At 60.3% G+C, this 57,671-nt stretch carries 49 protein-coding genes and 1 tRNA gene (2 of these 50 cut by a window edge); 33 read left to right on the top strand and 17 right to left on the bottom strand.

Annotated features, from left to right (window positions below; genetic code table 11):
- Both ACSMXM_RS16130 and ACSMXM_RS16125 read right to left on the bottom strand, forming a co-directional pair.
- Positions 1–218 carry the 5' portion of a hypothetical protein gene (locus ACSMXM_RS16130; protein WP_460317462.1) on the bottom strand. The gene continues 388 nt to the left of window position 1, outside the view, so only the first 218 of its 606 coding nucleotides appear in the window; its start codon is at positions 216–218; its stop codon lies beyond the left edge, outside the window.
- 194 nt (positions 219–412) lie between these two features.
- A complete protein-coding gene (locus tag ACSMXM_RS16125; protein ID WP_460317461.1) occupies positions 413–1,258 on the bottom strand; it encodes a hypothetical protein in 846 nt (281 codons plus the stop codon).
- Positions 1,259–1,694: 436 nt separating this feature from the next.
- On the opposite strand from ACSMXM_RS16125, the gene ACSMXM_RS16120 reads away from it, so the two are divergent.
- The 3 genes from ACSMXM_RS16120 to ACSMXM_RS16110 all read left to right on the top strand — a co-directional run bounded on the left by ACSMXM_RS16120 (position 1,695) and on the right by ACSMXM_RS16110 (position 6,856).
- Complete coding sequence (locus tag ACSMXM_RS16120; RefSeq protein WP_460317460.1) at positions 1,695–2,345, top strand: hypothetical protein; 651 nt, start codon at positions 1,695–1,697, stop codon at positions 2,343–2,345.
- Between the two features lie 391 nt (positions 2,346–2,736).
- A complete protein-coding gene (acnA, locus tag ACSMXM_RS16115; protein ID WP_460317459.1) occupies positions 2,737–5,424 on the top strand; it encodes an aconitate hydratase AcnA in 2,688 nt (895 codons plus the stop codon).
- Positions 5,425–5,566: 142 nt separating this feature from the next.
- Positions 5,567–6,856: an acyl-CoA dehydrogenase family protein gene (locus tag ACSMXM_RS16110; protein ID WP_460317458.1), complete on the top strand. Its 1,290-nt coding sequence runs from the start codon at positions 5,567–5,569 to the stop codon at positions 6,854–6,856.
- A gap of 133 nt (positions 6,857–6,989) precedes the next feature.
- Here the strand turns inward: ACSMXM_RS16110 and ACSMXM_RS16105 are convergent, their stop codons facing one another.
- The 3 genes from ACSMXM_RS16105 to ACSMXM_RS16095 all read right to left on the bottom strand — a co-directional run bounded on the left by ACSMXM_RS16105 (position 6,990) and on the right by ACSMXM_RS16095 (position 8,636).
- Positions 6,990–7,427 carry a universal stress protein gene (locus ACSMXM_RS16105; RefSeq protein ID WP_460317457.1) on the bottom strand — a complete coding sequence of 146 codons (438 nt, stop codon included), beginning with the start codon at positions 7,425–7,427 and terminating at the stop codon, positions 6,990–6,992.
- A complete protein-coding gene (locus tag ACSMXM_RS16100; protein WP_460317456.1) occupies positions 7,369–7,809 on the bottom strand; it encodes a hypothetical protein in 441 nt (146 codons plus the stop codon). The genes ACSMXM_RS16105 and ACSMXM_RS16100 overlap by 59 nt, the downstream gene beginning before the upstream one ends.
- Positions 7,810–7,940: 131 nt before the next feature.
- Positions 7,941–8,636, bottom strand: a complete 696-nt coding sequence (locus tag ACSMXM_RS16095) for a Crp/Fnr family transcriptional regulator (RefSeq protein ID WP_460317455.1) — start codon at positions 8,634–8,636, stop codon at positions 7,941–7,943.
- Between the two features lie 110 nt (positions 8,637–8,746).
- On the opposite strand from ACSMXM_RS16095, the gene ACSMXM_RS16090 reads away from it, so the two are divergent.
- Both ACSMXM_RS16090 and ACSMXM_RS16085 read left to right on the top strand, forming a co-directional pair.
- On the top strand, positions 8,747–9,172 hold the full coding sequence (locus tag ACSMXM_RS16090; RefSeq protein ID WP_460317454.1) for a hypothetical protein: 426 nt from the start codon (positions 8,747–8,749) through the stop codon (positions 9,170–9,172).
- Positions 9,173–9,462: 290 nt separating this feature from the next.
- Complete coding sequence (locus tag ACSMXM_RS16085) at positions 9,463–10,368, top strand: cupin domain-containing protein (RefSeq protein WP_460317453.1); 906 nt, start codon at positions 9,463–9,465, stop codon at positions 10,366–10,368.
- 34 nt (positions 10,369–10,402) lie between these two features.
- Here the strand turns inward: ACSMXM_RS16085 and ACSMXM_RS16080 are convergent, their stop codons facing one another.
- Positions 10,403–11,593, bottom strand: a complete 1,191-nt coding sequence (locus ACSMXM_RS16080) for an aminotransferase class V-fold PLP-dependent enzyme (RefSeq protein WP_460317452.1) — start codon at positions 11,591–11,593, stop codon at positions 10,403–10,405.
- A 54-nt stretch (positions 11,594–11,647) separates the two neighbouring features.
- Positions 11,648–13,042: a sodium-dependent transporter gene (locus ACSMXM_RS16075; RefSeq protein WP_460317451.1), complete on the bottom strand. Its 1,395-nt coding sequence runs from the start codon at positions 13,040–13,042 to the stop codon at positions 11,648–11,650.
- Between the two features lie 100 nt (positions 13,043–13,142).
- On the opposite strand from ACSMXM_RS16075, the gene ACSMXM_RS16070 reads away from it, so the two are divergent.
- The 6 genes from ACSMXM_RS16070 (at position 13,143) to ACSMXM_RS16045 (ending at position 20,080) form a co-directional block, all read left to right on the top strand.
- A complete protein-coding gene (locus tag ACSMXM_RS16070; RefSeq protein WP_460317450.1) occupies positions 13,143–13,637 on the top strand; it encodes a MarR family winged helix-turn-helix transcriptional regulator in 495 nt (164 codons plus the stop codon).
- Positions 13,637–14,032, top strand: a complete 396-nt coding sequence (locus tag ACSMXM_RS16065) for a VOC family protein (protein ID WP_460317449.1) — start codon at positions 13,637–13,639, stop codon at positions 14,030–14,032. Before ACSMXM_RS16070 ends, ACSMXM_RS16065 begins: the two co-directional genes overlap by 1 nt.
- 94 nt (positions 14,033–14,126) lie before the next feature.
- Positions 14,127–15,533, top strand: coding sequence for a metal-dependent hydrolase family protein (locus ACSMXM_RS16060; protein ID WP_460317448.1), 1,407 nt, complete (start codon positions 14,127–14,129; stop codon positions 15,531–15,533).
- Positions 15,530–16,966 (top strand): amidohydrolase family protein, encoded by a 1,437-nt coding sequence (locus ACSMXM_RS16055; RefSeq protein WP_460317447.1) that lies wholly within the window; start codon positions 15,530–15,532, stop codon positions 16,964–16,966. The genes ACSMXM_RS16060 and ACSMXM_RS16055 overlap by 4 nt, the downstream gene beginning before the upstream one ends.
- Positions 16,967–17,027: 61 nt before the next feature.
- Positions 17,028–18,206: a pyridoxal phosphate-dependent aminotransferase gene (locus ACSMXM_RS16050; RefSeq protein ID WP_460317446.1), complete on the top strand. Its 1,179-nt coding sequence runs from the start codon at positions 17,028–17,030 to the stop codon at positions 18,204–18,206.
- A gap of 53 nt (positions 18,207–18,259) precedes the next feature.
- On the top strand, positions 18,260–20,080 hold the full coding sequence (locus ACSMXM_RS16045) for a 2OG-Fe(II) oxygenase family protein (RefSeq protein ID WP_460317445.1): 1,821 nt from the start codon (positions 18,260–18,262) through the stop codon (positions 20,078–20,080).
- A 101-nt stretch (positions 20,081–20,181) separates the two neighbouring features.
- Here the strand turns inward: ACSMXM_RS16045 and ACSMXM_RS16040 are convergent, their stop codons facing one another.
- A complete protein-coding gene (locus ACSMXM_RS16040; RefSeq protein ID WP_460317443.1) occupies positions 20,182–23,175 on the bottom strand; it encodes a TonB-dependent receptor domain-containing protein in 2,994 nt (997 codons plus the stop codon).
- Between the two features lie 598 nt (positions 23,176–23,773).
- Between ACSMXM_RS16040 and ACSMXM_RS16035 the strand changes: the two genes are divergently transcribed.
- The 7 genes from ACSMXM_RS16035 to ACSMXM_RS16005 all read left to right on the top strand — a co-directional run bounded on the left by ACSMXM_RS16035 (position 23,774) and on the right by ACSMXM_RS16005 (position 33,293).
- A complete protein-coding gene (locus tag ACSMXM_RS16035) occupies positions 23,774–24,883 on the top strand; it encodes a PAS domain-containing protein (protein WP_460317441.1) in 1,110 nt (369 codons plus the stop codon).
- A complete protein-coding gene (locus tag ACSMXM_RS16030) occupies positions 24,883–25,329 on the top strand; it encodes a response regulator (protein ID WP_460317440.1) in 447 nt (148 codons plus the stop codon). The genes ACSMXM_RS16035 and ACSMXM_RS16030 overlap by 1 nt, the downstream gene beginning before the upstream one ends.
- Before the next feature lie 134 nt (positions 25,330–25,463).
- Positions 25,464–28,730: a PAS domain-containing protein gene (locus ACSMXM_RS16025; protein WP_460317626.1), complete on the top strand. Its 3,267-nt coding sequence runs from the start codon at positions 25,464–25,466 to the stop codon at positions 28,728–28,730.
- Between the two features lie 79 nt (positions 28,731–28,809).
- Positions 28,810–29,736, top strand: a complete 927-nt coding sequence (locus tag ACSMXM_RS16020; RefSeq protein WP_460317439.1) for an SDR family NAD(P)-dependent oxidoreductase — start codon at positions 28,810–28,812, stop codon at positions 29,734–29,736.
- Between the two features lie 103 nt (positions 29,737–29,839).
- Complete coding sequence (locus tag ACSMXM_RS16015) at positions 29,840–30,442, top strand: DedA family protein (protein ID WP_460317438.1); 603 nt, start codon at positions 29,840–29,842, stop codon at positions 30,440–30,442.
- 302 nt (positions 30,443–30,744) lie between these two features.
- A complete protein-coding gene (locus ACSMXM_RS16010; RefSeq protein WP_460317437.1) occupies positions 30,745–32,556 on the top strand; it encodes a diguanylate cyclase in 1,812 nt (603 codons plus the stop codon).
- A gap of 221 nt (positions 32,557–32,777) precedes the next feature.
- A complete protein-coding gene (locus ACSMXM_RS16005; RefSeq protein ID WP_460317436.1) occupies positions 32,778–33,293 on the top strand; it encodes an OmpA family protein in 516 nt (171 codons plus the stop codon).
- A gap of 80 nt (positions 33,294–33,373) precedes the next feature.
- Here the strand turns inward: ACSMXM_RS16005 and ACSMXM_RS16000 are convergent, their stop codons facing one another.
- A complete protein-coding gene (locus tag ACSMXM_RS16000; protein ID WP_460317625.1) occupies positions 33,374–34,402 on the bottom strand; it encodes a glycosyltransferase family 4 protein in 1,029 nt (342 codons plus the stop codon).
- Between the two features lies 1 nt (position 34,403).
- The gene (locus ACSMXM_RS15995) at positions 34,404–36,020 is read right to left on the bottom strand and encodes an alpha-amylase family glycosyl hydrolase (protein ID WP_460317434.1); all 1,617 of its coding nucleotides are present in this window, start codon (positions 36,018–36,020) and stop codon (positions 34,404–34,406) included.
- 338 nt (positions 36,021–36,358) lie between these two features.
- Here ACSMXM_RS15995 and ACSMXM_RS15990 point away from each other — a divergent pair, with 338 nt between their 5' ends.
- Entirely contained in the window at positions 36,359–38,284 is a 1,926-nt protein-coding gene (locus tag ACSMXM_RS15990) for a CocE/NonD family hydrolase (protein WP_460317433.1), read from the top strand.
- A 30-nt stretch (positions 38,285–38,314) separates the two neighbouring features.
- Here the strand turns inward: ACSMXM_RS15990 and ACSMXM_RS15985 are convergent, their stop codons facing one another.
- Entirely contained in the window at positions 38,315–39,943 is a 1,629-nt protein-coding gene (locus tag ACSMXM_RS15985; RefSeq protein WP_460317432.1) for an alkaline phosphatase D family protein, read from the bottom strand.
- A gap of 189 nt (positions 39,944–40,132) precedes the next feature.
- Here ACSMXM_RS15985 and ACSMXM_RS15980 point away from each other — a divergent pair, with 189 nt between their 5' ends.
- The 4 genes from ACSMXM_RS15980 (at position 40,133) to ACSMXM_RS15965 (ending at position 45,625) form a co-directional block, all read left to right on the top strand.
- Entirely contained in the window at positions 40,133–42,760 is a 2,628-nt protein-coding gene (locus tag ACSMXM_RS15980; RefSeq protein WP_460317431.1) for a TonB-dependent receptor, read from the top strand.
- Positions 42,747–43,595, top strand: coding sequence for a hypothetical protein (locus tag ACSMXM_RS15975; protein WP_460317429.1), 849 nt, complete (start codon positions 42,747–42,749; stop codon positions 43,593–43,595). The genes ACSMXM_RS15980 and ACSMXM_RS15975 overlap by 14 nt, the downstream gene beginning before the upstream one ends.
- A gap of 145 nt (positions 43,596–43,740) precedes the next feature.
- A complete protein-coding gene (locus ACSMXM_RS15970; RefSeq protein ID WP_460317428.1) occupies positions 43,741–44,883 on the top strand; it encodes a dipeptidase in 1,143 nt (380 codons plus the stop codon).
- Positions 44,884–45,088: 205 nt separating this feature from the next.
- Positions 45,089–45,625, top strand: a complete 537-nt coding sequence (locus ACSMXM_RS15965) for a SixA phosphatase family protein (protein WP_460317427.1) — start codon at positions 45,089–45,091, stop codon at positions 45,623–45,625.
- A 16-nt stretch (positions 45,626–45,641) separates the two neighbouring features.
- On the opposite strand, the gene ACSMXM_RS15960 is transcribed toward ACSMXM_RS15965, so the two are convergent.
- Positions 45,642–46,139: a DUF1465 family protein gene (locus tag ACSMXM_RS15960; protein WP_460317426.1), complete on the bottom strand. Its 498-nt coding sequence runs from the start codon at positions 46,137–46,139 to the stop codon at positions 45,642–45,644.
- A 158-nt stretch (positions 46,140–46,297) separates the two neighbouring features.
- Here ACSMXM_RS15960 and ACSMXM_RS15955 point away from each other — a divergent pair, with 158 nt between their 5' ends.
- Entirely contained in the window at positions 46,298–46,777 is a 480-nt protein-coding gene (locus ACSMXM_RS15955; protein WP_460317425.1) for an Hsp20 family protein, read from the top strand.
- 69 nt (positions 46,778–46,846) lie between these two features.
- Here the strand turns inward: ACSMXM_RS15955 and ACSMXM_RS15950 are convergent, their stop codons facing one another.
- On the bottom strand, positions 46,847–47,389 hold the full coding sequence (locus ACSMXM_RS15950; protein ID WP_460317424.1) for a PEP-CTERM sorting domain-containing protein: 543 nt from the start codon (positions 47,387–47,389) through the stop codon (positions 46,847–46,849).
- Between the two features lie 298 nt (positions 47,390–47,687).
- Between ACSMXM_RS15950 and ACSMXM_RS15945 the strand changes: the two genes are divergently transcribed.
- The 5 genes from ACSMXM_RS15945 to rplA all read left to right on the top strand — a co-directional run bounded on the left by ACSMXM_RS15945 (position 47,688) and on the right by rplA (position 49,959).
- Positions 47,688–47,763, top strand: a tRNA-Trp gene (locus ACSMXM_RS15945).
- Between the two features lie 128 nt (positions 47,764–47,891).
- Positions 47,892–48,086: a preprotein translocase subunit SecE gene (gene secE / locus ACSMXM_RS15940; RefSeq protein ID WP_460317423.1), complete on the top strand. Its 195-nt coding sequence runs from the start codon at positions 47,892–47,894 to the stop codon at positions 48,084–48,086.
- 16 nt (positions 48,087–48,102) lie between these two features.
- On the top strand, positions 48,103–48,642 hold the full coding sequence (gene nusG, locus ACSMXM_RS15935; RefSeq protein WP_460317421.1) for a transcription termination/antitermination protein NusG: 540 nt from the start codon (positions 48,103–48,105) through the stop codon (positions 48,640–48,642).
- 182 nt (positions 48,643–48,824) lie between these two features.
- Positions 48,825–49,256 carry a 50S ribosomal protein L11 gene (gene rplK / locus ACSMXM_RS15930; RefSeq protein ID WP_460317420.1) on the top strand — a complete coding sequence of 144 codons (432 nt, stop codon included), beginning with the start codon at positions 48,825–48,827 and terminating at the stop codon, positions 49,254–49,256.
- A gap of 4 nt (positions 49,257–49,260) precedes the next feature.
- Positions 49,261–49,959 carry a 50S ribosomal protein L1 gene (rplA, locus tag ACSMXM_RS15925; protein ID WP_460317419.1) on the top strand — a complete coding sequence of 233 codons (699 nt, stop codon included), beginning with the start codon at positions 49,261–49,263 and terminating at the stop codon, positions 49,957–49,959.
- 61 nt (positions 49,960–50,020) lie between these two features.
- Here rplA and ACSMXM_RS15920 read toward each other — a convergent pair whose 3' ends face one another.
- Together ACSMXM_RS15920 and ACSMXM_RS15915 are read right to left on the bottom strand one after the other, a co-directional pair.
- Positions 50,021–51,562 carry a methyl-accepting chemotaxis protein gene (locus ACSMXM_RS15920; protein WP_460317418.1) on the bottom strand — a complete coding sequence of 514 codons (1,542 nt, stop codon included), beginning with the start codon at positions 51,560–51,562 and terminating at the stop codon, positions 50,021–50,023.
- Complete coding sequence (locus tag ACSMXM_RS15915) at positions 51,559–51,873, bottom strand: hypothetical protein (protein WP_460317417.1); 315 nt, start codon at positions 51,871–51,873, stop codon at positions 51,559–51,561. Before ACSMXM_RS15915 ends, ACSMXM_RS15920 begins: the two co-directional genes overlap by 4 nt.
- A 361-nt stretch (positions 51,874–52,234) precedes the next feature.
- On the opposite strand from ACSMXM_RS15915, the gene rplJ reads away from it, so the two are divergent.
- The 4 genes from rplJ (at position 52,235) to ACSMXM_RS15895 (ending at position 55,253) form a co-directional block, all read left to right on the top strand.
- Positions 52,235–52,750 (top strand): 50S ribosomal protein L10, encoded by a 516-nt coding sequence (gene rplJ, locus ACSMXM_RS15910; protein ID WP_460317416.1) that lies wholly within the window; start codon positions 52,235–52,237, stop codon positions 52,748–52,750.
- 63 nt (positions 52,751–52,813) lie between these two features.
- Entirely contained in the window at positions 52,814–53,188 is a 375-nt protein-coding gene (gene rplL, locus ACSMXM_RS15905; RefSeq protein ID WP_460317415.1) for a 50S ribosomal protein L7/L12, read from the top strand.
- Between the two features lie 167 nt (positions 53,189–53,355).
- On the top strand, positions 53,356–54,399 hold the full coding sequence (locus ACSMXM_RS15900; protein WP_460317413.1) for a D-alanine--D-alanine ligase family protein: 1,044 nt from the start codon (positions 53,356–53,358) through the stop codon (positions 54,397–54,399).
- Positions 54,396–55,253 carry a spore coat biosynthesis protein F gene (locus ACSMXM_RS15895; RefSeq protein ID WP_460317412.1) on the top strand — a complete coding sequence of 286 codons (858 nt, stop codon included), beginning with the start codon at positions 54,396–54,398 and terminating at the stop codon, positions 55,251–55,253. Before ACSMXM_RS15900 ends, ACSMXM_RS15895 begins: the two co-directional genes overlap by 4 nt.
- Here ACSMXM_RS15895 and ACSMXM_RS15890 read toward each other — a convergent pair.
- On the bottom strand, positions 55,240–56,106 hold the full coding sequence (locus ACSMXM_RS15890; RefSeq protein WP_460317411.1) for a class I SAM-dependent methyltransferase: 867 nt from the start codon (positions 56,104–56,106) through the stop codon (positions 55,240–55,242). The genes ACSMXM_RS15895 and ACSMXM_RS15890 overlap by 14 nt on opposite strands.
- A gap of 264 nt (positions 56,107–56,370) precedes the next feature.
- On the bottom strand, positions 56,371–57,671 hold the 3' portion of the coding sequence (locus ACSMXM_RS15885) for a cation:proton antiporter (RefSeq protein WP_460317410.1). 592 nt of this gene lie beyond the right edge of the window; only the last 1,301 of its 1,893 coding nucleotides appear in the window; the start codon falls outside the window, past its right edge; the stop codon is at positions 56,371–56,373.

The following is a 57,671-nucleotide window of genomic DNA, read 5'->3' as shown; positions in this document are numbered from 1 at the left end:
CGCGGCAGGTCATGCCGCCCCGACACTGCGGTAAACAGCAAGACCGCGCCCGTCCCATACCACAGAAAGGAGCCCAGATTGGACACCAGGCCGTAAAAGGCGCTGATTTCCATGGTGGCGGCCACGTCGCGGGTCAGCACGGGCACATTTTCCGTGCCAATGAGCAGGCCCGCCGCAATAACGACCATTATGGTCAGAAATGCCGCGAACAGCGCCAAAATCAGGGAGGATCGAAAGGTCAGCGGCGGGCACCTGTACGGGGAAAGCGGATGCCGGACTCGGCCGCCGACTGCGTCATAAAACAGTCATTATGGACGAATTAACGTTTCTTCAACTGGTGAATGGCGTGCCCGGCCACATCCTTTCAGTACGTTCCGGCACCTTCGTTGCCCCGCCCCGCCAACCAGCCAGCCTACCCCCAGCTATTGCCCATCTTCTTCTTCGCCTCCGCCGCCTTTCGCTCGGCGGCCAGGCGCACCATGGCCTCTTCCGTCATCTTGCCAAGCAGGGCGCCGTCCGTGTCCAATATGTCGCCATGCGGCGTGAACTCGGCCGATTGCCAATAGGGGCTGCGCGCCCGCACCAGCTCCTCTTCCGTCATGACGGCGTTCTGCAACAGGCGGCACGATTCCCGCGCCTCCGCCTCATAGGCGCGCAGATCGTGCAGGCCGCGCCGCTGCTTGTTGCGGACCGCCCCCGTTTCCGGGTCGAACAGAGGCGATCCGTTCTGGTCGGACAGGATCAAGTCCTTTTCCTCGTCCAGCAGGCGCGCCACCGCCGTGCGCCAGTCCCCCGCCCCCGGCGCCCGCGCCGACTTGCCGCTGCCATAGGTTTCGGGCCGCCGCCGCTGTAACAGGGTCTTCAGCAGGGCGTCGGAATATCGCCGCCGCGTGCCCACCGCCTTGCCGTGGGACCAGACGGTCTCCTCCGTGCCGTTGATCACCCGTTCAAAGGCGATCGCCTCCAGCTCGACCGTCGCGCGGTCCAGCGCCTGGTCCCAGCTGCGGGCAAAGTTCGCATTGCGCGCCCGCAACCGATAGGCAGAGGTGGTGGACAGGCCCACCGCCTTGCACGCCTCCGACACCACCCCGCTTTCCGCCAGGAAGTTCAGGAAGCGCGCCTGCCGCACCGCCGTCCACCCATCATGCCTGTCGCGCGCCGCGACGGGCCTCTGTTCGTCTTGCAGGATAGCCGAGTCTTCATCGGCGGCCCAGCGCCGTGCAGTGCCATCCGTGTCGTGCGTGTCCCGATTGTGCATGTCCGGGAGTATCGCTGATTCGGGTGGGTGTAGGAAAATGGTTTTCGATGTTGATGGGTTCTAAACCCACAAAGACCCCCGTGGCTTTGCGGCGAGCAGCACCTGCTCCGCTATTTGGCGGAATTTAAGTTCCGCTGTAACAACCGCATTGCGCTTGGTTGCAACGACGCAGATCGCGCGGACGCATTCTTGTCCACCATTATCAAAAAAACGCCTCACCTAACATACAGCCAGTGCGACGGCGTCGTGCCCAGAAAGCAAAACGCCGAGAGCCAGAAGGAGTTGAACGAGCGTTTCAAGCATGAGACGCAAAGAGTAATCAACGCCCGTGAATAAAACGCTACAGCGGCTAAAAGGACCGTTGATAAACAGGGGAAGCAAAGCCGTCCGACGGAGTTTGGCTGAGAGATTTACCAAAAGTGGGCTAAAAACGCGTATGCCTGATGATTCGAAGCCTACCGCCTATACTCGCACACGAGACGAAATAGTTAAAGAAACAAGCGAACAGCTGGTTGCCATGAGAGAATTAATGATAGCTTTCGAAGGCGGCGGTCATTGGGCCGGAAAGCTTCTCGCAACTATCATTCACATGATCTGTCATGATGGATGGGGAAAATCGAAGTCAATCATAACACAGTTAGGTTATCGGAGCTGGTTCACGGTCATAACCACGGCCGATAAATTAGACCCGAACGCTTTCGTTCAGTCGCCGCCGACACTTGCGTTTGGAGGGAATGGGTGGGTTCCTAAGCTCGTTCAAGGTCGCGAGCATTTTCATAAAATACCATTCGAAGAATGGTGGGCGGAACCGGTATTTGTCCACAACCAAAAACCACTAACAAGAAAGGATTTAATCCTTGAAATTAGATTTCGGGACGGCGGCGGTCATGTCGATGCATCTATCGATTCTCCAGAATACATGACATTAAAGAAAGACGGCGGATGGGAGGCCCGAGACGAGAATTGGGAAAAGCTTCCGGCACAACCTCTGCATCTGCTTATAACATACACCATTGCTTGGGAGTTATATAACTCCTTTGTCGAGGTTAGCGGGCAGCCTCAACCACGGCGCGTAGAAGGCGCTTAATTTCAGCTTCGTTCTCACGAGCGATTTCATACGGGCTCGAAAAGTTTGCACGGATTACGTCAACCACTTCCGGTGAACCTCCGGCAATCTTCTTCACCGATTTTTTAGCGCGCTACATTAGCCGTTTCTCAGTACGTTAAATATGGTTGTGCCAAAGCTTTGGTCGCCAACCCTTTGTTAATAACATAAATCGATTCATCGATGAGCCGAAACTAAAAACCGCTGCTCTGCATGGGCTTCGGTATCACAAGTGGGACGGACGCGCTGCCACCCCACACCCTTCCCCCTTCCCGCCCCCTCTGCTAACACCCGGCGCAAGCCCGCCGGACCCCGCGATCCCCCCGCGATTCCCTCCCGGCGAAAAGTATCACTTTTCGACGAAAGATATCTGATGACACAGACCGGAACCGACAGCCTGTCCACCCGCAAGACCCTGGACGTGAACGGCCAGTCCTTTGCCTATTATTCGCTGCGCGCCGCCGCCGAAAAATACGGCAATCTGGACCGCCTGCCCTTCTCCATGAAGGTCCTTCTGGAAAACATGCTGCGGTTCGAGGATGGCGGCGACACGGTGGGCAAGGAGGATGTTGAGGCATTCGCCACCTTCCTGGCCGATGGCCGCGTCAATCGCGAAATTCAGTATCGGCCCGCCCGCGTCCTGATGCAGGATTTCACCGGCGTTCCCGCCGTCGTCGATCTGGCCGCCATGCGCGCCGCCATCGAAAAACTGGGGGGCGAGCCAGAGGCGATCAATCCGCTGGTCCCCGTCGACCTCGTCATCGACCATTCCGTCATGGTCGACGAATTCGGCACGCCGCAAGCCTTTGAGGCGAACGTGGCGCTGGAATATGAACGCAACAAGGAACGCTATGAATTCCTGAAATGGGGATCGCAGGCATTCCGCAATTTCCGCGTCGTGCCGCCGGGCACCGGCATCTGCCACCAGGTCAATCTGGAATATCTGGGTCAGGCCGTGTGGACGTCTGAGGATGCGGATGGCCAGATGGTCGCCTATCCCGACACCCTCGTCGGCACGGACAGCCACACCACCATGATCAACGGCCTGGGCGTCTTGGGCTGGGGCGTCGGCGGGATCGAGGCAGAGGCGGCCATGCTGGGCCAGCCCGTCTCCATGCTGATCCCCGAAGTCGTCGGCTTCAAGCTGACCGGACAGGTTTCGGAGGGGATTACCGCGACCGACCTCGTCCTGACCTGCGTTCAGATGCTGCGTGAAAAAAGCGTCGTCGGCAAATTCGTCGAATTTTACGGCCCGGGCCTGTCGAAACTGACGCTGGCCGACCGTGCGACCATCGCCAACATGGCGCCGGAATATGGCGCCACCTGCGGCTTCTTCCCCATCGACGCCGAAACCATCCGTTACATGCGCTTTACCGGGCGCGAGGATTGGCGCTGCGACCTCGTAGAGGCCTATGCCCGCGAACAGGGCCTGTGGCATGATGAAAACAGCGCCGACCCCGTCTTTACCGACACGCTGGAGCTGGACCTGTCCACGGTCGAGGCGTCGCTGGCCGGGCCGAAGCGGCCGCAGGACCGCGTCGCGCTGACCGCCATGAAGACCGCGTTCGAGCGGGAGCTGGACGGCCAGTTCAAGAAGTCCGATGAGAAGGACAGGCGCGTCGCCGTCGAAAATGAAAATTACGACCTTGGCCATGGCGATGCGGTGATCGCCGCCATCACCAGCTGCACCAACACGTCGAACCCCGACGTGCTGATCGCCGCCGGCCTTGTCGCCCGCAATGCGCGCGCCAAGGGCCTGGACGTAAAGCCCTGGGTGAAAACCTCGCTGGCGCCCGGATCGCAGGTCGTGACCGATTACCTTGAAAAGACCGGCCTGCAGTCGGACCTCGACGCGCTCGGCTTTGACCTTGTCGGTTATGGCTGCACCACCTGCATCGGCAATTCCGGGCCGCTGCCTGCGCAGATTTCGCGTGCGATCAACGATAATGATCTGGTCGCCGCGTCCGTCCTTTCCGGCAACCGCAATTTCGAAGGGCGCGTGTCGCCCGACGTGCGCGCCAACTATCTCGCCTCGCCGCCGCTGGTCGTGGCCTTTGCGCTGGCCGGCACGGTCCGGAAGGACCTCTCCGTCGATCCCATCGGCGAGGGGTCGGATGGCCAGCCCGTCTATCTGCGCGACATCTGGCCATCCAATCATGACGTGAAGGCGATGGTGGAATCCGCCCTCTCCCCCGCCATGTTCAAGGAACGCTATGGCCAGGTCTTCACCGGCGACGATCGCTGGCAGGGGATCGATGTCGCGGGCGGCCGTGTCTATCAGTTCAATGCATCGTCAACTTATGTGCAGAACCCGCCCTACTTTGAGGGGATGGACCTTAAACCAGCGGATCCAAAGGATATTATCGGCGCGCGCGCGCTGGCCGTGTTCGGCGATTCCATCACCACCGACCACATCAGCCCCGCTGGCGCCATCAAGGCGTCCAGCCCCGCCGGCGAATATTTGCAGGCGCATCAGGTGGCTAGCGCCGATTTCAACTCCTACGGCTCGCGCCGCGGCAACCACGAGGTCATGATGCGCGGCACCTTCGCCAACATCCGCATCAAGAACCAGATGGTCCCCGGCACGGAGGGTGGCCTGACCAAGTACATCCCCACCGGCGAAACCATGCCCATCTACGACGCCGCCATGCTCTACCAGGAGGAGGGCACCCCCCTCGTCGTTCTGGGCGGCAAAGAATACGGCACCGGCTCCAGCCGCGACTGGGCGGCAAAAGGCACGATTTTGCTTGGGGTTAGGGCGGTCATCGTGGAAAGCTACGAACGCATCCACCGCTCCAATCTGGTCGGTATGGGCGTCCTCCCGCTGCAGTTCGCGGAGGGCGAAAGCCGCGAATCCCTCGGCCTGACGGGGGACGAAATCTTCACCATCCAGGGCCTCGCCAGCCTGGAACCCCGCCAGGACGTGACCGTCGATTTCGAACGCGCCGATGGCTCCACCGGCAGCTTCACCGCCCTGTGTCGGATCGATACGCGTAACGAGCTGGAATATTACCGGAATGGCGGCATCCTGCACTACGTTCTGCGTAACCTCGCAGCCTGATCGGGACGCTGAAAAAGGGGCGCGGCCATGCGTGGCCGCGCCCTTTTTTGCGCCCGCTTCCCGCTCCCCATCCTGACGCTATGGATGGTCCTGCGCGCCGTGATAAGGCGTTAGGAGAACGGAGCCTTGAGGAGAGAGCCCTATGACCAGCACCCCGAAAAACACGTCCCGCACCGGCTTCGGCCTCAATCCGCGCGACGATCTCAATGACCTGCGCATGTCTGAAAAGGCGGTGCCGCTCCTTGAGAAGGTCCGCACGTTCATCGCCGATGTCGTACAACCGATGAGCGTTGAATTTCATGCGCTTGGCGAGGGTCGCGCCGACCGCTGGTCCTATGTCCCCGGCCAGTTGGAGCTTCTGGAAGGCGCCAAGAACAAGGCCAAGGAACAGGGTCTGTGGAACTTCTTCCTGCCCGACGCGGAAACCGGCGAAGGCCTCTCCAACCTCGATTACGCCTATATCGCCGTCGAGTTGGGAAAGAATTCCCTCGCCTCCGAAACCATGAACTGCTCCGCGCCCGACACCGGCAATATGGAGGTGCTGGAACGCGTCGGCACCCCGGCACAAAAGGAAAAATGGCTGAAACCCCTGCTGGCGGGCGAAATCCGCTCCGCCTTCGCCATGACCGAACCCGGCCTGCCCTCCTCCGATGCCAAGAACATCTCCATGTCCGCCGTCCTCGAAAATGGCGAATGGGTCATCAACGGAGAGAAATACTATACATCCGGCGCCGGAGACCCGCGCTGCAAGATCATGATTGCGATGGTGAAAACGTCACCCGACGCACCGTCGCATCTGCAACAGTCGCAGATTCTCGTGCCCATCGACACGCCTGGCGTTGAAATTCTGGGGGGCATGAACGTCTTCGGAAAGGACGACGCCCCCCACGGCCATATGCACGTCAAATTCACGAATGTGCGCGTCCCGGAGGAGAATATTCTGCTGGGCGAAGGTCGCGGATTCGAAATTTCGCAACTGCGTCTGGGGCCGGGGCGTATCCACCACTGCATGCGCGCCATCGGCCAGGCCGAAATCGCGCTGGATCTGATGATGCAAAGAGGCATGAGCCGGGAAGCCTTTGGCAAGCCACTCATTCAACTTGGCAAGAATATGGAAGTGGTTAGCCGCGCCCGCATTGACATAGAGGCGATGCGCCTGATCGTTCTGAAGGCGGCCCGTGCGATGGACGTGCTTGGTAATAAGGAAGCGCGCGTGTGGATTTCCATCGCCAAGGCAATGGTCCCCGAACGCGTCTGCGAGATCATCGACCAGGCCATCCAGATGCATGGCGCCACGGGCCTGTCTCAGTGGACACCGCTAGCCGACATGTACACGAAGCAGCGCACCCTCCGCATCGTCGACGGACCGGACGAGGTGCATCACTTCGTGGTCGGCCGCGCAGAGATGCGCAGTTACGGCAGCAACAGCTAAGGACGGCGGATGCCGCCGACGGAGGGGATCGCGACCCCGTTCCGTCGGCGGCGGCAAATCTGTGGCTGCCGGTGTCCGCTACCGGGCCTTGCGTTCTCGCGCCGGCGCGGGACCGCCAAGAGCCCGCGTTACGCTAATGATTGAACAGGACCGGAAATTTGCGCTGGGTAAGCAGGTGCTGCGTAAGACCGCCCAGAACCATCTCGGCCATTCGGGACCGTCCATAGGCACCCATCACGATCAGGTCGGCATCCACGCCTTTCGCAGCGTCAAGGATCGTGGTCGAATCCGATCCCTTTATCACCAATTCGTCGATTTCGACCTCAAGGCCGTGATGACCGAGATAGGCGGCGGCTGACCGAAGATCCTCGCGCCCGCTGTCTTGCTCTCCCGCCGTGACAAGGAGCACATTCTCCGCATGCTTCAACAAGGGAACGCTCGCCCTCAGCGCGCGCGCCGACTCTTCCGTCCCGTCCCACGCGACCAGGACCTGACCATTCGGCTCAAAGCGATCATGCCCGGCCGGGATGCCAAGGCACCGGGCCGGTGATTCCGGCGACAGCCTCGCCAAGAAACCGCTTGCTGCTAAGCGGACCGCAATCCTCGTCAGTAAGGCTAACGACCGTCAGATCCGCGAGAAGCGCCTTTCGTCTCAACCCTTGCGGCGCGCCAACGTGCAGACGGCACCATGTCCATGGTACATCCTCCTTGGCCAGCTTCGCTTCCCACCTGTCGCGGAATGCCTGCCATGACGCCTCCGACTGCTTGCGCAGCTCGTCCGTGGTATAACCGGTCCAAACACCGATCGGATAAGCGTCCACGACCAGCGCCGACAATGAAATGGAGTGGCAGCACGTAAGATGAGCGCCCAAAGTCCGGCTGATCGCCAGTGCCGCCTCCATCCGGGAGGATTGCGCGCCGTCTTCGTTCATTTGCAGCAATATGCTTTTCATCGACATTTCCTTCCGATCCGCTCCGCATAGGTGCGGAGCCCGAAAAGCAGTGTGCAATGGCGAAGGAGGCTATTGTTTGACACAAATCAAATTGGCAGAACAAGCGCGCCGTCGGCATTCCGTAGGCACGCTCAGGATGCGGCTTCCTGCAGGCGCCTCGTGTCGATAACCTTCAGCCCTGATCTTCCGCGCCGCTGGATTATGCCATCGGATTCCAATGCGCTTATTTCGCGGCTGACAGTTTCGATGCGCAGGTCGAGCATGGCTGCCATCTCACCTCGCGTCAGCGGCAGGTTCAACCAGCCATCTGGGTCTATCGCGCAACCTGGGCGGGCGCGTCCCGCCAAGTCGGCCAACAAGGCCGCCACGCGGGCACGCGCTCCCAGACTGGCCATTCGACTGTCGTCCAGCCGTGTGCGCTCCAGATCAGCCATGGTTCGGCGTAGTAATTCCCGCTCCAAAGGTCGGTTCTGCTGGAGCGCCTCGGCGAAGGCGGCGCGTGAGAAGATACAGAGCTCGCTGTCCGTCAGCGCAGTTACCTGCACTGTTGAGGCAGACTGGAACGGCGATCCTACGAAGTCGGCGGGATAGACGGTGCCGACAATACGTTCGTCCCCTTCCTCATTAACGACGACCATCTTGAGCGCCCCGCGCGTCAGGGTGGCACAGGCGCCGTCCTGGTCCCCTTGCCACATCACCGTTTCGCCCTTGCGAACGCTTCGACGACGGCCGCTGTCTGCAAAACGCGCAAGCGCGTCCCCGCCCAGAACATGGCAAATCGCCTGGGTTCGAACATCGCAGCCTGTGCATGCCGAAGCTTTTTCCATCACACCCATCATTCTCGCGCAAATTTGATGTCAGTCAAACTCGCTCTCCCTCCGCCATCTATCACAGGCGAACGAGACGGCACATCGCCGCTTAGCCACAGGAGACGAACATGATCATCGACACCAAGCCTGAACGGCAAGCCAGCCCGGCAGTCGCAAGGAGCAGGAGGCGGATCGAACCCGCGATCATCGGTGTGGGTCACAACCGCCCGCCGTCCGGCGTACCGGCGCCGATCCTGTGGGTTTTCGCTGGTTCCTTTGCCGTCCTCCTCCTGATGCTCAGTATTCCTGCAATGACAGCCGCCCCCATGCCGCTTGTTTTTGCCATCTGCCTGATCTGCCTGGTGGGCTATTTCGGCGGTGGCCTGATGTCGCCGATAGGTCGTGAATCGCTCGACCGGGTGGCGAAAGCTCCTGTCGAAACGGGAAGTGGCCTGCTGTCGGTTCGGGAAGCTGCATGGCAAATTCTGCCGCTCCCCATCGCCCTGACGGGATTTGGCATGTTTGCCGCCATCCTGAAGATGGTGATGCTATAGATAACACTGCGGAACAGCCAGGATGGATGCCGTCTTTCGGGCCAGCCTGGCATCCGCCACACAGCTTCCACCCTCATTGGATATTCCTATATATATTTAATTGCATATGTTAAGCGTCCTCGAAATTGCAGAGATGAGGACAAGTCATGCAGGATGGAAAGGGGCTGGTAGCTGCCGATCAGCCATTTTATTGCGAGCTCCGCGCGGGCCAACGCTCTCTATGGTGTGCCTGCGGGAAGTCGGCGACGCAGCCCTATTGCGATGGCAAATCACATATAGGCACTGGCTTTTTGCCCGTTCTCTATCGGGCGAAGGCGGATGAAGAAGTTCTTTTCTGCGGATGCAAGCAGACATCGACACCGCCTTTCTGCGACGGCACCCACAGCAATCTTGCCGGGGGTTATACGGATGAGGGTGATCGAGGGGAGGATCAGGCTGTTGCCCTGGTCAGTCCAGACCGCGAAGGCTTCGCGCGTCTGGACGGCGATTGCTATGTGGTCAGTCCGGGCAAGTCCCTTACTGACCTATCGGCAGACTCTCGGATCAGCGCGCTGGTGACACCCGATCTGGGGTCACGCCACCAGTCGCAATTCTATCTGGAGCTGGACCGGGGTCAGTCGCCCATGTTCGGCGCGGACGGAGAGGTTGTCATTTGGGTCGCCAAAGGTGAAGGCCGGATCATTATCGGCGGCGAACGCCTTGCGCTGTCGCAGATGAGCGGCGCCTTCGTCCTTGCTGACGAGACGTTTGTTTTGGAAGGTGAAAACCTTGCCTGCTATATTTCCGTGTGCCCGGCAGCGGATTCTCTTCGTATCGTGCAGGAACAAGCCGCCTTTCATGACGTACAGCCGGAACGGATGGGTCTGATCGATGAGGGCGCCCGTACCGAAATGGGGCCACGCTATTTTCAGGTGCTGCTGGACGATACGGACGGCCTGACGAATTCCGCGCAGTTCATCGGCCATATCCCGAAATCCCGCGCCAAGATGCATCGTCATCTTTACGAGGAGGCACTGATCATCGTTTCAGGCCACGGCATGATCTGGAACCAGACGCGCCGTGCAGAGGTGCGCGCGGGCGATGTCATCTTCTTTCCCCGCAAGCACGTCCATTCGCTTCAAAGCCTGTCGGAGGACGGAATGGACGTCGTGGGGTTCATCCACCCCGGCACGAACCCCGGGATAAATTACTATTGACCGTTCCGAGGGGGGATCGGCGCCTCCCCCCCTTTTAGAAGCGCCCCGGTCCCGCCTGGCGGGACAAGTCCAGAAGCGAGCGGTTTACCTGAAGGGCGGCAACGAACCTGTCCGCGTCCGCCTCGTCATTATAGGCATGAAAACCTGCGCGCAGCCTGCCATCGCGGCAGGAGGTGATGACGTTCTCCTTTGCCAGTGCCGTGACCAGCGCTTCGTCATCGACAGAGGGAATGGAAATCAGCGGACCGCGCCGCTCGTCCGCATCGGGATTGGAAAATGGCAGGCCGGCGTCCCTTAAACGCTCAAGCGTGTAGCGCGTTACGTTCCTGACCTGCTCGCCGATTACCTCCAAACCTATGTTCTCGATCAACGAGAGACCGGCCACGGATGCCACGCAGGAGGGGACGGGCGGAGTGCCGCCCTCAAAGCGGCGCGCGGTCGGGCTCGGCCGGTGAGCGAAAATGTCCATCGCCTCTATGTCCGCCTGCGTGAACCAGCCGCTTGCGCGCGGGACAAGGTCGCCGATCAGATCGGATCTGACATACATGAAACCTATGCCGGCCGTCCCCAGCAGATATTTGAGCATGCCGCCCACACATAAATCGACGTTCAGGTCTCTCGGCCTGATCGGGGTGGTTCCGACGATCTGATAGGAATCGAGCACGAGCAACGCACCATTGCGGTGGGCCATGTCGGCGATTGCACGAATATCGTCGTCCGGAATCCGCCCGCCATGCCGGTAGCACACCTGCGAAATGGCGACGATCGCGGTATCGCCGTCGATTGCCGCTTCGAACCGTTCCAGCGGAATGACCGCCTCTTCGCTTTCATTTACGTGGACGATCCGCGCGCCGGCACGCTCTTGGGCGTGCCAGATCTGGGCGCTGGTCGGGAATTCGAAGTTCGATACCACGACCTTGTTGCGCTTGCCGCTAAAATCGAGAGCGCCGGCAAAGGAATTGAGGCCGGACGATGCCGAGCCGGTTATGGCGACTTCATCGGCGTCGACGGCCAAAAGCCCAGCGAGCTTGGCACGCACGGATTCCAGATCACCGACCCAGCCACCCCAATCTGCTCCGACCTCTACACGCGTCGCCATATATTGGTTGAAGGCGTCGCGCACCGATCCCGCGAGCAAGCCATAGGAGCCGCTATTGAGATAGGCCAGGCGCGGCAGAGACGCGAAATTGCTGCGAAAGGCGGCAATGTCGAAACTGTCTGACATATATGCATAACTCCGAAAATGGGATGGTAGCCACGTCCTGATGCGGTCAGGGCCTCACCTGATGACGCTATCCAGCAGCAGGATGAGAATGGCGGCAGGGACGACGTAACGGATCGAAATGTGCCAGAAACGGAAACCGGTGGGCGAAAACTCGCTGCTGGCTCGCCCGAGGGAGCGCATGGCCCATCCGGCGAACAGGGCGATCAGCAACGCATTGACCGGCAACAATATCTCGGCAATTCCGAAATCTAGGGCGTCGAAGAAGGTCTTGCCCTCAAACCCCGGGACCATCGCCAGCGGATGCACATTGGCAAGCGGCCCAAAGGAGAGCAGTGACGGCAAGCCGACGAGCCATACGGCAAGCGCCGTGGCATAGGCGACCGTCGTGCGCGTCCACCCCGTCAGTTCCCTCAGCCAGGCAACCACCGGCTCCAGCATGCCAACGGCGGTGGTAAAGGCGCCAAGAGAAATAAGGGCGAAAAACGCGACACTGACCAATCGGCCCGCCGGCATGTCGCCAAAAGCGACCGGCAGGGTGACGAAGATCAGGTTCGGCCCCTCTGCGAGACCCAGACCGCTGGCAAGCACGATGGGGAAGATCGCGAGAGCTGCAAGCATCGCCACCACGATAACGGATATGGAAACGATCCCCGCCGACTGCCCGATTGAGACCCCCCGCGGCAAATAGGCGCTGTAGGTCATCAGCACGCCGGCGCCGATCGCCATGGAAAAGAGTGCCTGACCGAATGCGGTCAGGACGCTTGCCCCCGTCACCGCCTCGAAACTGGGCCGCAACAGAAAGACGATGCCGTCCCCCAGACCAAAGGTGATCTGGTTGTAGATCACCAGACCGACCAGCACCACGGCCAGCGAGACCATCTTGATCCGCGAAATCACCTCGATGCCGCGCTGAACGCCGATCGCGACGACCGTCGCCACGCAGAAGATGAAGGCGAACTGGATGAACGACTGACGCACCGCGCCGGCGATCAGCGCCTCGAACAACAGACGCGAACTGTCGGCGTCCGCACCGGAAAAGCCGTTCAGCAGCGCCTCTCGGGCATAGTCCACGCACCAGCCCGCAACGACGCTGTAATAGCTGAGCCCGAAGAAGGGGACCGCAATGCTGAGCCACCCTACGACACGCCAGGCGGGGGAGGCATTTTCCGATCTGACCAGCCGCTTCATGGTTGCCACGACGCTGCCATGGCCGCGTTTGCCCATGACCATTTCCGCGATCATCACGGGTACGCAGAGGGCGATGACAAAGGCTGTATAGATGAGGACAAAGGCGCCGCCGCCATTGACGCCCGCGACATAGGGGAATCGCCACAGGCTGCCGAGGCCGATGGCGGCCGCAGCGGTCGCCAGGACGAATCCCCATTTCGAGGTCCAAACCTCCCCGGTTTGCGAGGATGTTGAACTCTGCTCGTCACTAAAATCGGCCATGCCAACCCCTCCCTAACATCATATGTATTTGCATATACTTGTGTATGTGGCAAGCCGTGTCTATCAATCCGGCGGCAGGCCGGGGAAGGAGCGTAACCACGTGGATGAAGTGAGTGAAGATGGCGCGGACCAGCGCCCGCCCGCGGAAGATCTCGAAGCGGGAAATGGCTGGATCGCGAAGTACCTTCCCTACCAGCTCTACAAGGTGACGAACCTTTTGAATCAAAGGCTTCACAAGCGACTGAAGCTGACAGGCGTGAACCTTTCGCAGTGGCGGATCATGAGCGTTCTGCGCTCCTACGGGCGGCTGACACTGTCGCAGATCATCGAGCATACCTTGATGGAACAGCCCACGGTCAGCCGCGTGGTGGCGCAGTTGGAACGGGATGGCATTGTGACGCGGCACACTTGCGACGAGGATTCCCGGGTCGTGCAGGTGCAGTTGACCACGCAGGGCGCAAATACCTTCAACGAGATCGTACCGACGGCCTTTCGCCACCAGAAGATTGCCTTTGAGACACTGCCGGCAGACGAGTTGAAAAGCCTGCAGCAGACTTTGCGTAAAATCGAGAGAAACATAACGCAGGTTATCTAGTGACGACTGGAGAAGAAAAGCCGAACACGGCCCCCGCTATCAATGGGGTGCACACGATGTTTTATTACGAGAACCTTCCCCGGGCGACCGAATGGTATGATCGGATCGGGTTTGAAAATGTGCTGCGCCTGGAGTTTGTCTCGATTTTCCGGCTAAGTAGTTCCAGCTATCTAAGCCTGGTCGATGGCCATCATGGCAGCCAGCGCCCAGTAAGGAAAAAGGGCGCGATCCTGTCGATCGAAACGACCGACCTGGAAGGCTGGCATCGACACCTGTTTACAAAAGATGTGGAAGGGGTCGGTGTTGGCCTCGACATTGGCTGTGGCGGGCGCACGGTTGAATTCAAACTAGTCGACCCGGAAGGCTATACGCTGGAGTTCTTCCAATGGCTGTAGCAGGTGAGTCTCGCCCCTCGGCCACAAACTTGACTCATGCATTTTCATATTTTACTGATCGCTAAAGCTAAAGCTGAGGGGGTCGAGTTTGGTCATGCGTAAGACGAACATATTCACACTGCTGTGCGCCCCGGCGTTGCTCGCCATGGCCCAGCCGGTGCCCATCGATTCCACCACTGCGGAACTCCCGCCCGGCCAGCCGGCCCACCGGACCGCTGCCGCAGCTGTCCCCACCATCATTCACGCTGGCACGCTTCTCGCCGTTCCGGGCGAGCAGCCGATGCAGCAAGCCTCGCTGGTTCTCGTCGACGGCAAGGTGCAATCGGTAATGCCGGGCTATGTCGATGCGACGGCAGCGGGCATGCCTGCAGATACCCAGATCGTCGACCTGCGCGACAAGTTCGTCATGCCCGGCTTCATGGACATGCACGTCCACCTCAGCTCTGGCGGTCCCAGCAGGACGGATCCGATGCTGCGCCTCCGCCAGCCTGCCGAATATTGGGCGATCACGGCCTACGCCAATGGGGTCGATACACTGATGGCGGGTTTCACGACGGTCCGGGATCTCGGTTCGACCGGCGACGGCCTGTTCGCCCTTCGTGATGCGGTCGAGAGCGGCGTCGTGGTCGGCCCGAAGATCATTGCCGCCGGCGAAGGAATAAGTCCTACCAACGGTCATGCGGATTCACACGGGCTGCGCCGTGACCTGATGGAGGCCGAAGTTCGCCGCGGCGTCTGCGACGGTGCGGACGAATGCAGCAAGGCGACGCGTTCCGCCATTAAATATGGCGCCGACGTCATCAAGGTTCATGTCACGGGCGGCGTGCTGGACGATTCCAACGCGGGCACCGGCCAGCAGTTCACAAACGAAGAGCTTCAGGCCATCGCGGACGCAGGCCATATGATGGGCCGCAAGGTCACCACCCATGCGCATGGCAAGGAGGGCATCGATGCCGCCGTTCGCGCTGGATACGATTCCATCGAGCATGCGATGTGGGCCGACGAGGAAAGCCTGGAACTGATGAAGGAACACGGCACCTGGCTGGTCCCCACTGTGTGGCCCATAACATGGGTCGGCGATACGCGGGAAAAGATCGATGCCGGTCCCTTCGCCAATCTGCGCCCCAATTCCCTGGCAAAGCTTTACCAGTTGGGTGACCAGCCGAAGAAAATGGTCCGCATGGCCATCGAAAAAGGCGTCGGCATCGCTCTGGGCACCGATAATGGCATCGCGCCGCACGGCACGAACGCGCGCGAGATGCTGGAATATGTCAATGCCGGCATGTCCCCCATGGAGGCGCTGAAGACCGGCACCGTCAACGCATCGCTTGCAGGCGGGCTGCCCGATCGGGGCAAGCTGGAGCCGGGGATGGACGCGGACGTTATCGCACTCGACAGCAATCCGCTCGACAATATCGAGGCCGTTCTTTCCGTTGATTTCGTGATGCGCGACGGCCTGGTTTTCAAAAAAGACGGTGAGCCAACGGGAATGGTGCGATGAAGAATTTTTCAATGATCCTGAAAACGGGCATTTCCCTCGCGCTCTGCTCGGCAGCGGCGGTCGTAAGCGCCGAAGATTTCATCGTGGACAATGTCACGCTGATCGATGGCACGGGCCAACCGAAGCAGACGGACATGTCGATCGGCGTGGAGGAGGGGCGGATCACCTTCGTCACTCCGACTGCGTCTGCGCCGCAGGTCGCCGGCCGGCATATCGACGGAACAGGCAAGTTCCTGATCCCTGGATTGATGGACGTACACATCCATCTGCAAGGTGCCCGGGGCGGTGACGGCCGGCGGATGGTTGGCGTCGAGCGCGGCAAGAAGGGCGAGGCCGCATCCCTCCTGCCCCCGGAAGTGGAATATGACCAGGAGACCGCACACGAACTCGGCGTTCAGGCGCTGGCGAGCTATCTTTATTCCGGCGTGACCAGCGTTTACGACGCTGGCAACGTGCCCAGCCACATCATGGGGTTGCGCGCCGAGGAACGCGCGGGCGACATTCTGTCTCCGCGCATCTTTGCCACCGGCAATATCGTCACATCAGCCAACGGCCATGGTTCGTCCATGGCGATCAAGATTGACGACTGGGTCGAGGACAGGCCCACCCTGCTCGCCTATCTGGAAGAGCAGAAGCCCGATGTCGTCAAACTGACCTATGACGAACATGGCTGGGGCACACGGCCGATGATCGACAAATTCCCCACAGAACTGATGCAGCAGATCATCTATGAGATAAATCTGCACGGCCTGCGCACCACGGCGCATACCTCCAGCGAGTTGCGCGCGACCGAAGTGATCTTCGCCGGCATCGACAGCCTGGCACACCCCGTCATTCAGGGACCGATTACCGAGGAGTTCGCCAAGCTCATGGGCGCGAAAAAGACGCCCATCGCAACCACGCTGACGATCGGTGAGGGTTACAGCCGGCTGGTCGAGCAACCCGAATTTCTCGATGAGCCACTCTATCAGGCTGCGCTAAGCGCTGAGGAGATCGCCACTCTGCGCGACGAAACGGCCCCGCAATGGAAAGAACGCGGCTGGACCTGGTGGATGAAGGTGATGACGCCGGTCGCGCAGGAAAATATGCGCATGATCGATGCTGCCGGGGGTGTGGTCGCCATCGCGACGGACCAGACCATCGGCCCCGCCGTGCACCGCGAAATGGAATTGATGCAATCCGCCGGTGTGCCGGCCGAACGCATCATCGTCATGGCCACGTTGAACGGGGCCAAGCACCTTGGAAAAGCAGATGAACTCGGCTCTATCGAACCGGGCAAGTTTGCCGACATGGTGCTGCTTTCCGCCGATCCGACGGTCGACATCGACAATGCCAAGCAGATCACATGGGTGATGAAGAACGGCCAGTTGATCGATGAGGACAGACTGTCACTGGCGGGTGGACCACGTACGCTCCGCCGTTCGGAGCGCTGATCCGCCATATTCCGCCGCCCACGATACGGGCGACACGTTCTTACCCAGTCGAGGTTCTTCAATGTCGAAACTTGCGCGCCGCATTACCGAAGCCTCTCCGAAGAGCTTTGGTATGTATGAAAAGGCGATGGCATCGGCCACGCCTGCGGCGGAGCTGATCCATCTGGAGGTCGGTCGCCCCTGTCACGACACGCCCGACAATATTGTCGAGGCGGCGGTCGATGCACTGCGGCGGGGCGAAGTGCATTATTCGGATATGCGCGGCCTGCTGCCCCTGCGTGAAGCGCTTGCCGCAAAGCTGGCCAGTGAGAATGGAATGGACGTGGGCGTGGACCAGATCCTCGTCACCAATGGCCTGACCCATGCCGCCTTTGCGGCCATCATGGCGACCATCGATCCGGGTGACGAAGTCATCCACCTGGAACCATTTTATCCGCAACATGTCGGCAAGGTTGAGTTGGCGGGCGGCCGCATGGTTGCGGCCCCGCTGGATGCGGAAGATAATTTCCGCATCAACCCGGATCTGATCGAAGCCAAGATCACGCCCAAAACGAAGGCGATCGTACTGATCAATCCGTGCAATCCCACCGGCCGGGTTTACGACGCCAAGGAACTCCAGGCGCTGGCAGAACTCGCAATCCGCCACGACCTTCTGATCTTCTCCGACGAGGTTTACGAGAAGGTCGTCTATGACGATGCCAAGCATATCAGCATCGCATCCCTGCCGGGAATGGCGGAGCGCACGATCAGCTTCTTCGCCTTCACCAAGGCTTATGCAATGGACGGCTGGCGGCTGGGATATGCGGTCGCCTCGCCTGCCCTCGTCAAGGCGATGCTGAACGTCACCACAAATGACGTGACGCACGTCAGCACCTTCAGCCAGCATGGCGCGCTGGAGGCAGTACGCAATGGCGAGACCGCCGTGCGGCAAATGAACAAGGAGGACCGGGAGCGGCGCGACAATATGGTTCAGGCGTTGAACCAGATGCCCGGTGTCCGCTGCGCCCTGCCCGAAGGCACGATCTATGCATTTCCCGACGTGCGTGCGCTCGGCAAGCCGTCCCAGCAGATTGCGGAGGAAATCCTGGCGGAGACAGGCGTGGTGGTCGAGGCGGGCAGCTTCTACGGTTCAGCAGGCGAGGGTCATTTGCGGTTATGCTTTGGGGCCGAAAGCGATGACAGGTTGGCCGAAGCGCTCAATCGCCTGAGCCAGTATTTCAACCAACGCACAAATGGCTAAGCTTGCCGCCGGAGTGCACCGCACATAGGTGAAAGCCAAAGGCTATCGCTACCTTGGCATCAACGGACCTCTCGGAAAATCTTCGCGACGCCTTGTCGGCCTTGCAGTCGGGACGGGATGCCCAGGCCCTTTCCTTGCTGAATGCAATCCTGGCGCGCTGGCCCGAAGAGCCGGATGCGTTGCAATTACTTGGGCTGCTGAGGCGCAAGAACGGTGATCAGGAAGGCGCGGTCGAGTTTTTTCGGCGCTCCCTCGCCGCCCGGCCAGCGCAACCAAATGTGTGCCACAATCTGGGCAATGCGCTGCTTGCCTGCGGTCGCCGCAGCGAGGTTGAGGCTGCCTATGCCGAGGCCCTGCGGCTGGCGCCCGATCATATCGATGCGCGGATCGCCCTGGGGGAGGTCCAATTCGAAGGCGGGAAAATCGGTCCTGGATGCGAAACCCTGGCCCGCGCAGTGGAGCAGGCGCCCGAAAATGGCCGCGCCTGGTCGTCCTATGGCCGCGCGCTGCGTGCCGCAGAGAAGTATGAGGAGGCGGTCAAGGCGCTGAGACGGGCCGTGCAGCTGCGCCCGGATCATGTCGGCACCCGATACAATCTCGCTGTCGCTCTGCGACTGGATGGACAGGCAGGGGCGGCAGCCGACATTCTGCGGGAATGTCGGCACGTGAAACCAGACCTGTTCGAAATTGCCTATGTTCTGGGGCATTGCCTGCAGGATCTCGGCCAGTTCGACGACGCTGCCGCGGCATACCGAGACGCGATCCGCATCGCGCCCACCTCTCGCGAGGCACACGACTCTCTCAGCCAGTTGCTGTGGCAGCACGAACCGGGAGAAGCCTTCCTGCGCAGCTATGCCGAGGTGCTCAGCCAAGTGCCCGACGAGGCACCGCTGCTTGCCGATCTTGCAGAAAAACTGGGCCTGGCCGGGCGTACGGACGATGCGATCGGCATGCTGCGGCGAAGCCGGGCAAAGGGCATGGATTCGCCGGAAATCGATTACCGCCTGGGGCAGATGTTGGCGACGCAGGGTCAGGATCTCGACGAAGCGCTGACCGCCTTGCGCGCGGCGGCCACGGCAAGTCCGGTAAATCATGATTCCCGTTATGAGCTGATCCGTTTGCTCCTGCGTCTTAGGCGGCACGAAGATGCCGAGACCGCACTCGCCCCCCTCCTAAGGGCACACCCGTTCGACCAGCAGGCCATCGCATTGCGCGATCTGCTGTTGCGCCTTCGCGGCGATCCCCCCGCGCAAGGCGTGGATGATCTCGACCGTCTGATCTGGGCGGATGTGCTGGAACCACCCGAAGGATATGGCGGCGTCGAAGGTTTCAACCGCAGCCTGGCCCAGACGTTGGACCGCCTGCACCGCGCACAACGCCATCCAATCGGCCAGACCCTGCGCGGCGGGACGCAGACAATGGGCAATCTGCTCGACCGTAGCGAGCCTGACATCGTTGCCCTGCGCGGCATGCTGGAAAAGGCCGTGGCATCCTATATCGAGCGGATGCCAGTCGCGCCCCGCCACCCGCTGTTCGGCAGACGCGGCAGCGGCGCGTTTCGTTTTTCCGGCTCGTGGTCGGTAAGGCTTTCCAGCGAGGGCTTTCATTTGAACCATATCCACCCCGCGGGCTGGATAAGTTCATGCTATTATGTGTCCGTCCCCCAAGAGATTGCCGGCGCAACAGATGGGGCGGGCTCTCTGAGCCTGGGGCAGTCAAATCTCGACCTGGGGCCGGAGGATCGCGCATTGCGACAGATAAAGCCGGTTCCCGGCCTGCTGGCGCTGTTCCCCTCCTATCTCTATCACGGTACCCTTCCATTCAGGGCCGCCGAGCCACGCACGACAGTAGCCTTTGACGTGATCCCCACATGACGTCGGACGCCACCTAGCGCCCACCCTCGAACGATCACCCCAAAGAAAAAGGCCCGCCATTCTGACATGGCGGGCCTTTGACATGCCAAGCTGAATTCAGATCAGAATTTCAGCTTTGCACCCATGAAGAAGCGACGGCCGAGCGGGTCATAGGTGCTCGGATAGGTGTTCAACTGCTCCTGCGCACTGCCGATCAGGGGCTGGTGCTTGTTGAACATGTTCAGGACCCCGCCAAAGAACGACAGCTGATCGAGATCGAAGTCGAAGGACAGGTCGAAATAGTTCACCGAACCAACCTCAGGCACAGGCAGGGTTTCCGGCTCGCGCAGCCCGCTGGTGACCCGATCGTCCTTCACCTCGCCGACATAGCGCCAGCGTACGCTGCTGGTCAGACGGCCTACGCTCAGGGTAACGCGGGTGTTCGCCTTGAATTCCGGCATAGGCTCACCGCATGTCAGGCCGAACGCGCCCGCGCATTCGTTGATTCGGTCGGGCAATGCGGCAACCGACGTGACGTCGAAGCTGTTCAGCCAGTTTCCGTTGGCACCAATGCTGAGGTCCGCCGGGGCGCCGGCAATATCGCCAACGGGGAAGGAATAGTTGATGCCAAGATCGATACCATCGGTCTGGATCTTGCCGATATTGGCGTAGAGGACGCTGACGCCGCTGTCCAAGCCCGTGCCGCTGGTGCCGGTGCCTACGGTGCCGTCCGGCTGCCGCACGACCGCCTGGCAATAGGGGCTGGCTGCATCCTGAACCTGATTATAGCACAGATCGAAGACGTTGTTGATCGAGCCGCCCAGCCGCGAAATGGCGTCGTCCACGGTGATGTTGTAATAATCCACCGTTACGAACAGCCGGGGGATCGGCTCCAGCACTGTGCCGACCGTGTAGGTATCGGTCGATTCCTCCTGCAGGTCAGGATTGCCGCCGACGATACCCGACACCTGGAAGCTGGGCTGAACGCCGCTGGTGCCGACAATGCCGTTCGGGACGCCGGTTGCAACACAAAGGTCGCGGATTACGGAGTCGGTCGCAGCATTCGCCTGCGCGCAAGGATCGCTTGCAGCTTCGGACACACGCGACTGAGCCGAGAACAGTTCCTCGACACTCGGTGCACGAACAGCGCGCTGGTACTGGCCACGCAGGCGCAGCATGTCGAACACCTGCCAGGTGGCGCCGCCGCCATAGGTCCACACACCCTCTACGTTGTCGAGCGAATAGTCCGAATAGCGGAAAGCGCCGTTCAGTTCGAACCCGTAGAAGACAGGGACGCGCAGCTCTCCGAACACTTCCTTGACGCTGTAGTCGCCGTCCGTCGGCTCACCCACCTGTCCGACACTGCCGGTCGCCGGGTTGAACTGGGCCGCGACCTCGCGATATTCCAGACCGGCAGCGAAGCCGACCGGACCGGCGGGCAACTCGAACAGATTACCGGTAACCGCGCCCGTCGCCACTTTCATCGTGGTTTCGTAGGTGCTGACCTGGCGCTCGGTAATGAAGTCGATGCCGGCAGGGGAAATATTCGGGCCGAAGATATTCAGCGGCACACATCCATTCGACTGGTCGGCGCAGACGAGATTGCCGTCATCATCAAAAGCGGTTGTCACACCCTGAGCATAACGTGCGGCGAGAATATTGCCCGTCGTCGTCAACGTGTTCTTGGACTTCGCATAGGAATAATACGCATCCCAGCTGAGATCCGTCAGGAAATTATCGTCCAGAGAGCCAAGGTCGCCGCGCAAACCGCCTACGAAACGATAGGCATCGCGATCATAGGTTGCGTTACGGGTCGGGCCTTCGCTGATGCGGCGACCGATGGAGACGGTCGTGTAGCCGTCGTTTCGCGTCGCGGCGGGATCGATGACGGGAAGGCCATCGGCGCCCAGCACCGGGTTATTATCGCTATCTAGCTGTAACGTGCCCTCGCTGGCGTCGAGTTCCTGGAACAGGTTCTGCAGGCCAGGCGAAAGGAAGGGGCTGTCAGTCTGGATCCGGTAGCTGCCGGTGACCGGCGTCGCGGCATATTGGGTACGCGCCCGGTTGGAGCTGTAAAGACCCTCGAAATAGGCTTCGATCCCGTCCGTGACCTCATAGTGCGCCATGCCGCCGAACTGGTTACGAATAAGCGGCAATTGCAGGTAATTGTCGGGGTTGAAGTTGTAGCGGTCACCCGGAACAACAAAGGGGCTGACCTGGCCGCCGGTGTCGTCGAACTTGAAGCCATTGGACGTCAGATTGTTCAGGTCCAGGGAATTCAGTGCACTCTGCACGCCAGGCCGGGCCGCGAGCGCATCGCCAGCAGGCAGACCGGCAATGCGACCGTTCGGAATGCCTGCACTACCACCGCAGGCAAGTGCCGGCGAACCATCGATCACCGTGTCTTCGAGGAAGCAGGTGGAGCGCTGGCGCGCATCGGCGAAGGTAGGCTTACGATTGTAGTAATTGTAGAAAATCGTGACGTTGCCGCGATCGTCAGCAAAGTTGCTGCCTGCAACAACATCGAGATTATAGCGGCCGGAATCACCATCCCCGGTGATTTCATATTGGTTGGTGACCTCAATCCCCTCGAAATCATCCTTCAGAATGAAGTTGACGACGCCGGAGATCGCGTCGGAGCCATAAACCGCCGAGGATCCGCCCGTGATAAGCTCTGTCCGCTCCACCAAAGCGGTCGGAATGGTGTTCACGTCGGTGATCTGCCGCGCATCGAAGAATATGAAGCGACGACCGTTGACGAGGATCAGGTTTCGCTGAGCGCCAAGGCCACGCAGATCAAGGGTGGCTGCCGCGCTCGTCTCGTTATTCGTGAAGGCGCCTTCCCCCGGCACCACTTGAGGCAGCGTGTTCAGCAGACTTTCCACCGTTGCCGTACCCGTAAGGGTTAGTTCTTCTGAGTCGACCACCGAGATGGGTGACATCGATTCCGTCGTTGCATTTGCGATGCGCGACCCGGTGACGACGATCGTCTCAGCTTCATTCGCCGGCCCGACCGGCGCAACCTGCGCATGAGCAGCAGTGGCCATCGCCAGCGCCGAACTGGCGGTGCAGAGCAGCGCGGAAAGGCTCATTTTAAGTGCGTTGGCATTTACCATGTTTTCCCCCTTACGTTTGGACAAGTTACCCCCCCAAACCGATCTAATTCCCTTGCCCACATCAGTACGATTGTCTGCCCACATGTCAATCCGATTACATATATAAATGTATTATTTCGTGCCTAAAACGTCGTGAGCGTAGCTTTTATGCAACAGGGTTAACCGTCCAGGCATATTTAACTAAGATTATGTATTATTTCGACGTTTTTGTCATAAGGAGCCGACTTCCCTGCATCGGGCATGCTTCGATCCAAATACACGGGGCGCTTACGACTGTGCCTCAACGACGACAAGAATTTCCGTCGTCGTCGAGGCAGCGGCGGTATCTGGCGATGAGTCGTCATGTGCATATGGAGGCAACACGCCGCCGCCGGGCGGAGCGATCATCGACTACGCGCGCCCCGATAAAATCAAATCCCCTCCGCGCAAGCGGCAGCCACAAATTAAGCTATGATAACACTAGAAATTCACGACCGGGCCGGACTATAGCGGCGGCAGTGCCCGTTGCCGCCGAGGATTGAGGGCCCCTCGCACGAAACTGATCGCTGCCTCGACGGTTGAGAGCGGACAGCCTGATTGGGCACGCTGGAGAATGCAGTTGAAACAAAGAGATGATTGGCATCTGACTGAAGCTCTCCAGTATGAGCACGGTCGAGGCGATCCATTTGCGGCAGCGGTTCGTGGCACCCGCATGCCCATGGTCATCACCGACCCATCGCAAGACGATAACCCCATCGTATTCTGCAATGTCGCGTTCCAGGAACTGTCCGGCTATGATCGAGAAGAGATTATCGGTCGCAATTGCCGCTTCTTGCAGGGTCCGAAAACGGACCGGGAGTCGGTGGCGCAAGTTCGCGAGGCAATTGCCAAAGGCGACGATATCAGCATTGATCTGCTGAACTATCGCAAGGACGGTTCCACTTTCTGGAACGCGCTCTATCTCAGCCCGGTTCGCAGCGACGACGGCGATATCAAATTCTTCTTCGCGTCCCAATTGGACGTCACGGATCGGGTGGAATCGCAGAGGCTTGCCAACGAGCGGAAAGAGGTTGTGGAACAGGAGGTCGAGCGGCGGACCGCCGACCTGAAAGCCGCCCTCGAAGCCAAGACCATTCTGCTGCATGAGGTCGACCACCGTGTAAAAAACAACCTGACGATGATAGGGTCGCTGCTTCGTCTGCAGGTCAGGACGATCAAGCATCCCGAGACATCTGCAAAGCTAGGGTCGATGCTGGAGCGTGTTGACGCCTTGGCGGCCGTGCACAGGCAGCTCTATCAAGCCTCCGACGTTGGGCAGTTCGACATTGGCAATTTCGTCAAGAATCTTGCGGCCGACATCATCGGATCCAGCGGCCGATCCGATATCAGCGTGGAAATCTCGGCCAACAGCATGATGGTGCCAGCCGCAAATGCCTCCGCGCTTGGCCTCATCCTGAACGAAATTTTGACGAATGCGATCAAACATGCGTTCGCGGAGGGCCGCAGCGGCACCCTTTCCATCGTCACCGGCACCCAAGGCGCCGACATCGGATTTGTGAAAATCTGTGACGACGGCCCCGGGCTTTCAGCCGATCAGAGTTTGAAAAAAATGGGCACGACATTGATCAACCGCCTTTCGACGCAGGCCGATGCGACGGCGGTCTGGACCGATAATTGCCCAGGCACCTGTGTCACCGTTTCATTTCCAGTTGATAGGACCGTAGCGTAATGGGTCAGATGTTGAGGGTGTTGATTGTCGAAGACGAGATTCTGCTGGCGATGGATTTGGAGGCGTTGATCGAAGACAACGGCCATGTTGTCGTTGGCGAAGCAACCAGCCTGTTCGACGTAGAAAAACTCGATGACAACATCGCACCGCAACTCGCCCTGGTGGACATTCAGTTGGCGCGGAACACGAATGGTCTGGATGCCTGCGCCCTAATCCGCAGACGGTGGCCAGAGGCGCTGGTGGTTTTCGTGACCGCAAACCTGTCAAAAATTCCGGAGGATTTCTGCGGCGCGCACGGGGCTGTGGGAAAACCGTTTTCCCATACAGGTCTGGCATCGGCCCTCAGCTATCTTGCCGAGGGCGTCTTCAATCCCCCGCCGGGCACCCCCAAACCAGCTAGCCTGGTTGCCTCCCCCCACCTCGAACCACGTCTAACCCACGCCTGACCCACGCGTAGAACGAGACACAAAGCACTTGCCGCGCGCCAGACCTTCGCGGGAAGAAGCAGAAGGCAACTGAAAAAGCGATTGCGCGTTATGCCAGAAGCGGGGCAGCGCTTCGGCCGAGTGAAAGAGTGCGTATGTTGGCGGAGCGGCAAATCGAACATAAATTTCTGACAGACGGCGGCGAGGTCTCGCGGCGGATCGCGGCACATGACTGGTCATCGACTCCCCTGGGTCCGATCGACACCTGGCCCAGCACCCTGAAGCAGACGATCAGCCTGATGTTGCCCAACCCGGTGCCGCTCGTCCTCCTGTGGGGTTCCCACGGCGTCATGATCTATAACGACGCCTATTCGGCATTCGCGGGAGGCCGCGACAGCCGCTTGCTTGGTTCCAATGTACGCGAGGGCTGGGATGAGATTGCCGAATTCAACGACCATATCATGCGCGTGGGCCTCGCAGGCGGCACCCTCAGCTACCGCGACCACGAACTGACACTGCATCGGGATGGACGCCCCGAACAGGTCTGGATGGACCTGGACTATTCCCCTGTCCGGGGCGACGACGGCGAACCGGCGGGTGTTCTGGCTATCGTCGTCGAAACGACGGAGGCCGTGCGCGCGCGCCGACTGCTGGAGGAAAGCGAACGAAAGCTACGCTTCTTCGACGAATTGAGCCGGGCGGTTGCGGATCGCAGGGGTGCAAGTGAAGTTCTGGCGATCACCACCCGCATGACCGCCGAGCATTTGGGCCTATCGAACTGTGCCTATGCGGATATGGACCGGGACCAGAATGCGTTCACCATCAGGGGCAATTGGCATGCCCCCGGCTCTCCCTCGATCTTAGGGCATTATGATCTTGCCGATTTCGGCAAGAGAGCAGTCGAAGACCTGCAGGCAGGCAGGCCGCTGATCATCGATGATGTTCGGGAGGAGCTGGCACCGGACGAAGCACGGACATTCCAGGACATCGGTGTGGCAGCTACGATCTGCATGCCCCTCATCAAGCGAAAACGCCTGACGGCCTTGATGGCGATCCACGACCGTGAACCCCGGGTCTGGTCCGAATATGAGTTAAGCGTCATTCGCGAGGTAACGGAGCGGTCCTGGGCGCATATCCAGCGTGTCGGCGCCGAGGATAATCTGCGCGAAAGCGAGGAGCGTTTGCGGCATGCCCAGGTGGCGGGCGGAGTCGGCCTGTTCTCTATCGACATCGCCACCAGCATGATCAGCGCCACACCGGAATTCTGCCGCATCTTCGGCCTGGAGCCGGACGGTCCGATAACGACCGATGCAATCGAGAGCCTGGTCATTTCGGAAGACAAGGACATCATCTCCAACGACGAGCGCCGACAGTCGGGTGAAGCTCTGCTGGATGTGGAATATCGCATCCGCCGGCCCGATACGGGCGAGGTGCGGATCATAGCCCGCAAGGGAGAGTATGAGCGCGACGAAAATGGCAGACCGGTGCGCCTGGTGGGCGCGGTTCAGGATGCGACCGAGCGACGCCGCATCCAAAAGGCCCTGGAATTAAGCGAAGCGCAGTTCAGCGCGCTGGCGCAGAACATGCCGAACCATGTGTGGACGGCGCGGTCCGACGGAAAGCTCGATTGGTTCAACGACAGAATCTACGCCTATATCGGCGCCGACCCAAGCAAAGGCGGTCTGGACAGCGATAGCTGGACACGCGTCGTGCACCCGGATGATGTCCCGCTGGCCAGTCAGCGCTGGGAAGAATCGGTCCGCACTGGTCAGATCTACGAGACCGAGTTCCGCCTGCGCGGCGGGGACGGCAATTACCGCTGGTTCCTGGCACGCGCTCTGCCCCTGACTGACAAGAAGGGCGCCATAACGGCCTGGGTAGGAACCAATACCGAAATCGAAGCGCAGAAGCGCGCGGAAGAGGCGAGCGCGCAGGATCGCGACAGGCTTTGGGCGATCAGCCAGGACCTGATGATGGTCAGCGACTTTGACGGCATAATAAAAGCGGTGAACCCATCCGCCCGACGGCTATTGGGGTGGTCGGAAACGGAAATGGTCGGCAGCCGCATAGCCGACTTCCTGCACGCCGAGGACCAAGAGGCGACCTCGCGCGAAGTGTCCAGTCTGGCAAGGGGGCGGACAACGCTCGCATTCGAGAACCGCTATCGCTGCAAGGACGACAGCTATCGCCTTCTGGCATGGACCGCCGTCCCGGGCGAAGGCCGCATCCATGCAATAGCCCGCGATATTACGGAACAGCGAGCCGTCGAGGAGGCCCTTCGCCAAAGTCAGAAGATGGAGGCGGTCGGGCAACTGACGGGCGGCATCGCCCATGATTTCAATAATCTTTTGCAGGGTATCACGGGAAGCCTGGACGTTCTTGGCAAGCGTTTGTCGCAGGGTCGCCTCGACGATGTCAATCGCTGGCTGCTTGGGGCAAAGGCGTCGGCCGAACGGGCCGCAGCCCTGACCCATCGTCTCCTGGCGTTTTCCCGCCGACAGCCGCTCGATCCGCGGCCCGTGCGCGCGAATCCACTGGCATCCTCGATGGAGGATCTTCTTCGTCGAACGCTGGGCGAGAGCATCAAGCTGGAACTGGTGCTGGCCGGCGGTCTGTGGCTGACGCGATGCGACCCTAACCAGCTTGAAAGCGCCATTCTGAACCTCGCCATCAATGCGCGGGATGCCATGCCGGACGGCGGTACGCTTACGATAGAGACCTGCAATGCCCACCTCGACAGCCATTATGCTGCACGGCAGCGCGACCTGAAGCCCGGTCAATATGTCTGCATTTCCGTGACGGACAGCGGCACGGGCATGGATCAGGAAACCCTGGCCAAGGCCTTTGAACCATTTTTCACGACAAAGCCGGTCGGTCAGGGCACCGGGCTTGGCCTGTCCATGATCTATGGTTTCACGCGTCAGTCCGAAGGCTACGCCCGGATCTATTCCGAGGTGGGAGAAGGGACGACGGTAAAACTGTATCTGCCAAGGTATTTCGGCCAGGCCGACGAGGACGAGCATACGCCGGGTCTTGAGGAAGCGCCGGAGGCAGGGACCGGAGAGGTCGTGCTGGTCATAGAGGATGAGGCGGTCGTGCGCGGCCTGATCGTCGATGTTCTGGAAGAACTCGGCTACCAAGCCATCGAAGCGGAAAATGGACAGAAGGGTCTTGATATCCTGCAATCGTCGCGCCGCGTTGATCTGCTCGTCACGGATATCGGATTGCCGGGGTTGAACGGCCGGGACGTGGTCAGGAACGGCCGCATTGCCCGGCCCGACCTGAAGGTCCTTTTCATGACGGGTTATGCCGAAAATGCCGCCCTCGCCTCAGGGTTTCTGGAACCGGGCATGGCAATGATCACGAAGCCGTTCGCCATGGAGGCACTGGCGAACCGCATCAGGGACATCATCGAAGGCTGAAGAGGCCGTTCCCCTTTTTCCAAGAACTCTTGCGCCCCTTCTTCGTTGGACCATGGTTCCCACGGAAGGAACAGTGAAGATGACCGATCTCGATCGCAGGACATTGATGACCTCGGCCGCAGCGGCAGGCTTTGCCACGACCGCGGCAAGCCAGACCCAGGCGCAAGGGGTCCCATCCGCCGGAAAACCGCTGTCGGGGCGCGTTGCACTGGTGACAGGCAGCGGACGTGGGATCGGGCGCGCTTCAGCGGTCGCACTCGCCCGTGCGGGTGCCGATGTAGCCGTTCTCGACATAGCCGATCCCGATGCATTCCCATTCATGCCCTACCCGCTGGCGACCAGAGACGACGTCGCCGAGACTGTAAGTCTGGTCGAAGCGGAGGGTGTACGGGCGCTGTCGATCATCGCCGATGTTCGCGATCTTCCGGCAATGCAGGATGCTGTTACCCGGACGAGGGAAAGGTTCGACCGGATCGATATCGTTCACGCCAATGCCGGCATCAATATTGCCGACGACACGATCGAAAGCTTCGAACCCGACATTTTCGATGCCATTCATGCGGTAAACGTCCGCGGCGTTGCGAACACGATAAAAGCCGCCGCCGATGCCTTGCCCAGACCGGGCGGCCGGATCATCGTAACCACATCGCTGGCGGGCCGTTCCGGTTCATCGAGCTTTGCCTATGCATCGTCGAAATGGGGCGCATCCGGGGTGATGAAGGCTGCCGCCCTGAACCTCGGTCCCGAAGGCATCACCGTCAATGCTGTTGCGACGGGGCCGGTAGAGACCATGATGGCCTATCGCGACGTGGGCGGGCGCTGGACGGATGAGACGCAGGCGGCGGCCGATCGTGCCGCACGTGAAGGCAATGTGCTGCCGGTCGACCAGACCCAGCCGGAAGCCATCGGACGTGCGGTGGTATTTCTCGCAGCGCCGGAAAGCGATCATATCAGCGGCATGACCATCGATGTGAACGCCGGCCGTTCGTCGAAATTCCTAAGCTGACGCCTGGGCGCACGAAGAAAACTTCCTGACAATATCCGTGCCGCACGGAACAGGCATGGCCGAGAGGATTTGAGTCTTTGCGCCACCAAAGAGGACCGCAGTAATGGCAGACTGGATCCGCAGCCTTGTCGAACAGGGTGGCTATCCGGCCATAGTTCTTCTGATGTTTCTGGAAAACGTCTTTCCCCCCATCCCATCCGAAATCATCATGCCGCTGGCCGGATCCACCGCGAGCACCGGCGAAAAGAACATCTTTCTGGTTATCGCGGCGGGTTGCCTTGGATCACTGCTCGGCGCGCTGATGTGGTATTTCGTTGGCCGCAAGATGGGGGATGAGAGACTGCAGAAATGGGCTGCCCGGCACGGCCGCTGGATCACCCTCTCCCCCAATGATATTCAAAAGGCCGAAGACTGGTTCCAGAAACACGGCACATGGGCGGTGCTTTTTGCCCGACTGGTGCCCACTATCCGCACATTGATTGCGATACCTGCCGGCATCTTCAAAATGCCGCTGACGAAATTCGTGCCGTTCACCTTAATCGGCACGATTTTCTGGGAGGGGGCGCTGGCTTATGCGGGCTATTCGCTGGGCGACCGATATCAGCAGATCGAACATTATCTAAATCCGGCGACAACGACGATCCTGATCGCCCTCCTGATCTACTATGTTTACCGGGTAGCGACCTTCAACCGGAAGCGGGGATAGGGCTGACCAAAACCTTGTGAGGTAGCACCCGGTAGACGCAAGCACACGCATCCCGTTCTTCCCATACGGAAGACGGAGCATGCCCATTTTGAAAACCGCCCAATGATGTAGCGAGGAAGCGCGCTACCGATCTGGAAAATCAAGAGCCGGTAATTGGATCGGACAATCCTGAACACGAGAGGCAAAAAGGGTCCGGGAACAAATTGAAGCAGCTAAAGTCCGCGCCAAGCTTTTAGCATGCCTCCCCCTTTCTCGAGACGGCGTTAATCCTTTCTATGCGCCTTGGGGCGTAAGTGTCCCCGATGCGTTTGGCCACAATTACAAACTGGGCATATGGTGCGACCGTTGCCCTGACCCTCGTCTCCGGCTCCACCATGCTCCTCGCTTCGAACGCGCAGGAGCGGGAGCGTGCTGCCGTCGAGCAACGTCATCGCCTCGATACGGTCAGCGCTGAACTGGGTAACGAGATCTATCTGCTGTCCGACCGCGCGCGCCAGTATCTGAACACGGGCGATCCCACCTATTTGGTAATTTACCGCCGGGGCATCGAAGATCTGCGTTCCACCGAGCAGCGGGCGCAGGAGCTTGTCGCGGCAGGCGCGGCGCCCGCCGAGGTCGCCCTGCTGCAGCAGGCGATCAAATGGGCCGAAACCCTGCACGACGAGCAGGACGCGGCGATCGCCGCCTATGAAGAGGGGCAGGAAAGCAAGGCGCGGCAAATCCTTTTCGGTCCCGAATATGAGCGTGAGCTCGACTTGGCAGAAGCGCTGCTGGGGCGCTTTCAGGATCGGCTGGATCTGCGGGTGCAAACAGAAATTGCTCAGGCCGCCGTCCTGGCGCGCCTCTGGAAAACAATTTCCGAAATCGTTCTGGCAGTGACGGGCCTGCTTTTCCTCGGTGTGCTCTATTTTATCTTCAGGCAGCGTGTTCTGCATCCGGTCGTGCGCCTGAGCGACGTCGTGAAGCGCCTGGCAGCGGAGGATTACGCCGTCGAGCTTCCCGGGGTCGACCAGATTGACGAGATCGGCGACATGGCCGAGGCGATCCATGTATTTCGGGAAAACGGCCTGCAGCGCCAACGATTGGAAACGGAGCGTGCGGCCGATCTTGCGCTGCGCGACCTGCTGTCGCGGATGACGCAACGGATGCAGGTATGCGACACGCTGCTGGATCTGAAGGAAGTCATCCGGCGCTTCGTACCGGAATTTGCACCCAGTCTGGCCGGCCGCCTTTATCTATTGAGTGCCGATGAAAATGAAGTGATCGAAGCCTGCAGCTGGCTCGAACCGCGCCACTCCCCCTCAAGGTTCTCACCGCAATCATGTTGGGCGCTACGCAGAGGCGCCTCTCACAGACCGGGGGGCAGCCATATTGATGTCCCATGCGGCCACCTCGATTCTGATGGCTCGGCGCCACCGCCAGACACGCTCTGCCTTCCTTTGGTCGCGCAACGCGAAACCTTGGGTTTGCTCTATGTGGAGCCGCGCGAAGAGGCGGAGGACCATGGTCGTCCCCCCGAGATTTATCTGCGTATGCTGGCAGAAAATATCGGCCTGGCCCTCGCCAATTTGCGGCTCCGCGATGCCCTGCGCGAAATGGCCATGGCGGACGCACTGACCGGACTGCCAAACCGCCGACAGCTGGACATGGTTTTGCCGGAGCAGCTGAGCGATGCGGAGCGCCTGGGCGCATCCATCAGTTGCCTGATGGTCGATGTGGATCATTTCAAACGCTTTAATGATCGGCATGGCCATGAAGCAGGTGACGCCGTGTTGCGCGAAGTCGGCGCCGTCCTTGGTAACGTTACCCGCGAACGGGGCCGCGCGTTTCGCTATGGCGGCGAGGAATTCCTGCTGCTGCTCCCTGAATTTGACTGCGAGCAGGCGGCAGATCGCGCAGAGCAAATTCGCACGCGCATCGCTGCATTGGCGGTGCAATATGAAAACGTGGCGCTTGGTCCGATCACCGTTTCAGTGGGCGTAGCAAGCGCGCCTCTGCATTGCGCCGCGCATCAATTGGTCCAGACAGCGGACGCCGCCCTGCTGAGAGCGAAAAAGCTGGGGAGGGACCGAGTGGTGATGGCGGAAGTCCGCAATATGCGCCACGCCGCCTGATTGTCATCCCAGTCCCTATTAAAGATCAAATCGGACGATCCGTAACCTGCTACCGACAAGCAGATACACTATACAAACAATCTATCTGCACCTGCTACGGTTCTCCTTCAAACTTAAAAATACACATAAATTAACCTTGCAAATTCAGTTAATGATCGGTCGACGGAACCTTTACACTATGTGAACGATTACTTTCCTGAATATCATCAGGAGGAAAATCCATGCGTTCATTTGCAATCCCATTATTAGCCAGCGGACTGGTTCTCGCCGCTTGTTCGAACGAACCAGAACAACAAAGCGACACCATGACCGACGAGGCAGACATGACAGCCTCTGCCGAGGGCGTATCGACAGAAGATCAAATGCCACTCGACGATCCCGCGCCGGTCGATGCCGATGCAGAGGCCAATCGCGTTTATTTCGCTCTCGATAGCGCCGATCTGACGGAAGACGGGCGCGAGCGTCTGGACCGTATCGCCACCGCATACGAGGCGACCCCCGGCACGGGGGTCACGCTAGCGGGCTTTACGGACACGACCGGAACACGGCCCTATAATGAAGAATTGTCGGCAGAGCGTGCCACTGCAATTCAGAACTATTTGGTTGAGCAGGGCATTCCTGCCAGCGAGATGGAGGTCGAAGCTCACGGTCAAAGCGATTTGCTCGTCGACACCGAAAACAACGTCGCCGAACCGGAAAACCGCCGGGTGCGCGTTGAATTCGGCGATGATGCTTAACTCAGTATGATGGACGGGGTGGAGCGCAGATTTTGCAGTAGCTCCACCCCATATCACGGGGTCGGCGTCAGCCTGCCCTGCTAGCCCTTGCCACGCTTACCGTGTTTTCGGATGTCACGATAAAGCGCCAGATATTCGTCGGCCATGCGCGCAACGGAAAATCTCTCCTCAACGGTGCGGCGGACGATCTTTCGGTCAAGTGTATCGACACGCGCAATCGCATCGACGGCTTCCGCTATATTTTCCACCAGAAATCCGTTGACCCCATGCTGGATCAGCTCCGGCATAGAGCCGCGGCGAATAGCGATGACGGGGGTGCCGCAGGCCATCGCCTCGACAACGGAGAGCCCGAAGGGTTCGTCGAAATTGATCAGATGCAGCAATGCGCGTGCCTTGCCAAGCGCCCGCCACCGCTCCTTCCCCCCGACCGACCCATGATAGCTGACACCGCCCTCCTCTACCGCAGGCAAGACGCACCGCTGATGATAGTCCGCGTCCTGAACGATGCCATATATCTGGAGATGCCGGCCGGCGGTTCGTGCAGCTTGGACGGCTTCCGCCGCGCCCTTGTCCGGATTGATACGTCCGAAATATAGCAAATCCTCGCCTCCGTCCTCGTCGAAGGGAAATTCATCCATTCGGATGCCGTGATGGATCGTCGCGGCGTAGCGCAGAGCGGGGTGGCGGTCCGCGTCGCTGATCGCGACATAATGAACATGATCCTGATAGGGCAAGTACATCGGCAAGATCCGGTCGGACGAAAAGCCATGGATCGTCGTCACCATTGGCGTCGCCGTCAGCGGCGCAAAGGCATGAGCGGGGAAATCAGCCTGATTGTGGATTATGTCGAACCGATCCGCCTGCGCGAACAGGTGCGAAAGGTGGCGATATTCCCAGACCTTTGCGTCGACGGACGGATCTTCTGAATAGGGGGCGGGCACCACCGCCTCCAGCCGGGCGGAGGTAATGCTGTCCCTGGTCGCGAATAATGTCACATCGACACCGCGTTCCACCAGCGCCTCCGTCAGCAGGCTGGTGACGAGTTCCCATGGCCCATAATGGCGCGGCGGGGTACGCCACGCGATCGGCGCCAGCATGGCAATACGCAAGTCAGACGGCATCGCGCAACCTGATGATCAACCCCTCGTTCGGCAGGACCCTGCCATCCATGTCCCGTAGCGGCAGGGTGGAGGCGAGGACACTGTCAATCCGGGCATCGGCAGGCACGATCAACACCCTTTCTTGCGTACCGAAGTTCAGCACGATCAACAGACGCTCATCATCCTGCCGCCTTTCATATGCCAGGATGTTCTTATCTGCGTCGGCAAGCAGAAAGGCGCCGAGAGTAAGAGCGCCGCTGGACCCTCGCAATTTCAGCAGGTCTCTATACAGGGACAGGATGGAGCGCCGATCCTCCGCCTGTAGGGCCACATTACGCGAGGGCCAGTCGGGATTTAGCGGCAACCAGGGTTCGGTCGTGCTAAATCCTGCAAAGGGCGCGGCATTCCAGGGCATGGGCGTTCGTGCGCGGTCGCGGCCAATGCCGATCCCCGGCTGGCGAAGGTCCTGCGGGTCGCGGATGCGGTCAGCCGGAATATCGACCTGGCCGATTCCGATCTCGTCACCCTGGTAAATCGTCGGCGTACCGCGCAGGGTTAGCAGCAGCATCGCCGCCACCCGGGCCTGCGCTTCACCGATGCGGGCCGCGATACGCGGCGCATCGTGGCTGCCCAAGACCCAGTTGGGCCAGGCAAATGCAGGCAGTGACGCTTCATATTCCGCAATCACCCGGCGCAACTCGACGGGATCCCAACGGCTTTCGATCAACTGGAAATTAAACGGCAGATGCACCTGTGGGCGCTCCGGCGTACCGTACCAGTGCGCATGCCGTTCATTGGGCAGGAATATCTCTCCGATCAGAACGCGCTGGCTATCGGGGCCGGAGCCATATTGGTCGGCCAGCGCCCTGAAATCGGCGGAGATTGCATGAGCCTCTGGCTGATCGGTGGAGTGCAACTGGATCAGGCGGTCGCGCTCGGTCTGACCTTTCCGCCAGTCGGGATTTACAGGGTTATCCGGCAGGTCCGCCGCCTTTACGATGTGCCAGAGAACATCGATCCGAAAGCCATCCACGCCGCGATCCAGCCAAAAGCGCAGCACATCCATCATCGCGGCGCGCAGGTCGGGGTTGCGCCAATTGAGGTCGGGCTGTTCCTTCAGAAAGGCGTGCAGATAATATTGTCGCGTCGGCTCGTCCCATTCCCATGAAGAACCGCCGAAATCACTGATCCAATTGTTGGGCGGACCACCATTGGGCGCCGGGTCGCGCCAGATATACCAGTCGCGTTTAGGACTATCGCGGGAAGAGCGGCTCTCCACGAACCACGGGTGCCGGTCGGACGAATGATTTGGCACATAATCGAGCAACAGCTTCATGCCCCGCTGGTGAATCGCGGCAAGAAGCCGGTCGAAATCTTCCAGATCGCCAAACAAGGGCTCGATGCCGCAATAATCCGCCACGTCATAGCCAAAATCGGCCATAGGTGAAGGAAAGACGGGCGACAGCCAGATGGCGTCCACGCCCAGCAAGGAAAGATGATCAAGCCGCGATTCTATACCCGCCAGATCGCCAATGCCGTCCCCGTCGCTATCCTGAAAGGAGCGGGGGTATATCTGATAGATGACACCGCGCTTCCACCAGGGGGCGGCGCTTTCTTTGTAGATCATGGCCGGTGAACGCCTTCGCCCGATTTGGCCAGACAGATGAAGCGGGCGTACATTTTTTGCATGCGCCGCGCCCAGCGCCCGCTCTGTCCGCCATGAAGCTGCCGCGGGAAGACGACGTCCGGATTTGTCATTTGGGATGAGGCCTTATGGTTCGCCTGTGCGGCAAGTTCGAAACGGTTGCGCGTGGTTCTCGTTCCCCAAGAAAAGCGACCGCGTGCCCATTCGGTGAATATCCGGCGGCGCCTCTGCCAACCGGCGAAGCCTATTGTTCCCTGCTTCACATGATGGCTAAAGGGCCAGGATGCGGCAGGGGGAATGCCGCTAAAAGGGGAGGTGATATGTTCGACGGGTTAAAAACGTTCGTGGCTGCCGCCGCGCTGATCGCGGCACCGATTGCGGCCGCACCGCCGCCGGAGATGCAGAATGACATCCCACCGGGTTTCGAGCCGGTGACGAACAGCGACTATGTCACCCGCGATGTTATGATCCCCATGCGCGACGGCGTGAAGCTGCACACGCTGATCGTGGTCCCGGATGGCGTCACCGCAGATGCGCCGATCATTTTTTCGCGGACGCCCTATTCGGCACAAAAGGCGATTACGGGTGCGCCCTCCAACCATTATGCCATGGCGCTGCCGACCGCCTATGCGGCGCTGGCCGACGCCGGCTACATCATCGTCGTTCAGGATGTACGCGGCCGTTACGAATCCGAGGGGGATTATGTTATCACCCGGCCGCTCGTCGGCCCCCTGAACCAGACAGAAACCGACCATTCGACCGATACCTGGGACAGTATCGAATGGCTGGTAAACAACATCCCCGAAACCAACGGGAATGTCGGCACAATCGGCGTCAGCTATGGTGGCTTCACCACATTGATGAGCCTGGTGAACCCACACCCGGCGCTGAAGGCGGCGGTACCGATCAATCCGCTGGCCGATGGCTGGAAAGGCGACGACTGGTTCCACAATGGCGCCTATCGCCAGAGCTTCCTGGACTGGGTCTATCGCATGAGCGCGGACAAGTCGTCGCGTCATGCGCTGCAGTTCGACCGCCACGATACCTATGAAAGCTGGCTGAAGGCGGGGTCCGTCGGCGAAATGGCCAAGCGCATGGGCATCGACAAATTGCCCTTCTACCAAAGGCTGGTCGCCCATCCCGCCTATGACAGCTTCTGGCAGCAGCAGGCGCTCGATCGCATATTGGCGAAGGAACCGCTGAAGGTACCGACGCTGCACGTTCACAGCCTGTGGGATCAGGAGGATATTTACGGCGCCCCCGCCACCTATGCGGCCATGGAACCGAAAGATGACGGCAATGACGAGAATTACATGATCATCGGCCCCTGGCGCCACGGCCAGGGCATGGCGGTGGATGGGTCGACACTGGGCGACATCGACTTCGATGCAAATAGTTCGGTCTGGTACCGCGACAATGTGCTGATCCCCTTCTTCGATGAACATTTGAAGGGTCAAACCCCCGCCGCCGACATCGCGCCGATCACCGCCTTTGAGACCGGCGCGAACATATGGCGACAATATGATAGCTGGCCGGTCTCATGCGCCAGTGGCTGCCCGGAACAATCGAGGCTGCTCTATCTGGGGCAGGACGGAAGTCTTGGCTTCACCGCACCGACGGGATCGGCAAATGCCTATGCCGAATATGTCTCCGACCCCGCACGGCCCGTAACATACCGCCAGCGTCCGATCCTTGCGACTTACAATCCGCAAACGACATGGGGGGAATGGCTGGTCGACGATCAGCGCTTCGCCGAATCAAGGCCCGATGTCGTCACCTTTGTGAGCGAAGTCCTGACGGAGCCGGTCCGCGTCGCGGGTCAACCGATTGCCGAGTTCTTCGCCTCCACCAGCGGCACGGACAGCGACTGGGTCGTGAAGCTGATCGACGTCTATCCGGGCGAATATCCGGCCGCGCCGGAAATGGGCGGGTACGAACTGCCCATCGCGATGGACATCATGCGCGGCCGCTATCGCGACGATCCCGCGAACCCGACCGCTATCCCGGCCAATGAAGTCGTCAGCTATCGGCTGGAACTGCCGCAGGTCAGCCACAGCTTCGAAAAAGGGCACCGCATCATGGTGCAGATCCAGTCGAGCTGGTTCCCGCTATATGACCGCAATCCGCAAAAATTCGTGCCGAATATCTTCAATGCGAAGGCCGAGGATTATCAGAAGGCGACGCAGCGAATCTATCATTCCGCCTCCTATCCCAGCCGGATCGACCTGCCGGTCGTCGCGCCCTGACCGCGTACAGCATCAAAGGGCCGGGCGACCTCAGGTAGTCAGCCTGTGCGCACCGGCCTGGCTGCTCAGCCTGAAAGTTTCGAGGGGCTGCGGAGCGACCGGATTGTCGGTGGGAAGAAATACCCACTCGTTCGTCACCGCCTCTGTATTGACGTCGAGGATCATGTAGCCGCGGCGGCTGGTATCGCACCATTTCAAATTCGGATTGGCCGTGACGAAATCGCGCGCGATGACGGCCGGGTCACCGTGAAAACGCTTATCCAGCCCGAATGAAGACACGCCCTGCCCGGCAAATTCTACGCCGACCGGCCGACCGCCGGCTTCCAGATCGTAAGCCCACGCATTGTGGCTATCGCCGCTAAGAACGACCAGATTGGCGTTTGCGTCTGCGGCGCCATTCAGCAGCCGCCGCCGGGCGGCGGGATAGCCGTCCCACCGGTCGAGCGACATGGGCAGGCCCGCATCCGCCAGCGCGACGGCAATCTTCAGCCTGGCCTGCTCGGAAGGATGGAGAACAGTGCCGGCCGCGAACCAGCCCTCGTCGATGCGCGGCAATCGCGTCGGGGCCATGATGACCTGCTGCGCCAATAGCTGCCACTTCGTGCCACTCCCCACGGACGCGCGCATGCCCTGGGTCAGCCAGTCTTCCTGCGCCTTGCCCATCATCGTGCGGGACGGATCCTGCAGCGGGCCGGTCAGGAATTCGGCAACGGCCGCCTTCATGTCGGATGCGCCAGCCAGGGCCGTCTCGATATCCAGCTGCTTTGTGCGCGCCAGATTGCGGGTCTCTATACGGAACAGGGTGGCCAGATTGCCAATCTGATAGGCGTCGTAATTCTTTCGACGCATCGGCATCCATTCCTCGTGCGCGCGGATCGCCGCAGCGGCGCGCACGTCCCAATCGCCCTCGCCCGGATCGTGATTTGCAGCGCCATCGCGCCAGCTATTGTTCGCCGTTTCGTGATCGTCGCGCATGACGATCATCGGATATAGTCGATGCAGCAGCCTTAGATCGGGATCGTCGCGATAGGTGGCATATCGCAGACGATAATCTGCAAGAGCGACAGCCTCGTGCGATGGACCGATCCCGCGCCTTTCCGCAAGGCCCGCTACCGCATCGGAGCGATCGAGCGGGGATTCGTAAATATAGTCCCCCAAATGCACAATCAGGTCGAGATCCTGCCGCTGGGCCGCATGGGCATAGGCGGTGAACCAGCCGGACGTCGCATTGGCGCAGGACATGATTCCGATGCGAAATCGCTCCACACCAGTCCTTGGTAGGGTGCGGGTGCGTCCTATTGGAGAGGTGCCGCCGTCCGGAGCCACAAAGCGATAATAATACCAATGCCCCGGCGTCAGTCCCGTTGCACGGGCGTGCGCGCAATGATCGCTCTCAGCGGTGGCTGTGGCCTCTCCACGCGCGACCATCCGCGTGAACCCAACATCTGATGCAACCTCCACCCGCAGGCGCGAACCGGTGGCGTCCGGCCCGATGTAACGGGTCCAAAGCGTAACCTCTTCATGACCGGGATCACCGCTTGCGACATCATGCGTAAAGCCGCCGGTTTCGGCCGCGCGCAGCGTCGACGACACGGTCATCATCGCTGGCAGTGCCAATGCGCCCTTCAAAAGCAGGCGGCGGTCTATCGTAAAATTCATGCACAATTCCGTAATTTCGCGGTGCCGCCCCTAGACATCCTTTATGTCGTTTTGGCGACAGGCAAGGTCACATAAGTGTAAATAATATAACTAGAAATTATTAATATTTCTGAAGATTATCTGACATCCCCGCCCACTACGCAGCGCAGCATTCGGCGGGGGTTTCCGCCTTTTTGTGGGGTAAGTTTTATGTTGCGCAGTTCCAAATCGTCGCTCACGCGGCGTGCCTTTGTCATGCTGAAACTGGCCGCCCTTGGCGGCGTTTGCCTGCCGGCGACGGCTCTTGCCGCCGGCGCGATTCAGAATGTCGAGACAGCCGAGGACACCGGGGAAAGCGAGCAGCAGAGCGCGCTGGTCGTCACGCAGGACGACGGGGCGGGTGAAGAAATCGTCGTCACCGGCTCCCGCGCGTCGCGCCTGCGTGCAATCGATCGCAAGCGCGAATTGCCCGTGATCGCCGACGTGATCGCATCCGATCTGATCGGCAGGCTGCCCGACTATAACACCGCCGAGGCGCTGCAGCGCTTGCCCGGCGTTTCCGTGGAGATCGATCAGGGCGAGGCGCGCTATGTCGTGATCCGCGGCGTCGATCCCAACCTCAACCAGGTCACGATCGATGGCAATCTGGTGGGTATTCCAGAGGCGGAGGGGCGGCGCGTCGCCCTCGATACCATTCCCTCCGACCTGGTCGCGGCGATCGAAGTCGTGAAGGCGGTGACCCCGGATTATGATGCGAACGCAATCGGCGGCAGCATCAACATCGTCACCCCCACCGCCTATGACCGTCCGGACGACTTCGTATTCGTGACCGCGAAGGGTTCTTATGCGGAAAAGGCAGACAAGCTGGGCTTCGGCGGCAGCGGCACCTATGGCACCAAATTCGGGGCCGACGATCAGTTCGGCATCGTCGTGGCAGGCAGCTATTTCAAACGCTTCATCCACAGCGACCTTGCCGAGCCAGTCAGCTGGTTTCAGCTGAGCGAGGATGTGGTCACCCCCGCAGCATACCGGCTCTACGATTACCGCATCATGCGGGAACGCATTGGCGGGATCGTCAATCTGGATTTCCGCCCCAACAACGACGTGCGCCTATACGTCCGCAACATCTATAATGAGTTCACCGACAAGGAGGAGCGGGATCAGCTGGACTACGCCTTCGCGCGCGGCACGCCGTCTTTTCCCTCCGCCAACCAGATCTCTTTCTCACGCGGCCGCGCCACGCGCGAATATCGGCAGAACGACCAGACGCAGAAGCTGTACAATGTTTCGCCCGGTGCCGAGCTGACTTTTGGTGCGGTGCAGCTGGACTTGAACTACACCTATGCGCACGCCGAGGAGGTTACGCCGGTACGCGACGATATAGAATTCCGGTCGGCGGATAATCTTGGCAGCACGCTCGACCTCGATTCCTCCATGCCGAAATTTTCAGAACTGAATCCCTCCATTTACGACGCCGACGCCTTCCCGCTGATGCGCGTTCGCCAACGGCAGGAAGACATCAAGGAGGACCTGCACGCAATGAAGGTGGACGTGCAGTATAATTTCGGCGACTTCGGCGACAATTTCGTAAAGGTCGGCGCCAAATATACCGAACGCCGGAAGACACGCGACAATCGTCAGAACGTGTTGCTGCCGACGGAGATTGCCACGCTGGGCGGAACCGGCCTCGCCTTGGGTGAACCGGATGATTTCTACGAGGGCGATTATCGCTTTGGCCCGACCATCGACTATCGCGGCCTGCTGGACTTGATCGAAAACAATCCCGGCCTGGTGGCGCTCGACGGAGGGTCCACTCTCAACAATGATTTCAGCAGCGATTACGGCATCGATGAGTTCATCTACGCCGGCTATGGCATGGCCAGCCTGACGTTCGGCGATCTGACGGCCGTGGGCGGCGTTCGCGTCGAGCGTACGGAGGCCACCTATAATGCCTTCGAGATACGGGAAACCAATCAGAGCGGTGCAACGGAACGGTCTGATATCAGGCGGCTTAGCTTTCAAAACAGCTATACCGATGTCCTGCCGAGCGTGCACCTGACTTACAAACCACTCTCTAAACTGATCGCGCGGGCGGCCTGGACCAACACCATCGGTCGCCCGAATTACGACGCCAGCGTGCCGACCTTCGAGGAGGATGGCGGCGAGGGGACGGCAGGCAATCCGGACCTGAAGCCGTTCAAATCGATGGGACTCGACGGCTCGCTGGAATTCTATCCTGACAGAGAGAGCGTGCTGTCCGCCGCAATATTCTACAAGAAAATCGAAAACCCGGTATTCACGCGCCTGATCTTCAATACATCCTTCGCGGGCGTTCCGCTGACCGAGCTGTCGCAGCCGCAAAACGCAACGGACGGCGACATCTTCGGTGTGGAGGTGAACGCCGTTCGCCGCTTCAACTTCCTTCCCGCGCCGTTCGACGGTCTGGGCGCTTCGGTAAACGGAACATGGGTCGATTCCAGCGTCACGGTCCCGGGCCGCGAAAATGAGGACATCCCCTTCTTCCGCCAGTCCGACTGGATCGCCAACGCGGCGCTGTTTTACGAGAAGGGCCCGTTCGAGGCGCGCTTCGCGGTCAGTTTCCGTGATGACTTCATCGTAAATATCGGCAACAGCACTGCATCGGACGTTTATAACAAGGATCGCACCCTGCTCGATGCCCGGTTCAGCTATCGTATCACCGAGGGCATCGAGATTTTCAGCTCGATCTCCAACATCGGCGATGCGCCGCTAACCTACTTCCAGACGAATGAGGATCAGGTCTATTCGCGGCAGATTTACTCCTTCAACGCGGATTTCGGCATCAGTGCCAATTTCTAGCAATATGTGGCGCGTCATATCGAGCGTTCTCCTCGCCCTGTCGGTGGGCTCGCCTTCACCGGCAAAACCGCAGTCGCAGGGAGAGGAGATCGCAAGATATGCCACCGAGGAGGTCCGACGCTTCACCGCGCGCGAAGCGCGGCAAGGCGTCGCCACCAGCACGGATCGTCTGTATGCCGTGAATAATAGCGAGCTTGCTGCCTATGATCGGGACACGGGGAAGCGGCTGGCGCATTGGCAGGGCGATCCGGCATGGTTTCCGCACCTGAACAGCTGCACAATCATTACTGACGAACTGATCTGCGCAAATTCCAACTATCCTGCCGTGCCAATGGCAAGCTCCATCGAGACGTTTGACGCGGAAACCCTGGCGCACAAGGATTCCCACAGCCTTGGCCCGCTGGAGGGCTCGTTGACCTGGCTGGTGCGTCACGAGGGAAGCTGGTGGGCGACCTTCGCCAATTATCTCGGCAAGGGCGGGCAGCCGCTGCGCGACCATCGCGCCACCGTTCTCGTCAGGATGGATGATACGTTCACACCGCAGGAACGCTGGCTGTTTCCCGAAAGCGTTGTGGCTGAATTTGCCCCGTACAGCAGCTCGGGCGGCGATTGGGGTGAGGATGGCCTCCTATATGTAACGGGCCATGATCGGCCCGAAGTGTATGTGCTTGCCTTGCCGCCCGCGGGGCCCGTCCTGCGGCATGTCGCGACGCTTTCGGTATCTACCGAAGGACAGGCCATTGCCTGGGACAGCGAAGACCCGCGCCTGCTCTGGTCCATCGATCGTGCGACGCAGGAGGTCGTTGCAAGCAGAGTTCCCGCAATCGACGGTTAGTCTGCTGGGAACAGAGCGCGTGACAAGGCGGTGTGCCCCGCCTGTCTGGGCGAGATGTACTCTGAATAGCCAAATACTGGCGCGTTCCGAAAATTTGGTCTACGAATCCTGTCAGGAGATTATTGACAGGGGGAGTAGAGAACTCATGAGCAGCAAAACCAAGATCAGCCGCCGTGCATTTGCGACGGGGGCGGCGGGCGTGGCCGTCGCATTCCCGATGGTAAACTTCGGTGCCTTTGCGCTGAATGCCGAAACGCCGCGTGAATATTCCACCCGCGCCGTGGATCTGGTCACACAGTCGATGGTCATCGACATGCTGGCGCCATTGAATCTAAGCGCCGATTCGGATTTCGTAATCCAACCCATCAGCGATCAGATGCGTTCCGAATTTCTAAACAGCGGCATCAATGCCTGGCATGCAGCCACGGGCGTCGGCGGCCCGGACGCCTATACCGATGTACTTGCCTATCTAGCGCGATGGCAGGGTTTTGCCGGCAGGAATTCCGATCTGTTCGCGCTGATCGGCACAATGGACGATCTGGAACGCGCAAAGGCCGACGGTCGCATCGGCATCATCATGGGCCTGCAAAACTCAGAACATTTCCGCACGCCGGACGATGTGAAAAGCTTTTACGAGCTGGGACAGCGCTGTTCGCAACTGACCTATAATTCGCAAAATCGCATCGGTTCGGGCAGCACAGAGCGCGAAGATGGCGGCATCAGCGATTTCGGCGTCGAAATCATCAAGGCCATGAACGACGTGGGCATGCTGGTCGACGTATCCCACAGTGGCGACCAGACGACGCTGGATGCCACCACCCTGTCCTCCGTCCCGATTGCCTACACCCACAGCAATTGCCGCGCCATCTCTGGCCATCCCCGCGCCAAGACTGACGAGGCGATCACGGCGCTGGGCAAGAATGGCGGCGTCATGGGCATCACCGGCGTGCGCAACTTCGTCAGCAATACGGAACCGACGAACGTCACCCACATGGTCGACCATATCGATCATGTCGTGAAGCTGATCGGCATGGAGCATGTCGGAATCGGGTCCGATGCCGATCTGCACGGCTATGACGACATGCCCCCGGAAAAGAATGCCCGGCTGCGGTCCTACTATAAGGAGAGCTACGCCTTTCGCGACAAGATCGACACGGACGGCTTCGATCATCCCATGAAGATGTTCGACCTGACGGAGGAGCTGATCCGCCGGGATTATACCGATGCGCATATCCAGGCGATCCTGGGCGGCAATTTTCAGCGTCTGCTGCGCAACACCTGGAAATAGGCGCATTCCGAAACGCGGGGGGAGGGGGACGCCCCCCCTATAGCGGTTCAGCCAGAAGACGTCGGTCTTTTAGCTTAGCAGACGCTGATTGCGCCAGATGGAGGGGGCTGCGGCCAGCCTCAGCCCCCTCCATCTGGCGCAGATAATGATTTCGTCACAATTTTTCCGATGACGCGCCGCCCCCTCGACGCTACGGCACCGGATTATGAAGAGCGTCACTCTTTTGCGTCATGCGAAGTCCAGCTGGGATGACCTGGTGGAACGGGATTTCGACCGTCCCCTGAATGCCAAGGGCCGCCGCGCCGCCGTTACGATGGGACGGCACATGCGGCAGGAGAAGCTGGAATTCGACGAGGTGGTGGCGTCCCCCGCCGTTCGCGTCATCGAGACGCTTGAAGGGGTTGAGGAGGGATTTGGCCGCCAATTCACGCCTCGCTTCGACCGCCGGATTTATATGGCGGCCGGAGAAACGCTTCTCGACATCGTGCATGAGACAGAGCACGACAGTGATCGCCTGCTCCTCGTCGGCCACAATCCCGGTCTGGAGGATCTCGTGTTCCTGCTGACCCCCGCCGATGGCTCAGAATACCGTCGGGCGATTGATGTCAAATATCCGACAGCGACGCTGTGCGAGATGCGCTTCGATGTAGAGAATTGGGCGGATGTCGTGGCGGGCAGTGGCCGAATCGCGCAGTTGGTCAGACCGCGAGACCTGGATCCTGAACTTGGCCCCGATGTGTGACGGCCTCGACGGGCGGCTAAAGCGAATTTTCCAGCCTGCCCAGCAATTGCCGCGCTGGGCTTAGCGGAACGTCCTCCACTACCAGTTGCGCGTCCAGGCGTTGTACGCGATTGTAAAGGTCGCGACTGGCCAGAATGATGGCGCGCGCCTCCTCCGGCAGTTGCGCAAGAACGTCCGCCGTTGCCGCGCTTTCACCGGCACTGCCCAGCCGCCGTTCCGGATACAGGGCCTCTTCGGCGGACAATTCGCCTGCCTCCACGGCCTTTCGCGTAAGGAGCCAGGAAACGGCATGCATCAGTCGCGTGGTGACGCGCAGCGATTCGCAGGAAAATTGCACCCGCTCGACCGGACCGAGCGCCTCACGATCCGCCTTGCCATTCTGGTCGAAATATGACCGCGCCTCGTCGGCCAGCACCATTGCCTCCGTATAGAGGCTAGCCACCAGCTTGTTCGTCAGCTTCAGGTCGTCTCCGCGCATCAGCGTGTCCACCGGATCTGGGTCATTTTCATTCACATGCCCCCTTGAACCCAGAATGGTTAATAACCAGCTACGATCGCAGGTGAAAGCCGTTTCGGCAGCCGGGGTTCCGGTGCTGATGCGGACGTCGCCGACAGGGGCCGGCCATGATGGCGGCCTCGACCACGACATCGCTTTAGAAGAAGGATGATGACATGCGTAGTTTTGATCTGACCCCCCTCCTCCGCTCCTCTATCGGCTTTGAGAATCTTGGCCGGCTGGCGGATTTCGCCACGCGTGACGAGGGGAGTGCCTACCCCCCCTATAACATTGAAAAACTGGGCGAGAATGAGTATCGCATCCAGATGGCCGTCGCGGGATTTACCCAGGACGAGCTTGACCTGACGGTTCAGGAAAATTCGCTGATCGTCACCGGCCGCGCCGCCGAAGACGAGGCGGATCGCGAATTCCTGCATCGTGGCATTGGCAAGCGCGCATTCGAGCGCCGCTTCCAACTGGCCGATGTGATCAAGGTAACGGAGGCGACGTTCGAGAACGGCCTCCTGAACATTGGGCTGGTGCGCGAAATTCCGGAGCACAAGAAGCCCCGCAAGATCCATATTGGCGGCGAACAGCGGCCACGTGCGATCGAGGGTGAAAGCAACCGGAAAGAGGAAGCCCAGAAGGCCGCATAACCCGCGGCTCTGCCACTGAGAAAGGGCGGATCCCCCAAGGGGACCCGCCCTTTTTTCATGTTACTAGGTTCAGGAACGTGCCCGGCGGCGCAGGCCGACTGCGAGCAGGCCGAGACCCAACAGGGCAAGCGCGCCCGGCTCCGGCACATCCTCGATGGGCAGCAGGATGTCGGGGGCATCGCCGGCCTGAACGCCGACCCCGGCCTGGTCCTCATAACCGAACTCGAACAAGGTTGTGCCGGCCAGTCGTGCATAGCCGTAATGTACGCCGTCGAGCAGCGTGAACCGAAGCGCGATGTACGCATCCGTCGCCGCCCCGTCGATCACTGCGGGAAGGTCGAAAGATGCATAGGAGCCCAATAGTGTGCCATCGACAAACGGCGCACGATCATCGGTGAAGAAGGAGGTGGGCTCCCCAAAGACGGTCAATACCTCGGCGGAACCTTGCGTCGAGATGGCAGCCTGCGGCAGGCCGAAGAAACCGCCGGGCCCGCCATTGCTGAATGTATAGCCGGCGGTGCCGCCGTCCAGAACAATCTGATAATCCTCCTCGGTAAAGTCGACGTTGCCGTTAAAGCCGACGATCGCCGCCGAGGCTGTGGAAGCGGCCAACAGGGCAACGCCTGCGGCCAAGGACGCTTTTACGCTAATATACATTAATTGTCTCAAATTATGTGGTTAATGGGACTTCCGACGCAGCAAGGTTCGTGCCAGTTCCAAAACGCATCGCGCGCGTGGCGGAAATCCGTCAGCACGCATGCAAGTTCATTTTGTTCCGCATTCAAAACTGTAAGATTATTCGACAGAATTCCTCGCCCCCACCGGATCGCCCCGCGTGATTGCCGTCTTCGATGCCCTTGCCGCTTGCGACTCCCGCCCGACCCGCCTATACGCCGCGCTCCCGGTTTCTAGGGGTGTAGCTCAGTTGGTAGAGCATCGGTCTCCAAAACCGAGGGCCGTGGGTTCGAGTCCCTCCGCCCCTGCCATCCTATGGACTGGCAGAATAGAGACGGGGACATTAGGTTAGGCTCATACCGCCGGCGCCACCCAGAAAGCCGGGTGGCAGCGGGCGTTTTGTTGTACCCGGAAGAAGTCGAGAGGGCGGAGCGTCAGAATGGCAAGGTCAAGTCCAGGTCAGTTCGTGCGCGAAGTGCGGCAGGAAATGTCGAAGGTGACATGGCCTACAAGGCGCGAGACAATGATCACGACCATCATGGTCCTGATCATGACAGCGCTTCTGAGCGTCTTCTTTCTGGGCGTGGACGCATTGCTGGGCAATCTGATCCAGCTCGTCCTGTCGGTCGGTTGATAAGGTAAGGGTTGAAATGGCAGCGCGCTGGTACATCGTACAGGCCTATTCGGGCTTCGAAAACAAGGTGAAGGAGGCCATCCTCGCCGAGGCGGAGCGCACCGGGCTATCCGAACTGATCGAGGCGATCGAGGTTCCGACCGAGGAAGTGACAGAGATCAAGCGCGGCAAGAAGGTTCAGACCGAACGCCGCTTCTTCCCCGGTTATGTGCTGGCAAAGCTGCACATGTCCGATGACAGTTTCCACCTGATCAACAACACGCCGAAGGTTACGGGCTTTCTGGGCGCCAATGGCAAGCCCAGCCCGATCAGCCAGGCCGAGGCCGACCGTATCATGTCGACCAAGGAAGAGCAGGCCAACGCACCCAAGCAGCAGGTCAAGGTCGACTTCGAGATCGGCGACGAGGTCAAGGTTCTCGACGGGCCGTTTGCCAGCTTCAACGGCATTGTCGAGGAAATCGATTTCGAGAAGGGCCGCGTAAAGGTTTCCGTCTCCATCTTTGGTCGCGCAACCCCGGTCGAACTCAATTTCGACCAGGTCGAACGGCAGAAATAAACAGGACTTTACCGTTATCCCGGCAGAGGCCGGGATCCTCCTCCCGCCATCGCCGCCTGCGGGAGGATTTCGAACATGGCCCCGGCCTTCGCCGGGGTGACGGTTTTGAAGAGGTGGCAAACAAACCGCGGAAGGCGCGCTTCGGCACGCTGCTTGACCGCTAAGTCTGAGAAAGGACGAACATGGCCAAGAAGATTACTGGCTACATCAAACTGCAGGTGCCCGCGGGCGCCGCGAATCCGTCGCCACCGCTTGGCCCCGCATTGGGTCAGCGCGGGGTCAACATTATGGAATTCACGAAGGCGTTCAACGCCGCGACGCAGGATCTGGAGAAAAACTCCCCGATCCCGACGGTTATCACCGTCTATGCCGACCGGTCGTTCAGCTTCACGACCAAGACGCCGCCAGCCTCCTACTATATCAAGCAGGCCACCAAGCTGAAGTCCGGCGCCAAGGCGCCCGGTACGGAGATTGCGGGTCAGATCAAGCGCAGCCAGATCCGCGAAATCGCCGAGGCGAAGATGGCCGATCTTTCCGCAAACGATCTCGATCAGGCCGAGAAGATCATCGCCGGGTCCGCCCGTTCGATGGGCATCGAAGTGGTGGAGGGCTAAGATCATGGCACAGCAGACGAAAAAGCGTAAGGACCTGGAAAAGAAGGTCGACGCCGAGAAGTTTTACAGCCCGTCCGCCGCCATCAAGCTGGTGAAGGAGCTGGCAACGGCGAAGTTCGACGAGACCATCGAAGTCGCGATGAACCTGGGCGTCGATCCCCGTCACGCGGACCAGCAGGTGCGCGGTATGGTGTCCCTGCCCAAGGGTACGGGCAAGACCATGAAGGTCGCCGTCTTTGCCAAGGGCGATAATGTGGCCAAGGCCGAGGCAGCAGGCGCGGATCGCGTCGGCGCGGAGGACCTGATGGAGGATATGCAGGCAGGCAATCTCGATTATGACCGCGTCATCGCGACGCCGGACATGATGGGCGTCGTCGGTCGCCTGGGTAAGGTTCTGGGGCCGAAGGGCCTGATGCCGAACCCCAAGTTGGGCACCGTCACCATGGACGTCGCCAAGGCTGTCGAGGACGCAAAGAGCGGCCAGGTGCAGTACCGCGTCGAGAAGGCGGGTATCGTTCACGCCGGCATTGGCAAGGCCAGCTTCAGCGAGGCCGACCTGATGGAAAACTTCAACGCGCTCCTGAATGCCGTCGTCAAGGCGAAGCCCTCAGGCGCGAAGGGCAAATATGTCCGCAAGCTCGCGGTCAGCTCGTCGATGGGTGCAGGCGTGAAGGTCGATCTGGCGGAAACCGACGCGATCTAAGCGTACCGCTAAATTTTAGAACTATCGGGGCCGGCAGGGGAAACTCTTCCGGCCCTTTTCTTTAGGCAGCCCTTAGCTGGCCGACGAAGCCCTGTGTCGAGCGGGAGAGATCTTCCGCCCCCTTCGTCAACGCCTCGGCGGCGGCGGCGACCGCGCCCGACAATGTGTCGGTGGTCGACACTCGCTGCATCAAACGCTCGATCTCGACCGAGATTTCTTTCACCTGTTCCGACGCCAGGCGGGCGCTATCTTCAATATCGGACGTGGTCCGGCCCTGTTCCTCGATCGCGGTGGAAATGACAGAGGAGCTGCCCAGAAGATCGGCTGTCATCCTGCGAATTGTGTCAATGGAGCCTGTCGCGCGTGCCGCATCCGTGCCCACCTCCGACAATAGTGCATCGATGCGCTGCGTCGCGTTCACAGTCCTGGCGGCGAGAGTCTTCACCTCCTGCGCCACAACGGAAAAACCGCGCCCCGCTTCGCCCGCGCGCGCCGCCTCTATGGTCGCGTTCAGCGACAGCAGGTTCGTCTGATCGGAAATTTCCCGGATCAAGCCCACGAACTCCTCGATATTCGTCGCGCGCCCGGCAAGTTCCGTAACAGCCGTGACACCCGCCTGCGACTGCCGGTCCGCATCGGCACTGATGCGAACCTGCTGGTCGCTGTTCTGCGCGATCTCGGCAACCGACCCCGCAATGGCGCTGGTTCCGTGCGCGACCTGCTGTGCGAAGGACGCCGCCGCGCGTGCCAGGCGATCAACGCTCGTGGCGTCCTGATGCGACTTGCTGGAGACATCGCGCAATTGCCGCGATGTCCCATTCAGGCGCTCGGCCTCCGCGCTCAGGCTGATCACGACGGAGGAGATGGACGCCTCGAAATTCTCTGCGAGTTCCAACAGGTCTTTCCGCCGCCGGGCTTCGGCTTCCCGTTCAGCCGATTGGCGTTCGGCGGCCGCGGTGGCCGCACGACGTTCTGCATCGGCACGGGCCGCGAGCGCCGACTCTGCCTCTCGGCGGGCATCCTCTGCCGTCTTGCGGTGCGCCTCGATAATGTCGCGCTCGCGCGCCTGCTGCAGCGACAGGATTCGGACCCGCTCGACCAGCAGGATCAGAACGGCAACCTGTATCGTGACAGCCAGGGCATGCACGAAAACCCGCGTCAGCTGGCCGCTGCCCAAGAAGACCCATTCGGGTGCGATATAGTTCAAGAGAAGATGATGAACGGCGGTCAGCGTGCCGGCGGCGATCAGTGGCCAGCGATCGCACAGCAGCGTCAGGCCGGCCAGCGCGACAAAGAAATACATGTGCATGTCGATCTGCCAGGGCTGAACCTGGAACAAATAGACCAGCGCGGCCGGGTGCACGGCCATCATCAATCCGATAGCGACATGAACGGCCGTCCCCCTCTGCCCTCTCCACACGAGCAGGCTGGGCACGATATTGGCGATCGCGGACGCGGTGACGGCCGCCGCCGCAGCCTCATATTGCAGCAGTACGCCGAACACCGCCAGCAGGGCCGTGGCTACCCACCCGGCGACCACCAGATACCTGGCCCCGGTGAACTGCATGTCGGCAAATGGCTTCGTCGAACTGTCTGTCTTCATGATAATCCAGCCCCGCACCCCGCACGCGGCGCGGCAACGACCAATCGTCCGCGCTGCAGCATGTTTAGAAAACGCCCGTGATGGTCCCCAGCCACGACAATGCTGCCCACGATGGGTCCGGCATCGAGGGGGATCAGCCCCTCCTGATAAAGGTCTTTCATCAGTGTCATTCCGGCCGCCGGCGTCAACGGAATGACGATCGCGCGCCCTTTCGTCGGAGCCAGGGCGAGGAGTGCCAATGCCACAAATACGCTCAGCCCCTGCACGATGCAGAGGCCCACAGCATTAAGGGGGGGACGCATGTTACTCATTGATTTCGCGCTATGCCGCCGTGGTTAAATTTACGTTCGTTCTGAATTTAATTGGGTGCGTTACAGCGCCGCAGTTGCCCCACCCACCCCACGCGTCCACGCTTGACTTGACGTGCAGGCATTGTAAGGGCCTGTGACGATTTCCACTGCTCCCTCTTAGGGGGTCGGAAACGCCGTCCGAGACTGCAGGCGGCTTCGCGAGAGGCCTTAAATTCCGCCCGCATAGACGAAGAGAGATACCGGACCTGCCATAGTGGCGGGATCCTCCTCACTTCTTCACGGACAATTCATGGTCCTGCTTCGGCGGGTCCGAACTTGAGCCGTTCCCGGCCATTGTCGGGGACATTGTTAGGAGTTGAGCATGGATCGCGCAGAAAAATCCGCGTTGGTCGAGCAGCTGAACGCTACCTTCAAGGAAACGGCCGTCGTTGTGGTTACCCGCAACCATGGTCTGACCGTCGCGAATGTCACCGAGCTTCGCGGGAAGATGCGGGGAGTTGGCGCCGACTATAAGGTCGCGAAGAACAGGCTCGCCAAGATCGCGCTGGAGGGCACGCAATACGCCCCCATCGCCGACATGCTGGTCGGCCCAACTGCATTGGCGACCTCCGATGACCCGGTGGCCGCAGCAAAGGCCGCAAACGATTTCGCAAAGGCTAATGATAAGCTCGAAATCGTCGGCGGTGCCATGGGCGACACGCTATTGTCGGCCGACGAAGTGAAGCAGCTCGCTTCGCTGCCGTCGCTCGACGAGCTGCGCGCGACGATCGTTGGCCTCGTCGTGGCACCCGCCACGAAGATCGCCCAGATCGCCGCCGCACCGGCCGGTCAGTTGGCCCGCGTTCTTGGCGCATATGCCGCCAAGGAAGACGCCTGAGTTTTCGTTTCAACCGAACCAATAGCCTCGGCATGAGGCGAAAAACCAAAAGGAATTAGTAACATGGCAGATCTCGAAAAAATCGTTGAACAGCTCTCCGAGCTGACCGTCCTTGAAGCAGCCGATCTTTCCAAGATGCTGGAAGAGAAGTGGGGCGTTTCCGCTGCTGCAGCCGTGGCCGCTGCCCCGGCAGCTGCTGGCGGCGAAGCCGCAGCCGTTGAAGAAAAGGACGAATTCGACGTCATCCTGACCGGCGACGGCGGCAAGAAAATCCAGGTCATCAAGGAGGTCCGCGCGATCACCGGCCTGGGCCTGGGCGATGCCAAGGCACTGGTCGAGGGCGCGCCGAAGGCCGTCAAGGAAGGCGTCAACAAGGCTGAAGCCGAAGAGATCAAGTCGAAGATCGAAGCAGCCGGCGGCACCGTCGAGCTGAAGTAAGGAAAGCACGTCGCGCGTGGTACCCACGTGCGGCGGCTTACCGGAAAGAAGGGCGGTCTCCTTGGGGAGGCTGCCCTTTTTTGATTCACGGCAACGACACAAAGATTTGATCTGACGGAAACGCAGCTGTTCTCGATCCTTCACATGCAGTGATTATCGATCCTCCGATGACGATTTCGATCATCGAGCGCCTCGCATCACTGGACTGCCGCCTTCCCGGCGGACTGGAAATCCTGTTCCTGGCCAAACATGCCCGCAGCAGCGGCATGCCCCATGCCACCGACGGCAATCATGCGCTCTATCATTACGAGCTTCGCGAAACCCTGCGCGGCCTGGGCATCAATCTGCAAACCGCCGACGATTATCACGCCGTGATGGAGCGGCCATCTGCCGATTTCGTCATTCCACTACTGAACCGCGGCGGCTTCCAGAACAGCGAAATGCTGGCACCCCTGTTGCTGGAGCGCAGCGGCGTTCCATTTCTGGGCGCCAGTTCGATCCTGCGCGGCATTGCGGATGACAAGCACGCTGCGAAGCTCGCCATCGCCCATGCCGGCGTGCCCACGATGGCGTGGCAGGTTTACCGGCGCGGCAATCACGATCTGTTGCCGCCGACGTTCCGCACCGAACGTCTCGTCGTAAAGCCGAACAATTCGTCCGCGTCCTGGGGACTCGCGATCGTCGACGGCTGGGCCCAGGCCGAGCCGAAGGTGCGCGCGCTTCAGGCCCAGGGGCATGACGTGATCGTCGAACGCTGGGTGCCCGAGGTCGATATCGGCGTCCCTGTTATTGGCGGCGCGGACGGTCAGCCTGTGATCCTGCCGCCGCTCCAATATGTTCACGACCCCGCAACCTGCTTTCGCAGTTACGAGCAAAAGCGCGGCCTGAAAGGGGACGCGGGCGACGACCGGCTGGAGCCTGTGGAGGACCCCTACCTCCGTTGCGAGATCGAGCGGCTGACCGCTCTCGCGGCACAGGAATTCTGGCCGTTCGATTATGGTCGCTTCGAATTCCGCTATGATCCTGCGACCGGAGCCCTGCACTTCATGGAGGTGAACCTCTCCTGCAATTTGTGGTCGCGCAAAACCATAGCCCGGGCAGCCGCCCTGGTCGGCATTTCCTACCCGCGCCTGATCGAGGCGATCCTGGCCCACAGCCTGGAACGGCAAGGCCTTCTGCTAGCGGCGGAGCCGTCACGGATAGCGGCATGATCGCGCCGATACGGACGGCGCTTGTGCTGGCAGGGCGGCGTGATGGAACCGTCGACCCCTTTGCCGCCGATCACGGTGTGCAGGACAAATGCCTGATCCCGGTCGCGGGCTTGCCGATGATCACCCATATCGTGACATCCTTGTGGCAGACGAAGCGGTTGGAGCACATCCTGATTTCGTCGAACGACGCCGATGCCATCCGCACAGTACCGGTCGTCGCCCGACTGGAGCGAGAGGGGCGGCTGGGCTTTGTCGCAGCCGACGACAATATTGCCGGTTCGGTGCTGAAGGCGGCGCGGCGGGCCGAATTCCCGTTGCTGGTTACAACTGCCGATAATTGCCTGTTCGATTCGTCCGCGATCACCGAATTTGGGGTCGCCGCCCACGCCCTCGATTCCGATATTGCTGTCGGCTTCGCGCCGAAGGATGCGATCCTGTCAGCGCATCCAGACGGGCAGCGCAAATTCTACCAGTTCAGCGACATGGCGGTATCCACCTGCAACGCCTATTGGATCCGCAACCGAGAGGCGCTGGGTGCGGTTGAGACTTTCCGCGGCGGCGGCCAGTTCGTCAGACATCCGCTGAGAATCGCGCAGGCCTTTGGCATTTGGAACCTGATCCGCTTCCGCTTCGGCATGGGAACGCTGGAGGCTGCGTTCAGACGCTTCTCCCGGCGATTCAGGCTCGACATGCGCGCGATCCTGTTGACGAACGGCGCCTGCGCGATCGACGTCGACAATGAACGGACGCTACGCGTCACCGAAGAGATTCTGGCACAGCGCGCCGAACCGCTGCTCACAGGCAGCGCCCGGGAGCAGCAGTTCGCCGTCGCGGCGCGCCTTAGTTCGGTTTGACGAACTTCAACGTCATGCGGTCCGACTCGCCGATAGCGGCATATCTTTCTCGCTCGGCATCCCCCTCGGCAAAGCTGGGCGGCAGGGTCCAGACCCCCTTCGGATAATCTGCGGTATCATTGGGATTGGCGTTGATTTCGCTTTCCCCTGCCAGTTCGAAACCGGCGGCCTCCGCCATGCCCACAATGACGGACTGCTTCATATAGCCTGACGTCTTCATCAGCTCGTCGTCGGCGCTTTCCGGCAGGCGGTGCTCGACGACGCCCAGCACGCCTCCAGGCTTCAGTGCGTCATAGAAGCTTTGAAAAGCCTTTGCAGCCGTATCGCCCATGTACCAATTATGCACGTTCCTGAACGTCAGGACCATGTCCGCGCTGCCGTCGGGGACGCTCAATTCGCCATCCGAGAAAACCGCCAGTTGCGTATTTGCATAGACAGGGTTCGCGTCCAGCTTCTCCTGAAAGCGCGCGACGGCAGCCGCTGCCCGTTCGCTGGCCGCAGGGTCGGTATGGGCGGCATAAAGCGTACCGTTAGAGCCAACCGCAGGCGACAGGATTTCCGTGTACCAGCCACCGCCCGGCGCGATCTCCACGACGGTCATGTCAGGCTGCACACCAAAGAATGCCAGCGTCTCTGCCGGGTGACGATATTGATCGCGCGCCATTGTTTCCGCCGATCTCTGCTCGCCGCCCAGGATCGCCTTATAATCGACCGACGGGGGCGGCATCTCTGCGCCAGCGGTTTCCATCGGTGCGGCCGGTTCGGAAACCGCCGCGCCTTCGCCCACTCCCTCCTCGGGCGTGCAGGCAGACATCATCGTTGCGGCAGACAATAAAAGTGCGATCCGGATCATGGCTGGACTCCCTCGTTTGGCCATTGCGCTCTTTACCATAAAGCGTGTCGGCCTATGTGGCGAGCCATGGGATTCGAGGCGACATTATGGGCACTGGCGGCAGGATTGATTGGTCTCGTGGCGGGGGCGCTCGGGGCGCGGCGCAAGCCCACCGGATTTAAGGTGGGCTTTGTCCCGTGGCATGCGATCCTTTTCTTGTCGCTTGCCGTCTCCCTGCTGATGGCTGCGCATCTTCCTGCCGTCTGGCCACGATGATCGGTACGCCTAGGCGGGAACCATGTCGCCTGGGTCCGAGCCATTTTCTCCCTGCAACGCCTTTGCCTCGCGAGCCCGCTCCTTCTGCGCTTCCTTTTCTTCCTCGTCGGCGGCATCTCCCCCCGGCGGGACATAGGCGATCACATAATCGCCCTCGGCAACCGTGGGCTTCGCGGCGCTGGTGAAGAATTTGACCACACGTTCCGGCGTTATGACAGCCAGCAGTTCGCTCTTGCCGCTCAGACGGGCCTTCAGGTCGTTCAGAGTATATTTCTCGCCGATCCGCGTCTGGCGGAAATCCCAACCCTGTTCCTGTCGGCTGAGAAGCTCGATCAGGCCGGCAGAACTGTTCATCAACATACGGCCTTTCAGGGCGCTCGGCAGCCCCTTGGTCGCATTATTCTCTTCATTGCCCAGCTGGAAAACCTTGTTGCGACCGATTTCGGGGCCAAGCTCGGCGCAGATCAGCGAATTATAGGCGTCATTGTCGGTCGCGGCGATGACCGACTGGAACGAGAAGATATCGAGATGATCCTCGTGGATCGCCTCCAGCGCCTCTCCATGAAACGTCTCCACACCTTTCTGGCGCGCACGACGCAACGCCAGGAAGCTATTGTCCGCGATCGTCACGGGCACCTCACGCTTCACCAGCGCCTCAGCCAGCTCGATCGACCAGCGCGTCGCCCCGACAATCAGTACGCTGCGTCCCGGCCCCTGGTCGATATCGAGCTTTTGCGCCAACCACTTGGCACTGAACCCATGCGCCAGAATGGTAATGATCACGACTGCGAACGCCAAAGGCATCAGCGCACCGGCATCCTGAAACCCAAGTTCCTCCAGCCGTATGGCGAAAAGGCCCGTAATGGCGACGCAGACCACACCGCGCGGCGCAATCCAGGCCATGAATAGCCGTTCCTTCCACGGAATGGACGAAAACAGCAGCGGCACCAAAACGCTCAAAGGGCGCACAACGAAGAGCAGCAGCACCAGAAACAGGATAAACCGCAGTTCGAACCGCTGGATCAGCTCCCAATCCAGCGTGGCGGACAGGATCACGAACACGCCGGAAATCAACAGGATAGTGACACTTTCCTTGAAGCGCCGCATCTCTCCGAAGCTTTCCATCTTCATGTTCGCCATCGCGACGCCCATGGCGGTAACGGTCAAGAGACCGGTTTCATGTTCAACCGAATCGGCAATGACAAACCCGGCAATCACAAGCGCGAAGACGACAGGTACCTTCAGAAATTCGGGTACCAGCCCGCGCGGAAACAGATAGGCGACCAGCCATGCGAGAACTATGCCGAGGC

The sequence above is a fragment of the Pacificimonas sp. ICDLI1SI03 genome (assembly GCF_054740865.1).
The sequence above is the reverse complement of the archived record's forward strand: the minus strand, read 5'-3'. Positions and strand labels throughout refer to the sequence as shown.

Bases quoted from the DNA above. Each gene is read 5' to 3' on its own strand.
- ACSMXM_RS16125 (WP_460317461.1), bottom strand. From the start codon at position 1,258: ATGCACAATCGGGACACGCACGACACGGATGGCACTGCACGGCGCTGG.
- ACSMXM_RS16120 (WP_460317460.1), top strand. From the start codon at position 1,695: ATGCCTGATGATTCGAAGCCTACCGCCTATACTCGCACACGAGACGAA.
- acnA (WP_460317459.1), top strand. From the start codon at position 2,737: ATGACACAGACCGGAACCGACAGCCTGTCCACCCGCAAGACCCTGGAC.
- ACSMXM_RS16110 (WP_460317458.1), top strand. From the start codon at position 5,567: ATGACCAGCACCCCGAAAAACACGTCCCGCACCGGCTTCGGCCTCAAT.
- ACSMXM_RS16100 (WP_460317456.1), bottom strand. From the start codon at position 7,809: ATGAAAAGCATATTGCTGCAAATGAACGAAGACGGCGCGCAATCCTCC.
- ACSMXM_RS16095 (WP_460317455.1), bottom strand. From the start codon at position 8,636: ATGGAAAAAGCTTCGGCATGCACAGGCTGCGATGTTCGAACCCAGGCG.
- ACSMXM_RS16090 (WP_460317454.1), top strand. From the start codon at position 8,747: ATGATCATCGACACCAAGCCTGAACGGCAAGCCAGCCCGGCAGTCGCA.
- ACSMXM_RS16080 (WP_460317452.1), bottom strand. From the start codon at position 11,593: ATGTCAGACAGTTTCGACATTGCCGCCTTTCGCAGCAATTTCGCGTCT.
- ACSMXM_RS16075 (WP_460317451.1), bottom strand. From the start codon at position 13,042: ATGGCCGATTTTAGTGACGAGCAGAGTTCAACATCCTCGCAAACCGGG.
- ACSMXM_RS16060 (WP_460317448.1), top strand. From the start codon at position 14,127: ATGCGTAAGACGAACATATTCACACTGCTGTGCGCCCCGGCGTTGCTC.
- ACSMXM_RS16055 (WP_460317447.1), top strand. From the start codon at position 15,530: ATGAAGAATTTTTCAATGATCCTGAAAACGGGCATTTCCCTCGCGCTC.
- ACSMXM_RS16050 (WP_460317446.1), top strand. From the start codon at position 17,028: ATGTCGAAACTTGCGCGCCGCATTACCGAAGCCTCTCCGAAGAGCTTT.
- ACSMXM_RS16040 (WP_460317443.1), bottom strand. From the start codon at position 23,175: ATGGTAAATGCCAACGCACTTAAAATGAGCCTTTCCGCGCTGCTCTGC.
- ACSMXM_RS16030 (WP_460317440.1), top strand. From the start codon at position 24,883: ATGGGTCAGATGTTGAGGGTGTTGATTGTCGAAGACGAGATTCTGCTG.
- ACSMXM_RS16025 (WP_460317626.1), top strand. From the start codon at position 25,464: ATGTTGGCGGAGCGGCAAATCGAACATAAATTTCTGACAGACGGCGGC.
- ACSMXM_RS16020 (WP_460317439.1), top strand. From the start codon at position 28,810: ATGACCGATCTCGATCGCAGGACATTGATGACCTCGGCCGCAGCGGCA.
- ACSMXM_RS16015 (WP_460317438.1), top strand. From the start codon at position 29,840: ATGGCAGACTGGATCCGCAGCCTTGTCGAACAGGGTGGCTATCCGGCC.
- ACSMXM_RS16010 (WP_460317437.1), top strand. From the start codon at position 30,745: ATGCGTTTGGCCACAATTACAAACTGGGCATATGGTGCGACCGTTGCC.
- ACSMXM_RS16005 (WP_460317436.1), top strand. From the start codon at position 32,778: ATGCGTTCATTTGCAATCCCATTATTAGCCAGCGGACTGGTTCTCGCC.
- ACSMXM_RS15995 (WP_460317434.1), bottom strand. From the start codon at position 36,020: ATGATCTACAAAGAAAGCGCCGCCCCCTGGTGGAAGCGCGGTGTCATC.
- ACSMXM_RS15990 (WP_460317433.1), top strand. From the start codon at position 36,359: ATGTTCGACGGGTTAAAAACGTTCGTGGCTGCCGCCGCGCTGATCGCG.
- ACSMXM_RS15985 (WP_460317432.1), bottom strand. From the start codon at position 39,943: ATGAATTTTACGATAGACCGCCGCCTGCTTTTGAAGGGCGCATTGGCA.
- ACSMXM_RS15980 (WP_460317431.1), top strand. From the start codon at position 40,133: ATGTTGCGCAGTTCCAAATCGTCGCTCACGCGGCGTGCCTTTGTCATG.
- ACSMXM_RS15970 (WP_460317428.1), top strand. From the start codon at position 43,741: ATGAGCAGCAAAACCAAGATCAGCCGCCGTGCATTTGCGACGGGGGCG.
- ACSMXM_RS15965 (WP_460317427.1), top strand. From the start codon at position 45,089: ATGAAGAGCGTCACTCTTTTGCGTCATGCGAAGTCCAGCTGGGATGAC.
- ACSMXM_RS15955 (WP_460317425.1), top strand. From the start codon at position 46,298: ATGCGTAGTTTTGATCTGACCCCCCTCCTCCGCTCCTCTATCGGCTTT.
- secE (WP_460317423.1), top strand. From the start codon at position 47,892: ATGGCAAGGTCAAGTCCAGGTCAGTTCGTGCGCGAAGTGCGGCAGGAA.
- nusG (WP_460317421.1), top strand. From the start codon at position 48,103: ATGGCAGCGCGCTGGTACATCGTACAGGCCTATTCGGGCTTCGAAAAC.
- rplK (WP_460317420.1), top strand. From the start codon at position 48,825: ATGGCCAAGAAGATTACTGGCTACATCAAACTGCAGGTGCCCGCGGGC.
- rplA (WP_460317419.1), top strand. From the start codon at position 49,261: ATGGCACAGCAGACGAAAAAGCGTAAGGACCTGGAAAAGAAGGTCGAC.
- ACSMXM_RS15920 (WP_460317418.1), bottom strand. From the start codon at position 51,562: ATGAAGACAGACAGTTCGACGAAGCCATTTGCCGACATGCAGTTCACC.
- ACSMXM_RS15915 (WP_460317417.1), bottom strand. From the start codon at position 51,873: ATGAGTAACATGCGTCCCCCCCTTAATGCTGTGGGCCTCTGCATCGTG.
- rplJ (WP_460317416.1), top strand. From the start codon at position 52,235: ATGGATCGCGCAGAAAAATCCGCGTTGGTCGAGCAGCTGAACGCTACC.
- rplL (WP_460317415.1), top strand. From the start codon at position 52,814: ATGGCAGATCTCGAAAAAATCGTTGAACAGCTCTCCGAGCTGACCGTC.
- ACSMXM_RS15900 (WP_460317413.1), top strand. From the start codon at position 53,356: ATGACGATTTCGATCATCGAGCGCCTCGCATCACTGGACTGCCGCCTT.
- ACSMXM_RS15895 (WP_460317412.1), top strand. From the start codon at position 54,396: ATGATCGCGCCGATACGGACGGCGCTTGTGCTGGCAGGGCGGCGTGAT.
- ACSMXM_RS15890 (WP_460317411.1), bottom strand. From the start codon at position 56,106: ATGATCCGGATCGCACTTTTATTGTCTGCCGCAACGATGATGTCTGCC.